The organism is Clostridium pabulibutyricum (genome assembly GCF_058242705.1).
Window position 1 is genome coordinate 115344 of record NZ_JBZAYZ010000005.1, and the last position, 44780, is coordinate 160123.

General features: G+C 31.6%; 40 protein-coding genes and 1 pseudogene (1 of these 41 only partly in view). 34 read left to right on the top strand and 7 right to left on the bottom strand.

The window, feature by feature from the left end; genetic code table 11:
- The 4 genes from ribD to ribH form a co-directional block, all read left to right on the top strand.
- Window positions 1-251: the end of a bifunctional diaminohydroxyphosphoribosylaminopyrimidine deaminase/5-amino-6-(5-phosphoribosylamino)uracil reductase RibD gene (ribD, locus tag AC4CVH_RS07870; protein ID WP_490787203.1), read on the top strand. 856 nt of this gene lie to the left of the window's left edge; 251 of the gene's 1107 nt are visible here — the last part of the coding sequence; its start codon lies beyond the left edge, outside the window; it ends in the stop codon at window positions 249-251.
- 12 nt (window positions 252-263) lie between these two features.
- Window positions 264-917 carry a riboflavin synthase gene (locus AC4CVH_RS07875; protein ID WP_490787204.1) on the top strand — a complete coding sequence of 218 codons (654 nt, stop codon included), beginning with the start codon at window positions 264-266 and terminating at the stop codon, window positions 915-917.
- Between the two features lie 65 nt (window positions 918-982).
- Window positions 983-2182, top strand: a complete 1200-nt coding sequence (locus tag AC4CVH_RS07880; protein WP_490787205.1) for a bifunctional 3,4-dihydroxy-2-butanone-4-phosphate synthase/GTP cyclohydrolase II — start codon at window positions 983-985, stop codon at window positions 2180-2182.
- A 72-nt stretch (window positions 2183-2254) separates the two neighbouring features.
- Entirely contained in the window at window positions 2255-2719 is a 465-nt protein-coding gene (gene ribH, locus AC4CVH_RS07885; RefSeq protein WP_490787206.1) for a 6,7-dimethyl-8-ribityllumazine synthase, read from the top strand.
- On the opposite strand, the gene AC4CVH_RS07890 is transcribed toward ribH, so the two are convergent.
- Together AC4CVH_RS07890 and AC4CVH_RS07895 are read right to left on the bottom strand one after the other, a co-directional pair.
- A complete protein-coding gene (locus AC4CVH_RS07890; RefSeq protein ID WP_490787207.1) occupies window positions 2716-3471 on the bottom strand; it encodes a TSUP family transporter in 756 nt (251 codons plus the stop codon). The genes ribH and AC4CVH_RS07890 overlap by 4 nt on opposite strands.
- A gap of 25 nt (window positions 3472-3496) precedes the next feature.
- Window positions 3497-5356, bottom strand: a complete 1860-nt coding sequence (locus AC4CVH_RS07895) for an LTA synthase family protein (protein WP_490787208.1) — start codon at window positions 5354-5356, stop codon at window positions 3497-3499.
- Between the two features lie 226 nt (window positions 5357-5582).
- Between AC4CVH_RS07895 and AC4CVH_RS07900 the strand changes: the two genes are divergently transcribed.
- The 21 genes from AC4CVH_RS07900 to AC4CVH_RS08000 all read left to right on the top strand — a co-directional run bounded on the left by AC4CVH_RS07900 (window position 5583) and on the right by AC4CVH_RS08000 (window position 29049).
- The gene (locus tag AC4CVH_RS07900) at window positions 5583-6161 is read left to right on the top strand and encodes a hypothetical protein (protein ID WP_490787209.1); all 579 of its coding nucleotides are present in this window, start codon (window positions 5583-5585) and stop codon (window positions 6159-6161) included.
- Window positions 6162-6201: 40 nt separating this feature from the next.
- Window positions 6202-7563, top strand: a complete 1362-nt coding sequence (gene rlmD / locus AC4CVH_RS07905; protein ID WP_490787210.1) for a 23S rRNA (uracil(1939)-C(5))-methyltransferase RlmD — start codon at window positions 6202-6204, stop codon at window positions 7561-7563.
- A gap of 513 nt (window positions 7564-8076) precedes the next feature.
- Window positions 8077-10512: a sacsin N-terminal ATP-binding-like domain-containing protein gene (locus tag AC4CVH_RS07910; protein ID WP_490787245.1), complete on the top strand. Its 2436-nt coding sequence runs from the start codon at window positions 8077-8079 to the stop codon at window positions 10510-10512.
- 24 nt (window positions 10513-10536) lie between these two features.
- Complete coding sequence (locus tag AC4CVH_RS07915; protein WP_490787211.1) at window positions 10537-11505, top strand: RNA-binding domain-containing protein; 969 nt, start codon at window positions 10537-10539, stop codon at window positions 11503-11505.
- 325 nt (window positions 11506-11830) lie between these two features.
- The gene (locus tag AC4CVH_RS07920) at window positions 11831-12679 is read left to right on the top strand and encodes a TIR domain-containing protein (protein WP_490787212.1); all 849 of its coding nucleotides are present in this window, start codon (window positions 11831-11833) and stop codon (window positions 12677-12679) included.
- Window positions 12672-13211 (top strand): hypothetical protein, encoded by a 540-nt coding sequence (locus AC4CVH_RS07925; protein WP_490787213.1) that lies wholly within the window; start codon window positions 12672-12674, stop codon window positions 13209-13211. Before AC4CVH_RS07920 ends, AC4CVH_RS07925 begins: the two co-directional genes overlap by 8 nt.
- Before the next feature lie 206 nt (window positions 13212-13417).
- Entirely contained in the window at window positions 13418-14332 is a 915-nt protein-coding gene (locus AC4CVH_RS07930) for a bacteriophage abortive infection AbiH family protein (RefSeq protein ID WP_490787214.1), read from the top strand.
- Window positions 14333-14528: 196 nt separating this feature from the next.
- On the top strand, window positions 14529-15275 hold the full coding sequence (locus AC4CVH_RS07935) for a hypothetical protein (protein ID WP_490787215.1): 747 nt from the start codon (window positions 14529-14531) through the stop codon (window positions 15273-15275).
- 194 nt (window positions 15276-15469) lie between these two features.
- Window positions 15470-16402 (top strand): hypothetical protein, encoded by a 933-nt coding sequence (locus tag AC4CVH_RS07940; RefSeq protein ID WP_490787216.1) that lies wholly within the window; start codon window positions 15470-15472, stop codon window positions 16400-16402.
- Window positions 16403-16804: 402 nt separating this feature from the next.
- A complete protein-coding gene (locus tag AC4CVH_RS07945) occupies window positions 16805-17119 on the top strand; it encodes a YdcP family protein (RefSeq protein WP_490787217.1) in 315 nt (104 codons plus the stop codon).
- Between the two features lie 20 nt (window positions 17120-17139).
- Window positions 17140-17517 carry a YdcP family protein gene (locus tag AC4CVH_RS07950; protein ID WP_490787218.1) on the top strand — a complete coding sequence of 126 codons (378 nt, stop codon included), beginning with the start codon at window positions 17140-17142 and terminating at the stop codon, window positions 17515-17517.
- 76 nt (window positions 17518-17593) lie between these two features.
- The gene (locus AC4CVH_RS07955) at window positions 17594-18226 is read left to right on the top strand and encodes a DUF6037 family protein (protein WP_490787219.1); all 633 of its coding nucleotides are present in this window, start codon (window positions 17594-17596) and stop codon (window positions 18224-18226) included.
- Between the two features lie 67 nt (window positions 18227-18293).
- Complete coding sequence (locus tag AC4CVH_RS07960) at window positions 18294-19664, top strand: FtsK/SpoIIIE domain-containing protein (protein WP_490787220.1); 1371 nt, start codon at window positions 18294-18296, stop codon at window positions 19662-19664.
- A 347-nt stretch (window positions 19665-20011) separates the two neighbouring features.
- Window positions 20012-21205: a MobT family relaxase gene (gene mobT / locus AC4CVH_RS07965; protein ID WP_490787221.1), complete on the top strand. Its 1194-nt coding sequence runs from the start codon at window positions 20012-20014 to the stop codon at window positions 21203-21205.
- Between the two features lie 55 nt (window positions 21206-21260).
- The gene (locus AC4CVH_RS07970) at window positions 21261-21482 is read left to right on the top strand and encodes a hypothetical protein (RefSeq protein WP_063600943.1); all 222 of its coding nucleotides are present in this window, start codon (window positions 21261-21263) and stop codon (window positions 21480-21482) included.
- 16 nt (window positions 21483-21498) lie between these two features.
- The gene (locus AC4CVH_RS07975) at window positions 21499-21999 is read left to right on the top strand and encodes an antirestriction protein ArdA (RefSeq protein WP_490787222.1); all 501 of its coding nucleotides are present in this window, start codon (window positions 21499-21501) and stop codon (window positions 21997-21999) included.
- A gap of 106 nt (window positions 22000-22105) precedes the next feature.
- Window positions 22106-22498: a conjugal transfer protein gene (locus tag AC4CVH_RS07980; protein WP_490787246.1), complete on the top strand. Its 393-nt coding sequence runs from the start codon at window positions 22106-22108 to the stop codon at window positions 22496-22498.
- A complete protein-coding gene (tcpF, locus tag AC4CVH_RS07985) occupies window positions 22482-24932 on the top strand; it encodes a conjugal transfer ATPase TcpF (RefSeq protein WP_490787223.1) in 2451 nt (816 codons plus the stop codon). Before AC4CVH_RS07980 ends, tcpF begins: the two co-directional genes overlap by 17 nt.
- Window positions 24933-27137 (top strand): CD3337/EF1877 family mobilome membrane protein, encoded by a 2205-nt coding sequence (locus tag AC4CVH_RS07990; protein ID WP_490787224.1) that lies wholly within the window; start codon window positions 24933-24935, stop codon window positions 27135-27137. It abuts the gene before it with no gap.
- Window positions 27134-28135: a bifunctional lytic transglycosylase/C40 family peptidase gene (locus tag AC4CVH_RS07995; RefSeq protein ID WP_490787225.1), complete on the top strand. Its 1002-nt coding sequence runs from the start codon at window positions 27134-27136 to the stop codon at window positions 28133-28135. Before AC4CVH_RS07990 ends, AC4CVH_RS07995 begins: the two co-directional genes overlap by 4 nt.
- A gap of 17 nt (window positions 28136-28152) precedes the next feature.
- The gene (locus AC4CVH_RS08000; protein WP_490787226.1) at window positions 28153-29049 is read left to right on the top strand and encodes a conjugal transfer protein; all 897 of its coding nucleotides are present in this window, start codon (window positions 28153-28155) and stop codon (window positions 29047-29049) included.
- Between the two features lie 302 nt (window positions 29050-29351).
- Here AC4CVH_RS08000 and AC4CVH_RS08005 read toward each other — a convergent pair whose 3' ends face one another.
- The 3 genes from AC4CVH_RS08005 to AC4CVH_RS08015 are packed head-to-tail and all read right to left on the bottom strand — an operon-like array spanning window position 29352 to window position 32249.
- On the bottom strand, window positions 29352-30536 hold the full coding sequence (locus tag AC4CVH_RS08005) for an ABC transporter permease (RefSeq protein WP_490787227.1): 1185 nt from the start codon (window positions 30534-30536) through the stop codon (window positions 29352-29354).
- Entirely contained in the window at window positions 30533-31222 is a 690-nt protein-coding gene (locus AC4CVH_RS08010; protein WP_490787228.1) for an ABC transporter ATP-binding protein, read from the bottom strand. Before AC4CVH_RS08010 ends, AC4CVH_RS08005 begins: the two co-directional genes overlap by 4 nt.
- Window positions 31197-32249 carry an efflux RND transporter periplasmic adaptor subunit gene (locus tag AC4CVH_RS08015; protein ID WP_490787229.1) on the bottom strand — a complete coding sequence of 351 codons (1053 nt, stop codon included), beginning with the start codon at window positions 32247-32249 and terminating at the stop codon, window positions 31197-31199. The genes AC4CVH_RS08010 and AC4CVH_RS08015 overlap by 26 nt, the downstream gene beginning before the upstream one ends.
- A gap of 400 nt (window positions 32250-32649) precedes the next feature.
- Between AC4CVH_RS08015 and AC4CVH_RS08020 the strand changes: the two genes are divergently transcribed.
- The 9 genes and pseudogenes from AC4CVH_RS08020 to AC4CVH_RS08060 all read left to right on the top strand — a co-directional run bounded on the left by AC4CVH_RS08020 (window position 32650) and on the right by AC4CVH_RS08060 (window position 42381).
- On the top strand, window positions 32650-32964 hold the full coding sequence (locus AC4CVH_RS08020) for a hypothetical protein (protein WP_490787230.1): 315 nt from the start codon (window positions 32650-32652) through the stop codon (window positions 32962-32964).
- Window positions 32965-33698: 734 nt separating this feature from the next.
- Entirely contained in the window at window positions 33699-35042 is a 1344-nt protein-coding gene (locus tag AC4CVH_RS08025) for a hypothetical protein (RefSeq protein ID WP_490787231.1), read from the top strand.
- An 8-nt stretch (window positions 35043-35050) separates the two neighbouring features.
- Window positions 35051-35533: a stage II sporulation protein M gene (locus tag AC4CVH_RS08030; protein WP_490787232.1), complete on the top strand. Its 483-nt coding sequence runs from the start codon at window positions 35051-35053 to the stop codon at window positions 35531-35533.
- A 31-nt stretch (window positions 35534-35564) separates the two neighbouring features.
- The gene (locus AC4CVH_RS08035) at window positions 35565-36221 is read left to right on the top strand and encodes an ATP-binding cassette domain-containing protein (RefSeq protein ID WP_490787233.1); all 657 of its coding nucleotides are present in this window, start codon (window positions 35565-35567) and stop codon (window positions 36219-36221) included.
- Between the two features lie 2235 nt (window positions 36222-38456).
- On the top strand, window positions 38457-38924 hold the full coding sequence (locus AC4CVH_RS08040; protein WP_490787234.1) for an RNA polymerase sigma factor: 468 nt from the start codon (window positions 38457-38459) through the stop codon (window positions 38922-38924).
- A complete protein-coding gene (locus AC4CVH_RS08045; protein ID WP_490787235.1) occupies window positions 38921-39148 on the top strand; it encodes a helix-turn-helix domain-containing protein in 228 nt (75 codons plus the stop codon). The genes AC4CVH_RS08040 and AC4CVH_RS08045 overlap by 4 nt, the downstream gene beginning before the upstream one ends.
- Before the next feature lie 433 nt (window positions 39149-39581).
- A complete protein-coding gene (locus AC4CVH_RS08050; RefSeq protein WP_490787236.1) occupies window positions 39582-39728 on the top strand; it encodes an SHOCT domain-containing protein in 147 nt (48 codons plus the stop codon).
- A 60-nt stretch (window positions 39729-39788) separates the two neighbouring features.
- Window positions 39789-41591, top strand: coding sequence for a recombinase family protein (locus AC4CVH_RS08055; RefSeq protein WP_490787237.1), 1803 nt, complete (start codon window positions 39789-39791; stop codon window positions 41589-41591).
- 257 nt (window positions 41592-41848) lie between these two features.
- Window positions 41849-42381: pseudogene (locus AC4CVH_RS08060) on the top strand (lactate utilization protein).
- Here the strand turns inward: AC4CVH_RS08060 and istB are convergent.
- Both istB and istA read right to left on the bottom strand, forming a co-directional pair.
- Window positions 42378-43136, bottom strand: coding sequence for an IS21-like element helper ATPase IstB (gene istB, locus AC4CVH_RS08065; protein WP_490787238.1), 759 nt, complete (start codon window positions 43134-43136; stop codon window positions 42378-42380). The pseudogene AC4CVH_RS08060 and the gene istB sit on opposite strands and share 4 nt — an antisense overlap.
- Before the next feature lie 8 nt (window positions 43137-43144).
- Window positions 43145-44377 carry an IS21 family transposase gene (gene istA / locus AC4CVH_RS08070; RefSeq protein WP_490787239.1) on the bottom strand — a complete coding sequence of 411 codons (1233 nt, stop codon included), beginning with the start codon at window positions 44375-44377 and terminating at the stop codon, window positions 43145-43147.
- Window positions 44378-44780 lie beyond the last annotated feature (403 nt).

Here is a 44780-nt window from a genome sequence, read left to right on the forward strand (position 1 = left end):
AGCTTGGCAAGGAAGGTATTGACAGCATACTTGTAGAGGGTGGCGGAAGGCTCAATTTCTCGGTGCTTGAATCTGGAATTGCAGACAAGGTTGTTTATTTTATAGCCCCTATGATATTTGGAGGAGATAATTCTAAAACTTCTGTGGAAGGAAAAGGTGTGGACAAAATATCTATGGCAGTAAAGTTTAAAGATATGTCATTTAAACGCATAGGTGAGGACTTAATGCTGGAAGCATATTGTGTAAAGTAGGGAGGTGATGGTTTGTTTACAGGTCTTGTAGAGGAAATAGGTGAAATAATTGATGTATCCAAAGGCAGTAATTCATCAAAACTTACAATAAGGGCAAAAAAGATAACAAAAGACATGCATATTGGAGACAGCATTGCTGTAAATGGTACATGCCTTACAGTTGTTAAATTTCAAAGTGATTTTTTCAGTGTTGATGTTATGGCGGAAACTATAAGGATGGGAAGTTTTAAAAATTTAAAATGCTCGAGTCTTGTGAATCTTGAGAGGGCTTTGAAAGTTGGAGACAGGATTGGCGGTCATATGGTAAGCGGGCATATAGATGGAACGGGAAGTATATGTGATATCCATAGAGAGGATATATCCACTTGGATTTGCATAGAGGCTCCCGGCAGTATTTTGAAGTATGTTGTACTAAAAGGATCTATATGCCTTGATGGTGTCAGCTTAACAGTTGCAAGGATTAACAAAAATTCCTTCAGTGTTTCAATCATACCTCATACAAAGCAGGAGACAATTCTAAGTTACAAACATCTTGGTGATTATGTAAATATAGAATGTGATATGATTGGAAAATATGTAGAACGGATGATTAGTCCAAAATTTGAAGATACGAATATGAAATCATGTGTAAATATGAGCATTCTAGAAAAATATGGGTTTACCTAAAATTAAGAATAAAACAAATAAACTAAATATTTTTAAAATATATTACTTGAAGGGAGATAATAATTATGAGCTATAAATTCAATACGATTGAAGAAGCATTAAAAGATCTGAAATCCGGCAAGATGGTTATAATTGTAGATGATGAAGGAAGAGAGAATGAAGGGGATCTTGTGATACCTGCAGAAAAGGCAACAGGTGAAAATATAAACTTTATGATAACTCATGCAAAAGGACTTCTATGTGCACCTGTCGAAAAGAAAATAGCAGAGAAGCTTGGATTTGATCCCATGGTTGCAAATAATACGGACAATCATGAGACTGCGTTTACCGTAACTGTTGATTTTAAAGATACTACAACTGGAATATCAGCTTTTGAAAGAGCTAATACAATAAATATGATTGCAAATTCAAATTCCAAGGATGATTTCCGAAGGCCGGGACATATATTCCCGCTTATTGCAAAAGAAAATGGGGTATTTGACAGAACTGGACATACCGAAGCTTCAGTGGATCTTTCAAAGCTTGCAGGTTTCAAAGGTGCGGCTGCAATATGTGAGATTATAAAAGATGACGGGACTATGGCACGACGAGAAGACTTAATGGAATTTTCGAAAAAGTATGACTTGAAAATAGTTACAATAGTTGATCTTATATCCTACAGAAAAAAGCATGAAAAACTTGTAAGAAAAATTGCATCGGCAAATTTACCTACAAAATTTGGTGAGTTTAAAATTACTGCATATGAAGATATATTAACTCATAAAACTCATGTTTCTCTTGTAAAGGGAAATAATTTCGAGGGAAAAAAGCCGCTTGTAAGAGTACATTCACAGTGTCTTACAGGAGATGTGTTTCATTCCTTGAGATGTGACTGCGGATCACAGCTTGAATCTTCACTGAGACAGATACAGGAAGAAGGCGAAGGAGTGCTTCTGTACCTAAGTCAGGAAGGTCGTGGAATAGGAATTGCAAATAAATTGAAAGCGTACAAGCTTCAGGAAGAAGGTATGGATACTGTAGAGGCAAATCTTGCACTTGGATTTCCGGCAGATATGAGAGATTATACTATAGGTGCTCAGATACTTGAAGATATAGGTATAAGAAAAATGAGAATTTTAACAAACAATCCTAAAAAGATAGATGGACTTTCAGATTATGGGCTTGAGATAGTTGAAAGAGTTCCTATACAGGTTGGAATATCAAAGCAAAGTGAGAAATACATGAAAACCAAAAAAGAGAAAATGGGGCATCTTCTCAAATTATAATTTTACAAATAATAATATTTTTGAAAGGGAGTGAATTTTAACAGGAGTTTTTAATCCCTGTTAATTGATAAAATGAGAATATATGAAGGAAATCTTATAGCAGAAAATTTAAAGTTTGGAATAGTAATTGCAAGATTTAATGAGTTTATAGGTAAAAAGCTTCTTGAAGGATGCATTGACGGACTCAAGAGACATGGTGCCAAAGATGAAGATATAGAAATAAGCTGGGTTCCGGGTGCCTTTGAGATACCGCTTGTTGCAAAAAAAATGACGGAATCAAAAAAATATGACGCAGTAATATGCCTTGGAGCAGTAATAAGAGGACAGACACCTCATTTTGACTATGTGTCAAACGAAGTGTCAAAGGGGATTGCAAATATATCTATTTCAAGCGGTATGCCTGTAATATTCAGTGTACTTACAACAGACAATATAGAGCAGGCAATAGAGAGAGCCGGAACAAAAGGTGGAAACAAAGGTTATGATGGAGCAGTGTCTGCAATAGAGATGGCAAACCTGATAAATCAGATAGGCTAGTGAATAACACTGTACAGCATTTTTGCTGCAAGGCATAATGAAATTGACACAAATATGGGCTTTATTATTTTACTACCGCGTAAAATTGCAATTTTTGTTCCAAACCTTGCTCCTACAACCATGGATAAAGCCACCGGTATCCCAAGCTTGTAGTCTATCTGACCGTTAAACACAAATATTACAAGTGAAGTTATATTACTTATGAAATTCAGGACCTTTGCGTTTCCAGCAGAGCGGAGGAAGTCAAATTTATATATGTATATTAATCCGAATATTAGGAAAGAGCCTGTCCCAGGGCCTATGAAGCCATCGTAGAAACCAAGTATTCCGGCAAAGCACATACCTAAAATTATTGACTTCCTTGTAAGTCCTGAAAAATTGTCTACATTTCCGATGTTTTTGGAAATGAGGCTGTATATTGATACAAAAACCAGCAGTACAAGAACTATTGAATTAAGATATGCAGAGTTTATTTTTAAAACTACGGAAGTACCAACTGCAGCTCCTATAAATGTAAATGGTGCAATAAATTTTAACAGCTTGAAATCTACGTTTCCAGACAGTGCAAATTTAAGAGAACTTGTAAAAGAAGCACAGGAAGATGAAAATTTATTTGTTCCAAGAGCAAGGTGTGGAGGCATTCCTGAGAGCATGAAAGCAGGAAGGCTTATAAGGCCGCCACCTCCAGCTATTGAATCTACAAAAGCAGCTATAAAACCTGCGGTACATAAAAAAATAAGATTTGTAATCATTTATAAACGTCATCCTTTTTGTATATTATTTTAGCCATTTTTTTAGAAGGTTGTGTTTTAACAGGTCATCTGAATACTTCAGCTGATTCAAATAGTTTACCTTCTCATTATTGAGCTTCTTGTCTTCAGATAATTTTTTACCGGAAGACAGATCATAGAAATTGTTGCTTTCTGACATGTAGTAGTAGTTTCCGTTTATGAAGGAACCATCTCTGTAAATAATATTTCCATTTTCTGTATTGAAAAGATCGTGTCCCATAGTATAATCTGAATTCAGACCAAAAAGATTGATTATAGTAGGATAAATATCCATTTCTCCAGAAACAGTGTGGTTTACACCCTTTAATTTTTCATCTGGAAAATGCATTATCAAAGGTACTTTTTGGAGTTTTATCCAGTCAACCTCGGAAAGTGACTTTTTATTATAGAATTTGAGAAACTGATCCTGTTTGTTTTTAGGGATTGCATAATGATCTCCATATATTACAATTACAGAATCTTTAAGGGCTCCATTTTTGTCAAGTTTGTCGAGAAACATCCCAAGCTGTTTGTCAGTATAGTGAATTGCTTTTATGTAGTTTCCAATCAGGCTTCCTTCCAAATTTCCAACATTAAAATTCCCGTAGTCTTTTACATCATCATAGGGAAAATGGCTGCTCAGGGTAATAAGAAAAGCATAATATGGATTTTTAAGCTTTTCAAGTTTGTCTGAGGACTGCTCTAAAAATGATCTGTCGCTTAATCCAAGACCTACAGTTTCATTATTTTTAAAGCTCTTTTCACTATAAAATTTATTGAATTTAAAATTACGGTACATTACGTTTCTATTCCAGAAGCTTTCTCTGAAACCATGGAACGCAGCGGTCTCATAATTGTTTTTATAAAATTGTTCAGGCATTGACTGAAATTTATTTCCCGAATATAGAAAATAAGCAGCTCCTGATTGAGCGGGATAGAGGGAATTGTTTGTCATGAATTCGGCATCGGAGGTACCACCGGCAGCTGTCTGATAATGAAAGTTATCAAAGTATTCCGATTTTGTTATGAATTTATTTAAATTTGGAGTTATTTCATGTCCGTCTATAGAACTTCCAATTACAAATCCCTGAAGAGCTTCAACTTGAATTACAATTAAATTTTTACCTTTATAGGCATTGTGAAAGTTTTTACCGGCAGACTTGTTGTCATGGAAAAAACTTTTCATTTCTGACTGTTCATTTTTTGAAACCGGACTCAAACGTGATATTTTATTGTATACAGTGTTGTAAATATCCGTGTAGTGATAATTTACAATACCGAGCTTTTTAGTTATATATATTTTATTGTACATGGTACTTAAAAGTCTTGGCTGCTCCTTCGAGAGATTGTAGAAATATTTGAAATCCACAAAAAGTCCAACTGTAAAAATACACAGGGACAAAATCAATTTATTTTTAAATCCTGGGTTGAAAGCAGACTCAAAATTTTCTTTCTTTATATATCTGTTTATGAGTGGCAGTATAAACAGATCGACTGCATATAGAATATCTGAAGGTTTCATGAGTGTTTTTACACTTGACTCAACAGCTCCGAGCTGAAGGCCGTTTATTATTACGGGTATTGATATTACGTCCTTGAAATATCTAAAGTAATTTAAGTCACTTATAATAAGGAAACTTATAACAAGGTCACATGCATACAGAAATCTGCTTCTTTTTTTTATTCCAAAAAGAATACTTATGGAGATTAGAAAAAGTATTGATGCAAATGACGGAATGAAGAGAGACAACTCAGAAAAATTATCAGTATTTATTTGTTTGCCATAGGAAATCATTTTATATGGAACTATAATTAAAAATAGTATTATGTCTATGAAGTTTATAAAAATAGATTTTAATACTTTCATGTGAGTTCCTCCTATAAAATCAGATTCAGGCAACAATAAAATTATAAATCTTATACTTAGAATTGTAAAATGAAATGTTAATAAAGTGAAAGTATTTATATATATATATTTACATAAGCAATTTAGTGTAGCATAATATATTTGGTATATAATTTTATAAATGAAATTTTCACTTGGCAGTTTTATATAAATACTTGTTTGTTATTAATAAAGGGAGGTATGATAAATGGATGACAATATTCAGAATGAAAATATTGTAAATAAAGAAGAAGCCAAAAAGCAGTTCTTTGAAGAATTGAAGAACAAGAACATTGAAGAAAAGAAGAAACTTGAGGAACTTGAGAAGAAAAAGAAAGAAGAAAAAATAAGAAAAGCTGAAGAGGAAAAAAAGAAAAAGGAAGAAGAGAATAAGAGGAGAGAAGAGGAGAAGCAAAAAAAGCTTCAGGAGCAAAAAGAATCCGAGAACAAACCAGTTAAAAAGGATGATTTTTCAGTAGATGTAAAGAAAAAGTCAGAAAAGATTCAAGAGAAAAAGACAGAAAAAAAACCTAAAATTGAAAAATTTGATACTGAAAAATTGAAGATTTCAATTATAGATACAGCTTTTACAGGGGTGCTTTCGATTATAGGAGTATATTTTGTAGATATAATCTTGAGGATATTTTCCGGATACTATGTTTCTGATAAAAAGGGAATGTTTATAATAATTTTCTTTATAATTCTTGTATTCTATTCATTTGTAATGAGCAGAACCAAGTTTAAAGTTACGTTTGGTGAAAAGTTTTCGGGGAATTTGAAGCAGTAGGATTATTTATACTCTATCAATAGGAAAGGAAATATAGAAATTGAAGATAGGAAATGTATATGAATTTTATATTGAGGAATCTTCTTTCCCATCCATAGGGATATCAAAGTTAGAAGAAAAGGAAGTGTTTATAAAAAATACTTTCCCGGGGCAGAAAGTTCTTGCCAGAGTAACAAAGAGAAAAAAGGATCATATGGAAGCAAAACTTGTGGAAATACTTGAAAACATCCCGGAGGCTATTGATCCGCCATGTCCTAAATTTAGTATGTGTGGAGGATGCAATTCACAGTTTATTCCAATAGACATGCAGATGAAATTTAAGGAGAAACAGGTTCGAGATTTATTTTCAAGGTCGGATATAGATTGTCCAAATTTCCTTGGAATAGATAAAAACCCTGAAGAATTCGAATATAGAAACAAAATGGAGTTTACGTTCGGGGATTCTGAAAAGGGCGGCCCCCTTAACCTTGGAATGCATATAAAAGGGAAAAATTTTGGTATATTGAATGTTGACAGCTGCATGATTGTAGATGAGGATTTTAGGATTATACTCAGAGCAGTGGTAGATTATCTGAGAGACAAAAATCTTGATTATTACAGAGTCAAAAGCAGAAGAGGATATCTTAGAAATTTTGTTGTAAGAAAAGGCAAAAATACAGGAGATATACTTTTAAACATAGTTACGACATCAAAGGTTGAGTTTGATTTTACCGAGATGGCAGATAAACTTTTAAACCTTGAACTTTCAGGTACTATAAAGGGAATACTTCACAGCACGAATGATGCCTTCTCGGATATAGTGAAAATAGAAAAATTGAATGTACTTTATGGAAATGATTACATAACGGAAGAGCTTTTGGGGCTCAAGTTTAAAATATTTCCCGGGGCATTTTTCCAAACCAGTTCCAAGGGTGCGGAGAAGCTTTACGGAATTGTACGTGATTTTTTAGGCGATGTGTCAAATAAAACTATTTTTGACCTTTACTGTGGAACAGGTACTATTGGGCAGATAGTTTCAAAGAATGCAAAACAGGTAATCGGAGTTGAGTTTGTAGAGGATGCAGTGAAGGCTGCAAATGAGAATGCCAGGGTTAATGGCATTTTGAACTGCAGGTTCATTGCAGGCGATGTGGCAAAGGTTGTCGGCGATATTCAAGAGAAGCCCGATGTGATTATAGTTGACCCTCCAAGACCTGGAATCCATCCAAAGGGGCTCAAGGATATTGTTGCTTTTGGAGCGGATACTATAATATATGTTTCCTGCAATCCAAAGACTCTTGTTCAAGACTTGAAAGGATTTATCTATCACGGCTATTGTGTGGAAAAGGTAAAACTTATGGATATGTTCCCGCAGACGGCGCATGTGGAGACGGTTGTGTTGCTACAAAGAAAAGTTATGTAGAAATCCTTAATTTTAGGCACTTCGTCAACTATTTTGTTTTTACAAGTGAAGGGGATAAAATCCGTAATAAACAGTTGAAAAAATATATTAATGTTTCTGTGGTTATTGATATGGAGTGTGGGAACACAAAATAATAGAATTAGAAAAAAGAGATATTGCAAAAAATATCACTGAAAATCACTTGCTTTTTTATAGTAGAAAGCAAGTGATTTTTTATGGATTTCATCATGTTTTAATAAGTCTTCTGTTTTAAAATAATATTAAACTAAAAGACTGAAATCTACAAACTAATTTAATTGTAAATTTTTTATTATTTAAAAAGTATGATGATTTAAAGGAAATTACTATAATTTGTAGAATAATGGTATTAAGAGGACGTAATGTATAATATAGTTATAATGTTATAATTATGAGTTCAAATACAGGCATGAGCATTATATGTAGAACTGAATGAAGTAATGCAATTATACTTAAGTAATAAATAATTTATGATGGGAGCTAATGCTTTTGAAAATGCAAGGTAATGATAATAATGAGATTATATTAGAAAAAGTTTTTGATGCTGGGGCTAATACAATATGGTCTGAAATGAAAAAACTTCGAGGGCAAGCACCGGAACAGAAAGATAGTATGAGAAGAAGATGGGTATGGGAATTAATACAAAATGCATCTGATTGCATTCCTAAGGGTGGTAATGTAAATATTAATATCTTGTATAAAGATGAAAAAATTATAGAATTTACTCATGATGGAATGCCATTCACTTATGAAAATCTAATAGATTTAATAACACAAATATCTTCAAAACAAAGTGATAGCGAAGAGAAGACAGGGAAGTTTGGGACTGGATTTATTTCGACACATCTGCTATCTGAAAAAGTTAAAGTTAATGGTGTATTTAAACAAAGTGAAAATATTTATAAAAATTTAAGCTTTATTATTGATAGAAGTGGAAAATCTTATCAAGAAATTAGAAATAAGATAAAAGAAGCACTTAAGTTTATTGAAAGTTTAAAGCAAAATGAAGCTGAAAACATTGAAAAGCCCGATGAAATTAGGACAACATTTTATTACGATTTATATAGATCACAAGAAACAAAAGAAGCTGCAAAAATTGGCTTAGAAGATTTAAAGAATACAGTGCCATTTGTACTTGCTTTGAACAAATCTATAGAATCAATTACATGCAATGGAGCAAAATATCAAGTAAATAATTGTAGTGAAGATATATTTGGCAGATATAAAATAATGGAAGTTAGTAACCCTAGTGGTGAACCGTTTAGTGTTTTAGTGAAAGAAGAAAATGGGGTAGCTATAGCTTTATTAGTTGAAAAAATTAATAATAAATATCGTGTACTACCATTTTTACATAATACTCCAAAGTTATTTTGTAAATTTCCTCTAGTAGGAACTGAAGAATTTAGCTTTCCAGTAATTATAAATTGTTCTAAATTTGATGTAGAAAAAGATAGAAATGCTATTCATGAAGGATGTGATGAAAATATTAATATCTTAAAAATAGCAATAAAGTTATATCAATCATTAATAAAATATGCAAGTCAAAATAAATGGGATGACATGTATAATTTATGCCTTATTGGTGGGGATAGTAATTCAGTTCTACAAAAAGAACTTTATGAGGGAATCAAAAAAATATATGAGCAATTACCAATTGTTGATGTTAATTTTAATGGAAAATACTGCAATAGAGTTGCTTTAAAAGTATTACAATGTGGTAAATTAGTAAATCAAATACATATTCCAATTTGTGAGAAAAAAGAGCTTAATGATGAATTATGGGATATAGTTAATTCATTTGCAAAATTTTATATACCGACAAAAGGATCATACTTACAATGGTATAAAATACTTAAAAGTAAGTTTGAAATATCTGATATAAATGATTTATATATGAAAGATAAAGATTTAGCTTACTTTAAAGAAAATTTTCATGGTGAATTTGTTGATATATATACATGGTTAAATGGATTTTATTGTTTTTGGATAAAAAGTAAAGGGCAAGATAGCTTTATACATGAAGCATATGTTTTGAATCAAAATTATAAATTTGTAAAAATATCTGAAGTTTCTATTGATGAGAATATTGACGATGATTTAAAAAAAATATTGTTTGATCTAGGCGATGATATTAAAGCTAATTTATTAGCTACAGAGATTAAATTGCCTGAAGGAGTCATTACAAAAAAGAAAGATAACCAATATGTTTCAAAACAAATTCAAGATAAAGTAAATCGTATTTTATCTGATGAAACAATTAATAATGCAAAAAGAAAACCAGAAGATCAAAGTGTTTTTAATAAATTAAGTGATTGGTTCCTTGAAAAACCCAAATTAAGTGAAGAACTATTTGAAACGTTGTATGGTAAACGGAGTTTGTTATCAACTCCAGAAGAAAGTATCAGGCGTTTTAAAATTGCAGAAAAAATTGAGAACAATAATATTAAATATGAACAATTGGATGACATTATTGATAATCATAATAAGATAGCTGAGTTAATTGAAAATTTAGGTATCTTATCTGATCAAGAGATAAAACAACAATTAAAGCATATTTCTGCACATTCAACATTTGCATTAGAGAAATTTAATTTGATGATGGAAAGATCAATAGAAAATATATATAATTATTTAAGTGATATACAAGATTATGAGATGCCATCCAATTTAGAGGAATGGAGAAGAAAAAAATATTCGGATACTGTTTTCCCAGCAATTAAAGATGGAAAAGATATCAACATAATTATCCGACCAAGTGATCAAAATAAAATAATTTTTTTCAATGATGAAGAATTAGAAGCTTTAGATGATACAGACTATGAATTATGGACAGATAATGGGAAAGGAAACACAAGAATAATTACATTAGGAGATATTATAAAAACTACAGGGATTAGTGTTATCCCTCTTAGAAATATTTATAATAAATAATGGTTTTTGAGTTTGGAGGTATATATGATAGATTTTATAATAAAAAAGATAGAGCAAGGAGATAGGACTAATGTAAAGTATATACATCCAATTAGATCCTATGAAACGATAGGAAAATATATATCTGCTTTTTCAAATTCTCAAGGAGGGCTAATAGTATTTGGAATTGCAGATGACAGCAAAAGTCTTACAATAAAAAATTTCCCTTTTAGTATTAGGGAGAATGATATTAGAAAGTTGCTTGATAGACATGTAAAATTTGAATATAAAAAATTTGAATATTTGCAACATCAGTTAGCATTTATTAATGTCGAGAAAAATGAATATATTGTAAAATGTAATGATATTGCATATATGTTTAATAATAAAATGGAGGTTGAAAAAATGGTTGCAAAGAAGGTATTTTTATCATATTGTCATAATGATAGTTGTATTGCTGATATAATTGAGGATAAAATAAATGAAAAAACTAAAAATGAAATCGAAATTTCAAGAGATACAGAAATATTAAAATATAAAGATAGCCTAAATGAATATATGCAAAGTATTAAAGAACATGATCTTGTAATATCAATTGTATCCGATAGATATTTAAAATCAATTCAATGTATGTATGAAGTCACAGAACTTATGAGAGACAGGAATTATTACGATAAATTGCTATTTGTCATAATATCAGAGCCGGATATCAAGTTCTATAAGAATAAAGATACCAAAATTAAAGATATTAAAGCAAATATTTATTCTTCTGATAGATTTAACTACATAAAATATTGGGAAGATAAGAAATCAGAAATAGATAAAAAAGTTGCAGAATTAAAAAATCCATCATTAATGCTAGAATTAACAGAAGAATCAAGGAAACTTGAAATAATATCAATTCATATAGGAGCATTTATTTCTAAGTTAAATGATGGACTTGGAGTAAGTTTTCAAAATATGATATCAACAGATTTTAGAGAGTTTATTTCTATTATCTTAAATAAAAAGTAGTAGCTTATATAAATTATGAGGATTTGCTGCTAAAAACACACTGGTTTCAATCAATATTTTTTTGTCAATAAGGCATGTGAAAACAGTAATTGTATTAAAATAAAGTTACAACTATTGAGAATTCTTATATAGAGAATAAATAGAATTCCTAATTATATATATCGAGACACTTTTATTTTATTCTGTCTATTACGGTATTGATATCTTGATTGATTCTGTAAATATGCTCATTATGATAATAATAGGTGGCTTGACAGAATAGAAAAATAATTGCTTTTTATTGTAAAAGAAATGCTAATAAGAAGATTACTATGGAGGAGTTTGTATGTTCAAAAGTAAAACAATAAGAAAAGTATATTTAAGTTATTCTTTTAAAGATAAACGAATAGCTGATAATATCACTTTTTATCTAATGAAAGAAAACATTATATGTAGTAATGATACATTTGAAGTTGATTCTGAAAATCAACTAAAAAAAAGTATTGAAAATGCTATATCAGCTTGTAGTTATCTTATTATTTTACTATCATCTAATTCTATTAAATCAATATGGGTTCAATATGAATTAAATTTTGCTTTAAAAGGAGATTTAAAAGCAAAAGATATTACTATTTTACCAGTATTAATAGAGGATTGTGATATACCAAATTTCTTAAAGGAATATCAAATTTTTGATTTAAGAAATCAAAATAATATTGATGGATTAATTGAACAAATTAAGTTAGTTCCTAAAATAAATTTTTCAAACTTATCGTATAAACAATTCGAAGATTTAGTAGAAGAAATACTCAATAAGCTAGAGTTTAGAAGTATTGAGAGGGAATGTGTATATAATGGTAATCAAATAGATATTAAAGCTAATTACTTGCGAAGTGATCCTTTTGGTGAAAGAATTGAAGAAACTTGGATAGTTGAAGTTAAATTTTATAATAATTCACGTGCTGATATTAAAACATTAAACCAATTAATTTCAATACTGAATAGTTTCGAAGAACCAGTAATGGGGTTGCTTGTTACAAATAGTCAATTAACATCTGCTGCACAAGAATGGATAAAATCTAAAAAGTTAAAAAATAGGATTAGGATTATTGATGGGCCGAAGTTAAAAAGATATTTATTAAAGAACAATGATATAGTAGAAAAGTATTTCAATGGGAGTGGGCAAAATGAGTAAAGTTAATGATTTAGTAACTCGTCTTTTCTCTTGCCCATGCGGGCGAAGTGGATGGAAAGAATTTGAAGAAGTATGTTTAGATATACTTTGCTATTTGTTTGTACCGCCGTTAGTGAAACCCAAAGTACAGCCGCGTACTTATTCAGGAATTGATAGACGTGATGCAGCTTTTCCAAACAGAAATTTCGACGGACAGAATACTTGGGGATATTTATTAAAAGAATTTAATGCAAGGTTAATTATTGTAGAATTTAAAAATTATAAAGATTGCGAAATAGGTAAAGAAGAAGTTGATCAATTGCGTAACTATATGACTGAGCCCATGGGTCGTCTTGCATTAATGATTTGTAGTAAGTTGCCAAATGAAGCAGCACATATACGACGTAATACTATATACAGTAAAGAGAAGAAAGTTATTTTATTTATTACTAAAGCTCAACTAAAGGAGATGCTATATATTAAAGAAAGAGGGGAAGATCCAGCTGATTTGATAATTGACTTGGTAGAATATTTTTATCTTCAATATGAATAAAAATGATATTTTAAAATAAAGAACTTTCAATTAAAAAGTATAATGCTATTAAAACTGACAATTATATATAATCGGATATGCCATTGCTATTCTTAATAGACGAATAATGTGAATTTAAGCATTTGTATAAATGGAAATTTGATGATTTAGTTAAGCTTATATTATAGAAATCGATAAGAAGATTAATATGCTTAAGGAGAAATGCTATGTATCTTTTTATAGTAGGAAATGGATTTGATAGAGGGCATGGTTTGCCGACATCATATTGGGATTTCAGAACATACTTAGAAAATATGTACCCTGAGTTTTTGTATTCATTTGAAGCCCATTATGATATTTACCCTAGGATGGACAAATATGCTATGCAGATAACGCTTTGGAATGAATTAGAAACAAATCTTGCAAACATTGATGAAGACGACATAATTGACCAAGCAGTTGGCATAGAAATGAATTTGGAAAGCGGTGATGTTGGAATTGAGGATACATTGTTTTATTATTTTACAGATGAATATAAGTATATAACTTTACTGGCTAAGTATCTCAAACAGTGGATAAGAACTATTCGAATTAGAGACGTGCAGCCCAAAACAACATTGATTAACAATAAAAATAATGGATTGTATATAACTTTCAACTATACTGCTGTGTTAGAAACGGTTTATAAAATAAATGAAGGAAAAGTTATACATATTCATGGTTCTTTACGTCAGCGAGATGGTGATCCTATATTAGGACACGGGAATAAAACAAGAATAGAAAATATCCAAAGGAAACGACATGAGGCTGAAAGTGCGTTTGATGAAAAAGAAACCAGTATATGCAGAGTCATAGAAGATTATTATAATAGAACGTATAAGAATATTAACAGATACATACCTAAACTATTTAGTTTAGCTGGAAAAGGGATTGATGAAATATCTGTTGTGGGACATTCTCTTGCAGGCGTGGATATACCATATTTCAAAAGTGTTGATGAATTTACAGAACGTGTAGCTAAATGGAAGGTTTATTATCACCGTGACAGTGAAAAGCAGCAAATGTTTGACAGTTTGATCGATTGTGGAATTAATATAGAACGCATTAAAATGTTAAATTCAAGTAGTTTTTATGATCTATAGAGTAGAGTGCAATATTACAAGTTGAAGATTAATATTAATCAAGCTACTTATTATATTTATAAAGAGGCTATAGCAAAGAAAATATTATAAGTGATATAAAAATTGATACTTAAAAATGAGATAGAAAACTGAAATTTAGGGGATAAACTTAGTAACAATATTAAATAACAACTGATAATATGGAGAAGGTGATTATATGATGGTAAATGAAAATGCTGATGCCTATAATAGGAAAACAGATAAATATATTGTTGCATATTTTGATCTTTTAGGAGTTACTTCAAGGATAAAATCAGATATGGAAAAACAAGAGTTATCTATGAATAAACTGCATAACTTATACACATTTTCAATGAATCTGACAAGAGAGATTCAAATAAAAGGGAATCAAGAAATACAATTTAAAATATTTTCAGATAATATTATTGTTGCAAAAAGGATATCAGAAGAAAAGAAAAAGAGATTAGAAGATATAAACTGTTTGTTATCATGTGCAGCACATTTTCAAGAACTTGCGGCAAGTGACAGTGTTGGATGGATGTTGCGTGGAGGGATTACAATTGGACAATTATTTATTGATGAAGTAATGGTATGGGGTGAAGCATTGGTGAAAGCATATTTTTTGGAAGATAAGGTGGCAATATACCCACGTGTTATACTTGATTCAAATGTTATAAATGAAATTAAAGACGATAGTGTATTAAATGGGTATATGCGTAAGGACTTTGATGACTTGACATTTCTTAATTATTTAAATAATTGCCATTTTTGTGGAGAGATGTTGATGAATGGCTTTGAACTAATGAAAGAAGAGGTTAGAGGTCGTTGGGATGAAAGGATGAGACAAAAGTTTAGTTGGCATATGAATTATATAAATTCTGAATTGGATAGGAAGAATGAGAAAAAAGATAAAAAATATCGGTTGACATTGAAAATATTATAGATGAAAACTAAAATTTTTGTAAGATGGTTGAGGGAGGTAATATAAAGGATATTTTTAATAGGTGCATATTCCTTTAAAATAGTTAATTTCTTTTGTAATAGGAATTTAACTTCCTATTATGTTTATAATACAAAATTATAATTTAAGATTGAGTAATACAAATAATAATTTGCGGTAAGGAGGATAGATTAATTATGGGCAATTTTAATAACAACGAATATCAGTGTTTAACTAACGATTTGATTGGAGATATATTTTATACAGATACTTCTTTTAGGGGGAAAATTTCTACCATCAGGCAGTATGCAGAGGTTATTACTCGAAAAATGTTAGATTTAAAACCAGATGAAAAGCTGACTTTAGGGCAGAGGAATATTCAAAATAGAATAAAGTCTTTACCTAATCATCAATTTATTGAATCAGCATTGGAAAACATTAGGGGAAGAGGAAATTTGTCTACACACACGCAATATTTAGATCGTTTAACTATAGAGGATTTTGAGAATATAGTGGACAGTTTATTCGATATGTTATCATTTCTGCTGATAAATTATTTTGAAAAATATGAGTTCGGTTCAAGAAATGATGTAATGTCTTCGTTTTCACTACTTCCTCCAATAATAAGATATAAGGTTTTAGATTTTTTACATAAAAAACACCCTAATAATATTTCGATTATAGACAAGTTGGTTTTGGCAATTATGAAGGCTTTTAATGTTGATGAAGCAACTAAATGGGTTGAAGAGGAGAAAAATGTATTAATCCAAATGAAGACAATGTCAGAAAAAGCATTTAATGAGATAGCCAAAAGAGAAGGTGTGGGGCTTGCTAGAATTTTACAAAGTACAGCACCATCTAATATGTATCTTCTATGTAAAATGAAGATTTCTCAGGTAGGAGCTGTTATTAATGATAACGGTACGTTATATTCAGATTTTGAAAGCGCTTTGCCATATTATAAAGAAAGAGGAATATTAACGGGAGATGATCTGGAAATAGAAGAATTTAATGATATTATGAATTTTTTGTATCTAGGAAGGAAAGAAAAGTTACAAGAATTATCTAATGAAAGTAATCCTTTTGTTATCTTAAATTTTATTTCTCAGAAGAAATTTGGTAGAAGTTAGCATTACAAATTCCAATTTGTAATTGTTGAGGGGATATGATCTTAGTATCAACTATTTCATATCTTTCTAATTATATGATAAAAGTAATTATTAATTAATCTTAATTTTTTAGTTTAGGCATTCAGAAATGAACGCCTATTTTTTTATGAAAAAAATTAGAAAGGATGTGATTCAGATACAAAGAAAAAATGAGGAACGTTCACCGCCATTAAAAATTAATAAAAGTTTTCTTATTCTGCCTAATTGATATTTACCTAAATGAATGGATTTTGTCAAGGGTGCGTAGCACAGAGCTTGCCCTTGATAAAATGCAGTTATTTAGGTATTTTTTATGTAGCAGAATAGAAAAAAGTTAGAAGTAAATTATTTATTTAAATATAAAAAGAAGTGAGGTAAAAGAATATGGAATTAAAATATGTAATCCCAAACATGGAAAAGACATTTGGAAACTTAGAATATGCTGGTGAAGGTAATATTGAACAAAGAAGGGTAAATGGGCATAATACAATTTTATCACGTAGCTACAATTTATATTCAGATATTCAAAGGGCAGATGATATTGTTGTTATTCTTCCAACTGAAGCAGGTGAAAAGCATTTTGATGTTGAAAAAAAAGTGAAGCTCGTTAATCCAAGAATTACCGCAGAGGGTTATAAAATTGGAACTCGTGGATTTACAAATTATATTCTTCATGCAGATGACATGGTAGAAGCATAAGGAAAGGAAGGTAAATTTATATGAGATTAGCAAATGGAATTGTTATTGATAAAGAAGCTACATTCGGGAATTTAAAATTTTCTGCTTTAAGACGTGAGGTATATATACAGAATGAAGATGGTACAGTATCGAGTGAAATCAAGGAGCGTACTTATGACTTAAAATCAAGAGGACAAGGAAGAATGATTCAAGTTAGTATTCCAGCAAATGTACCTTTAAAGGAGTTTGACTATAACGCAGAAGTTGAAATAATAAATCCTGTAGCAGATACGGTAGCTAATGCTACTTTTCAAGGTGCAGATGTAGACTGGTATATTAAGGCAGATGATATTGTTTTAAGAAATGTCAAGCAATCGTCAATATCTGGACATAATCAGCATACACAAGAAAAAAAATAATATATTATTGATTGAAATATAAGTATGAATTATAATTATACCAAAGAAGAAAGAATGGATTTGTGAGGCGATAACTATGGCAGAATTGTTGTTTAAAAATTTACCATCACTTTTAAATGATATGGAGCGAAAAGGGTGGATTATTGATTCGTTTCCATTTAGGTATAAAGAAGAAGGATATTTTGTGATATTAACACTTTATAGGGAAGATCAGAAAAAACCAAGTGAATATGCTAAGGCAAAAGTGGAATTTATAAAAAGAAAAAATATAAATGATTCAATTAATGGATATATTGATTTTTATGATGTTCACTTCCATAGTGCAGAAGAATTTTGTAATTTTTTTGGTGTTGAAAAAGGAAATGCAAATAGAGATTTATTTAAAGATTTTTCTAAAATTTTTGCTGATTTTATTCCTAAAGAGAAAAAACTTAATAAAAGTGATATTGAAAAAAGGCTAATAGGAAGTCGCGCCGAGGGAAATAATCCTAAGGCGATATATTGTTATGATGTACACCGCAATGGGAAAAAAAAGAAAGATGGTTCATTAAATCAACGTAGTATTGAAAACAGTAATAAGGCACAATCATTACGACCAGAGTTATATGAACATTATTGTAGTGATATGAATTTAAGCTTTTTCTTTTCAGATAATTTGGAAGATGAAAAAAGCGATGAAGAAATTATGGCTATATTTGCCAATCGATAATTTAAAAATTAAATCAGTAAACAGTTAATTTAAAAAATTAACTGTTTTGTGTTATATAGGAGGATTAATGCAATTAAGTGAACATAAAGGAAGAAGGATTAGAGCCAGCGATAAATCGCTGGTTTTTAATTTTACCACTGTTTCATTAATAGCAATTTTTAGTATGATGTTTTTATTACTTAATGTAAAACAAATATTGCGTATAAATTTGGAAAAGGTAAGTATTCTAAAAAATGGTACTTTACAGCTTCATATCACTTCTTATTTTGTGTTTAGTGTGATTTTTGCAGCGGCAATAAGTTTAATTTCAGCATGGTTATATTATCGTTTCCAATATGATAGAATCAAGCAACTTATGCACCGACAAAAATTAGCAAGAATGATATTAGAAAATAAATGGTATGAAGCAGAACAAGTACAATCAAATAGTTTTTTTAAAGACATACCTTCAGAAAAGACAAAGGAAAGAATAACTCATTTTCCAAAGATGTACTACAGGCTTAAAAATGGCTTGATTCATATTCAAGTAGAAATTATATTAGGTAAATATCAAGACCAGCTATTGCATCTTGAAAAGAAGCTTGAAAGTGGTTTATATTGTGAGCTTACAGATAAGGAATTGAAGGATTCTTATGTTGAATATACGCTACTATATGATACTATAGCAAACCGTATTTCTATTGAAGATGTGCAGGCTGAACATGGAAAGTTAAGGCTAATGAAAAATATCTGGTGGGAATATGATAAACTGCCTCATATGCTTATTGCAGGTGGTACAGGCGGAGGAAAAAGTTATTTTATCTTGACATTGATTGAAGCTCTGCTGCGTACTAATTCTACACTTTATGTTCTTGATCCTAAAAATGCAGATCTTGCAGACTTGGAAGCTGTTATGCCAAATGTTTATTATAAAAAGGATGACATGATTGCTTGCATTAATAACTTTTATGATGGGATGATGAAGCGTAATGAAGATATGAAACAAATGGAAGGATATAAAACAGGTGAAAATTATGCTTATTTAGGATTGCCTGCTAACTTCCTCATTTTTGATGAATATGTTGCTTTCATGGAAATGCTGGGGAGCAAGGAAAGTACCGCAGTTCTTAATAAGTTAAAACAGCTTGTTATGCTTGGAAGACAGTCAGGGTATTTTTTGATTCTTGCATGTCAAAGACCAGATGCGAAATATCTTGGGGATGGGATTCGCGACCAGTTTAATTTTCGTGTAGCTTTAGGTCGTATGTCAGAAATGGGTTATGGAATGATGTTTGGTGAAACTGATAAAGATTTCTTCCTAAAGCAAATTAAAGGAAGGGGGTATGTAGATACAGGTACAAGTGTTATATCTGAATTTTATACTCCTCTTGTACCTAAAGAGCATGATTTTTTAAATGAAATAGGCAAATTGGTTGTAAAAGCAGAGAAAACAGATTAACATTCGGAGAGTATGAGTTTTATGCAAGAAGTGTATTCTATTGAAAATGTTGAGAAAATTATAGGATATTCATGGCTTTAATTAAGCAAGTTAAAATGATAAAAAGCAGGCAGAACGGCTATGCGGCATGCGAAGCGAAAGCCGCAGGGACGGACTGACCTGCTTTTGGTGTGGCGATAGCCACGCCATATAATTAGCCCCCCGTATCTAACAGGGGGGCACAAATACAATAAAAAACAGTTCTAAAATTCTGCAGATACCTTATTATATAAAGGTTTTCTGGATTTTTTAAGGATGTCAACTACAACCCTTTCAGTTGACATCCTTTTTTGATTGGAGGGATGTAGTTGAGTGAAAACAGTTTATGGTTGCAGGAACTAAAGGAAAAGAGAACTTATTATGGCATCTCACAAAACCGTCTGGCAGTTGCAGCTGGAATCACAAGACAGTATCTAAGTGACATTGAAAACGGCAGAGCTTCACCGTCGGAAGACATTAAAGAGACAATCCTAAAATCACTGGAACGCTTCAATCCAGACTCACCCCTTGAAATGCTGTTTGACTATGTTAGGATACGATTTCCTACTGTAAATGTAAAGCATGTTATTGAAGATATACTGCTTCTTAAAATGAAATACATGCTTCATGAGGACTATGGTTTCTATTCCTATGCAGAGCATTATGCTTTGGGAGATATTTTTGTAATGGTATCTCCTGATGAAAGGAAAGGTGTGCTTTTGGAGCTTAAAGGACGAGGCTGTAGGCAGTTTGAAGGATTTCTTCTGGCACAGCACAGAAGTTGGTATGATTTTTTCATGTGTGCGATAAGTGAAGGTGGTGTATTCAAGAGGCTTGACCTAGCCATAAATGACAAGGCAGGTATACTTGATATCCCCAAGCTTACTGAAAAATGTCGAAATGAAGAATGCATTTCAGTGTTTCGCAGTTTTAAAAGTTACCGAAGTGGTGAGCTTATACACCGTGAGGAAAAGGAAGCTATGGGAAATACACTTTATATCGGTTCTTTAAAGAGTGAAATTTACTTTTGCGTATATGAAAAGGACTATGAACAGTACGTGAAAAACGGTGTTCCCATAGAGGAATCAGAAGTCAAAAACCGTTTTGAAATTAGGCTAAAAAATGATAGAGCCTATCATGCAATTATTGACCTTTTGTCATATAAGGACGCCGAGCGTACAGTTTTTTCCATAATAAATCGTTACCTGCGTTTTGTTGACAAAATAGAAAACAAAAGGCGCAGTGAATGGAAAATAAATGAAAACTGGGCATGGTTTATAGGCAAGGATCGTGAAAAACTCAAGCTCACTACCAAACCGGAGCCCTATTCCTTTGCACGTACTTTAAACTGGTTAGGCCGTCAGGTCGCCCCGACATTAAAGGTGGCACTTTTAATTGACCAGATACGTAACACAAACATCATCTATGATATTATACAAAATGCCAGGCTCACAAAAAGACATGAGAAAATACTACAGCAGCAGGTAGATAATGCAGAACAGATGGTAACTAACTGCAGGTGATAAATAGAATTTTATTTGATTATGTAATAAAGGATTATGGAAGGAGAAATGTGTAATGAATTTCGGACAAAATTTGTACAACTGGTTTTTAAGCAATGCCCAGTCTCTTGTACTCATGGCAATTGTAGTAATCGGGCTTTACCTTGGTTTCAAGAGAGAGTTTTCCAAGCTCATAGGTTTTCTTATAATTGCACTTATTGCCGTAGGACTTGTGTTCAATGCTTCTGGTGTCAAGGATGTACTTTTGAACCTGTTTAATAGAGTTGTTGGTGCATAAGGAGGTGAAGGAAGATATGGAAATGCAAGTCTATATCGCTAATATTGGTAAATACAACGAGGGCGAATCAGTGGGTGCGTGGTTCACTCCACCTATAGATATGGAAGATGTCAAGGAACGCATCGGATTAAATGGTGAGTATGAAGAATATGCCATTCATGATTATGAGCTGCCCTTTGATATTGACGAGTACACATCCATTGATGAAATCAACCGTCTGTGCTCTATGGCAGAAGAATTGGAGGGAACTCCCCTTGAGGATGAAATGAGAGAAATTCAGAGAACCTTCTTTGGCAGTTTTGAAGAAATGGTGGAACATAAGGATGATATCATCTATTATCCAGACTGTGATGACATGGAGGATGTCGCCTACTATCTACTTGAGGAATCCGGGAGGCTTGGTGAGATCCCCTCCGATTTACAAAACTATATTGACTATAAAGCCTACGGGCGAGATCTTGAGATTGAAGGAAATTTCCTTGTCACTCCCCATGGGGTTTTTGAATATGCAGGTTAGTTAAAAAGTTTCCAGAAAAGGTGCCAGTACTCTAATTGTCCCCTGTTAATTTATGTACTGGTCCCCTTTCCTATTTGAAAATTAAAAAGAGAAAGGATTGTTACAGGTGAAAAAAATTAAAAGTTATACAAGCATTTGGAATGTGGAGAAGGTCATATATGCCATCAATGATTTTCAGCTGCCTTTTCCAGTTACATTCACACAGATGGCATGGCTTGTCTGCTCCCTACTTCTGGTAGTTATGTTTGCCAATGTTCCGCCTCTTTCGATGATTCACGGTGCACTGCTTAAATATATGGGAATCCCTGCTGCATTTACATGGTTCATGTCACAAAAGACTTTTGACGGTAAAAAGCCTTTTGGATTTTTAAAATCCGTGTTTTCATACATCATCCGTCCGAAGGTCACTTATGCAGGGAAACCAGTAAGACTTAAAAAAGAAATCGCAGACGAAGCCATTACCGCAGTTGGGAGTGAAATTTATGACGTATCCCATTAAATATATTGAAAACAATCTTGTGTTTAATCATGATGGAGAATGTTTTGCTTATTATGAGATGATACCCTACAATTACTCATTTCTCAGCCCTGAAGAAAAATACCAGGTCCATGATAGTTTCCGTCAGCTTATAGCCCAGAGCCGTGATGGAAAAATACATGCCTTACAGATTGCAACAGAATCAAGTATAAGAGTAACACAGGAAAACAGCAAGAGAGAAGTTACGGGAAAATTAAAGGAAGTTGCCTATAAAAAAATAGACCAGCAGACAGAAGCTTTAGTCAGTATGATTGGTGAAAACCAGATTGACTATCGCTTTTTTATTGGCTTCAAGCTCATTTTAAACGAGCAGGAAGTGAGCATTAAAACTATAAGTGAGTCCATAGCTATGACCTTTTCTGATTTTCTACATGAGGTCAATCACAAACTCATGGATGATTTTGTTAGTATGAGCAATAAAGAAATTGACAGATTTATGAAGATGGAAAGATTGCTTAAAAGCAAGATTTCCCGCAGATTCAAATTTAGAAGGTTAAATAAGAATGATTTTGGCTACCTCATTGAACATCTCTATGGAAAGTCAGGTACGCCATATGAGGAATATGAATACCATTTACCTATAAAAAAACTAAAACAGGAAACTCTGGTGAAAAGATATGACATTATAAAACCCACTCGCTGCCTTGTAGAGGAAAAGCAGAGATACTTGAGAATTGAACATGAAGACCAGACTACCTATGTTTCCTATTTCACGATAAATTCCATTGTAAGAGAGCTTGACTTTCCATCTTCGGAAATTTTCTACTATCAGCAGCAGCAATTCACCTTTCCCATAGACACATCCATGAATGTGGAAATTGTCACCAACAAGAAAGCCTTGACTACTGTTAGGAACAAGAAAAAAGAGCTAAAAGATTTGGACAATCATGCCTGGGAGTCCAACAATGATACAGGCAATGATGTTTTAGAAGCCCTTGACAATGTAAATGAGCTGGAAACCAATCTGGATAAAACAAAGGAAGCCATGTACAAGCTTAGCTATGTTATAAGGGTATCAGCTTCAAGTCTTGATGAACTGAAACGCCGTTGTAATGAAGTCATGGACTTCTATGACGATTTAAGCATTAAGCTGGTGCGACCCTTTGGAGATATGCTGGGACTGCATGGTGAATTTCTACCTGCCAGCAAGCGCTACATGAATGATTATATACAGTATGTTACCAGTGATTTTCTGGCCGGTTTGGGCTTTGGTGCCACACAGATGCTTGGAGAAAAAGAAGGAATATACATTGGATATAACCTGGATACAGGACGAAACATGTACTTGAAGCCCAGCCTTGCAGCACAGGGCGTAAAAGGTTCCGTCACCAATGCTCTTGCGGCAGCTTTTCTTGGCTCCCTTGGTGGTGGCAAATCATTTTCTAATAATCTGCTGGTCTATTATGCTGTCCTCTATGGTGGGCAGGCAGTAATAGTTGATCCAAAGTCAGAGCGTGGCAAGTGGAAGGAAACACTGCCGGAAATTGCCCATGAAATCAATATTATTAATCTTACGAGAGAGGAAAGTGACAAGGGACTGCTTGACCCCTATGTGATTATGAAGAAGACAAAGGATGCAGAAAGTTTAGCAATTGACATCCTTACTTTTCTGACCGGAATTTCAAGTCGTGATGGAGAGAAATTCCCAGTTCTTCGTAAAGCTATTCGCAGAGTAACACAAAGTGAAAGTAAAGGACTTTTGTGTGTCATTGACGAGCTGCATAAAGAAAATACAATTGTTGCCAACAGTATCGCCGATCATATAGACAGCATTAAGGACAGTAATCTTGGACAACTGCTATTTTCAGACGGTACTACTATTCAATCCATCAGCCTTGACAAACAGCTTAACATCATACAAGTTGCAGACTTGGTATTACCGGATGCAGAGACAAATTTTAAGGAATATACCACTGTAGAACTTTTGAGTGTAGCTATTCTAATTGTCATAAGCACCTTTGCCCTTGATTTTATTCACTCGGACCGTAGTGTATTTAAAATTGTAGACTTGGACGAAGCATGGAGTTTTCTGCAGGTATCACAGGGTAAAACACTTTCCAACAAGCTTGTAAGGGCTGGCCGTGCCATGAACGCCGGCGTTTATTTTGTAACGCAAAATGCAGATGACTTGCTTGATGAAAAGATGAAAAACAATATAGGACTTAAATTTGCATTTCGTTCCACGGATATCAACGAGATAAAGAAGACACTGGAATTCTTTGGAGTGGACAAGGAGGATGAAGATAACCAGAAAAGGTTGCGAGACCTTGAAAATGGTCAATGCCTAATTTCTGATCTTTATGGCCGTGTAGGTGTAATTCAGGTTCATCCGGTATTTGAAGAACTTCTCCATGCCTTTGACACCCGACCACCGGTTAAGAAAGAGGTGACCTAAATGTATTTTAAAAAGATACAGATAAAAAAGATATGGAAAATCTTCATGGCTATCTTGCTGGTCACTGTAATAGCCTTTCTTTTTTTTACCATTGTTGGAACTGTAGCACATGCGTCAGGTCTTGTAGATGATACAGTAAGTTCCAAAAATGCTTACTCTAAATATCCACTTGGCAATTATCAGCTTGATTTCTATGTGGATAATTCCTGGGACTGGCTGCCCTGGAATTGGACGGATGGAATAGGCAAACAGGTTATGTATGGACTATATGCCATCACCAATTTTATATGGACAATTTCACTTTACCTTTCCAATGCCACAGGATATCTGGTGCAGGAAGCCTACTCACTGGATTTCATTTCCAAGACTTCAGATGCCATTGGAAATAACATGCAGACTTTGGCAGGTATTTTACCAAGTGGCTTTCAAAGTTCCGGTTTTTATGTGGGATTTCTGCTGATTTTTATCCTGATAGTTGGTATATATGTTGCCTATACAGGTCTTATCAAGAAAGAAACTACTAAAGCTGTTCATGCAGTAATTAATTTAGTTGTAGTCTTTATTCTTTCTGCTTCATTTATCGCCTATGCTCCGGACTATATTGATAAAATCAATGATTTTTCATCTGATGTAAGCAACGCCAGCTTATCCATTGGGGGAAAAATTGTCATGCCGGACTCGGAAAGCAAAGGTAAAGATAGCGTAGACATGATAAGGGACAATTTGTTTTCCATACAGGTGCAGCAGCCCTGGCTTCTACTACAATATGACAATTCTGATATGGACAAAATCGGACAAAAGCGAGTTGAAAAGCTGCTTTCTGCTGATCCTGATAAGAATAATGGAAAAGATAGAGAGACAGTTGTAAAAGAAGAAATTGAGGACAAGAACAACATGAATCTTACTATAACAAAGACCATTACACGCCTTGGTATGGTGTTCTTCCTGTTTATCTTTAATATTGGCATTTCCACTTTTGTATTTTTGCTGACGGGTATCATGATATTTTCCCAGATACTTTTCATAATCTATGCCATGTTTTTGCCTATGAGTTTTCTACTGTCCATGATACCTGGTTTTGATAACATGGCAAAGCGTGCCATAATGAAGCTCTTTAATGTAATCATGACACGGGCAGGTATTACACTTATTGTAACTACTGCCTTTTCCATCTCCACAATGCTCTATACCCTATCGGAAGGATTTCCGTTTTTCCTGATTGCATTTTTGCAGATAGTCACATTTGCCGGCATTTATATGAAACTTGGAGATCTGATGGGTATGTTCAACTTGCAGGCAAATGATTCCAAGCAGATGGGACACAGAATATTAAAAAAACCTTATATGCTATTGAACCGAGGGACACGAAGACTAAAAAGGAAAATCGGCCGTATCCTTGTAGCCGGGACAACTGGCGCAGCAGCTGGAGCCATGGCAGGTACAGCAGCTTCCAAGAAATCTGGAAAATCCCGAAGAGCACAGCCTAGTCATAAACGTCCAGCCAGCAGTTCTGATGTATCATTCGAAAATAAACCAAGTTTTGGAGAGAGTGTCGGTGAGAAAATTGGGGCAGTTATGGATACTAAAGATCATATTGCAGATAAAGCAGGCCAAATAAAAGATAAGGCAAAGGATCTACCGTTCAATGCCCGTTATGCCTTATATCATGGAAAAAAGCAAGTATCAGACAAGGTAGTAAAAAATGTGGATGATTTCAAAAGTGGTATAGCAAGAACACTAGAGGATAAAAAGCAAGAACGATCAAAAAACAGAAATCTCCGCCGACAGACAATTGCTAAGCGCCGAATGGAGCTGGACAAAGCACGTCAGCAGAGAACAACAAAGCAGCCTGTAACAGATCAGCCAAATATACAGAGAACATCATCTCCTAGTCCAGTACGTATTAGGCCTGTAACATCCAGGGATATTCCCAAAACAAACAGGGCCAACATGAGTCAAACAAATTCATTTACTGATAGGATGACAACAAACAGTACTGAAGATCCTAACCATCCTTTAGCCAGTATACCAAAATTTACAGAAAATCGTGTTTCTAGTAAAGATTATTTCCATGAAAAAGAGAAAGAATCGGAGTCTGTTTCTCAAAAACCAATTGTAAAGCCTGCTACTTTAAAGCATACCACACAGCAACGTCCAAAAGTCAATGAGCAAGTAGACAGCAGGCAGAAAGGACGCAGAAAATGAAGCTTAAACATTTGATTGTTCTCGGCATGGTCTTTGCTGCCTTACTTTCTCTGCTTATTTTTGTTGCTGTCTTTATTTCAGATGAAGACAGTGGAAATGACAGTTATATTGATCTTGCAGGTTCCAATTTGTCACAGGAAGTGCTGGCGCACAAGTCTATGGTTGAGAAGTATGCCAGGGAATATGGAATTGAAGAATATGTAAGCTATCTGCTTGCCATCATGCAGGTAGAAAGTGGCGGACGAGGCACAGATGTAATGCAGTCAATCGAATCCACAGGAGTGTCACAGAATTCCTTTTCTGTAGAGGAATCCATAAAGCAAGGCTGCAAATATTTTGCAACCTTGCTTGAGTATTCCAAGAAAAAAGGCTGTGATATAAATACTGCTCTCCAATCCTACAACTATGGAGAAGGTTTTATAGAATATGTTGCCGGTTATGGCAAGAAATACACCTTTGAACTTGCAGAGAGCTTTGCAAGAGAAAAATCAGGTGGAAATAAAATAACTTATACAAATCCTGTTGCTGTAAAGAAAAACGGAGGTTGGATGTATGGCTATGGAAACATGTTTTATGTGCCGCTGGTATCACAATATCTTACTGTTACTCGTTTTGATAATGCCACAGTCCAGACAATTATGACAGAAGCCCTTAAATATCAAGGCTGGAAGTATACGTTTGGCGGCAGCAACCCAAACACTTCCTTTGATTGCAGTGGACTGACACAGTGGTGTTTTGGGAAAGCAGGAATTAGACTTCCAAGGACAGCTCAGGAACAGTATGACATGACGCAGCACATTTCTTTATCACAAGCAAAACCAGGTGATCTGGTGTTTTTTCATGGTACCTATAGCGCAGGTACTTACATTACACACGTTGGTATCTATGTTGGAAACAATCGTATGTACAATGCAGGAAATCCTATAGGATATGCCGACCTCACTACTTCATACTGGCGTGAGCATCTAGTAAGTGCAGGTAGAATCAAGAATAAATAGAAAGGAAAATTTAAGATATGAAAATAAGAAAAAAAGAAAAGCAATCTAAATCTAAGACGATACGTGTTATGAAAGTTGGTATCCACAGGAAATCCATCATTTTTCTGTGGGTGCTGCTTATTGGCAGTCTTATCTTTGGTATTTATAAGAACTTTACTGCTATAGATATAAAAACTGTTCATGAAACAAAGGTCATTGAAAAACAGGTAATGGATACCAATCAGATAGAAAACTTCGTAAAGAACTTTGCCAAAGTATATTATTCATGGGAAAATGATCAAAATTCTATAGATACGCGAACAGAAAATCTCAAAGGGTATCTGACTAAGGGATTGCAGGATTTAAATACTGATACCATTCGTAGGGATATACCAACATCTTCCACAGTTAATGATATTCAAATCTGGAAAGTAAAAAAGATAGATAATAATAAATATGAAGTCACTTTTTCTATTGACCAGTTAATAACAGAAGGCACTACGAAAAAGATTGTTGATTCCTCATACGCATTGGTAGTCTATGTGGATAAAGCCGGAAATATGGTAATCATAAAAAATCCAACTATTTGTGGGATTCCTGCAAAGTCAGGTTATGAACCAAAGATACCAGAAAGTGATGGAACGGTGGATGAAGCTACTACGGAGGAAATCAACGAATTCTTAAAGACATTCTTTAAACTCTATCCTACTGCAAGTAAGAAGGAACTATCCTACTATGTAAAAGATGATGTGCTAAAGCCAATTGGTAAGGACTATATATTTTCAGGGCTTATTAACCCGGTGTATCGAAAAGCTGCTGATAAAGTACAAGTATCAGTATCAGTTAAGTATCTGGATCAACAGACAAAAGCAGTACAGATCTCACAGTTTGATTTGACTTCGGATAAGGATAGAAATTGGATGATTGTTAAATAGAAAAATAGCAGCTACATTATTAACAACATAATTTTTATATTCTTATTACAGTAATTTATATCATATAATCGTTAAGTTAATAACATAAAAAGCAATTACCCAACGACTGTGCTTTGGAGCTTGAGAGGAATCTACTCAAACAAATATTAAAGAGTTTAAGTAGGTTCCTCTCCATTTGTGAAAAACATTCTAAATTTTGTTGGTTTGAACTGCAGCTTTTTATTTGATTAATTTGTTTTGAAATCTGTGTTTTTCTCATATTGAAGTGTCTTAATTTCGGCATCGTACCCTATCACTGTTAACTATCTATAAATAGCCTTAATAGGATCCAACTTTGCAGCTTTATATGCAGGAATTATTCCAAAAATTATTCCCACAGCAATAGAAGTACTGGATGCTCCTATCAATATTCCTATTGTTATGACCGGCTTAAAGGACAAAAAATTTCCTAAAATCAAAGATAAAAGATATCCCATGGCTATTCCCAAAATTCCGCCCATACCGGTAATAAATATTGATTCTATCAAAAACTGCCACAGGATTGAAGCAGGTTTTGCACCTATTGCCCTTCTAATGCCTATTTCACGCCGGCGTTCCATAACTGATACATACATTATATTCATTACTCCAATTCCACCCACAAATAAAGATATTCCTGAAACAACAGCTATAAAAGTAGTTATTCCGCTTATTATTTTCTCCAAAGCCTTAGAAACAGCTTTTGGATCCTCTTTTGTGTAACTTCCCTTTACGTCAGGATGGAGGATTTCCAGTTCTTTTTTTACTTTTTTAAATACGGAATCAAAATTAAATCCCTGTTTGATTTTAACGTCAATTGAAGAGATCTCTGTGTCATTTTCCAGAAGATCCTTTGCAAATTTAGGCACATAATCATATTGCATGGACAATAAACCCGAGCCTCCATTTCCAATGCCTATAACTTCAAAATACTCATCTTTTATCTTTATTCCCTTTCCGATTCCTTCGTTTACATCATTTCCAAATAATGCCCTGGCATGGTCTTTTGTAAGTATAACCACATAATGTTTAAAGTCATTGTCTTCCCGGGTTATGCCCCTGCCTGAAACAAGGCCTGGATTTTTGTCATAGTTGTTTACTATCAAAGAAGATTGTTTATTAAAGAAAGTTGCATTTTCAATAACTCCCGTCAAGCCTTCCAATCCATTGCTGCTCTTGCTGACTTGATCCACACCGTCAATACTTTTCAAATCCTGAAAATCTTTATAACTGAAAGCTGTAGCTACTGTTGTGGAATCTAAATCCGAAGGTTCAAAATTAACTGTAAAGGTGTTGACCCCTGTATCTTCAGTTGATTGATTTACCTGAGCCTTTAACCCTTCTCCAATAGAAAGAATGATAACTACAGAACTTATGCCAATAATTATTCCTATCATAGTTAAAAATACTCTAAGCTTATGTGTTCGTAAACTTAAAATTGCACTATATACAAACTCCCATAAATTCATAGGCCCTCCTCCTCAGTAAAAACACCATCTTTGAGAAAAACACAGTGAGTGGCATATTTTTTAAGATCACCATCATGAGTTACCATTATAATAGTCTTATTTTGTTTGTTGAGTTTAGCCAGTATGTCAACAATTTTAAGCCCGGTTCTCCAATCCAGTGCACCGGTGGGCTCATCTGCAAGAATAAGATTGGATTCATTAACAAGTGCCCTGGCAATTGAAATACGCTGCTGCTGCCCTCCGGATAATTCATTTGGATAACTGTTAAATTTGTCTTCCAGCTCCACATCTTGAAGGCTTTTTTTAACTCTGTCAATTCTCTGGCTGCTGGTATACCCTCCATGGTACAGCAGAGGAAGTTCAATATTCTGTGCTACCGTCAAGGATTCTATCAAATAGAACTGCTGAAATATAAAGCCAATATTGCTGTTCCTGAATAAACAGCGCTGATTTTCTCCCATTTTTGTAACATCCTGTCCATCAAAAACATAACTTCCCCTGTCAAAGTTGTCAAGAAGGCCCAGGATATTCAGCAAAGTTGTTTTCCCGCTACCTGATTTTCCCATTATAACCACAAATGAACCCGTGTCTATTTCAAAGTCAAGATCCTTTAAAACCTGCTGCCGGTTTTTATCCTGTCCGTACCATTTACTCAATCCCTTAACTTCCAGAAGATGCTGTGCCAATGCTGTCCCCTTCTTTCATTTCACTTGATGGACTTTTAATAATTTTATCACCAAAATCCAAACCGCTTTTTACCTTCACGTAGGTACTATTATAATTTTCAACTTCCACAGAAACTTTTTGCAGCTTTTTATTTCTTATAAGCCAGACAAATTTATCTTTATTATTGCTGAAAATTGAAGATGAAGGAATTTTAGGCAGTTCATTTTCATCGACAGTGCTTCCCTGTACATGAAAACCGGTGTAGATCTCTTTCTGATTACCTATGTCTATATAAACAGGATAATAGGATATATTGGAACCCGTGGATTGTACTAAATTTGACGAAGTACTGCTATTGCCCTGGTACAACTGCATTTGCGATGGCTCTGTGGAAATGGATCTTATTGTACCATTAAACTCTTTATTTGTACCATAGACATTAATCTTTACCTTTTGATTTACTTTGAGCTTTAACACGTCTTTTTCACTGACATTGGCTATCACCTGCATTTTAGGATCAATCAGCGTCAAAATGATTTTGCTGGTATTATCTCCGTTATTTTCGTCTATGGAAACAACTCCATCGAAGGGAGCTGAAATTGTGGCATAACGTTTATCTTTAATGTCATTCATCTGCTGCTGAAGGCTTGATTTTTGGCTGTTGATTTGAGTTGACTGAAGATTACTTTGACCAGTAGATTGGTTGTCCATGCCGTTAAGCTGCTGCTGGAGAGTCTCATATTGCTCAATCATCTGTTCATTCTTATAGTTAAACAAGGTTTGTCCTTTTTTTACCTGCTGCTTGTCTTTAACACTTATTTTGTCAAGAGTTCCTTTAGCTGCATCTTCAGTAAAGCTTACCTTTTTTAAATATTGAACTTCTCCATCTAAAAATATATTCTGCTGTGACGGAACAGTATATACATCATGTTTCACATTTTTCTTATTTATACTTTGTTTGTTATGATTCAAAAAAAATAGTAAAAATAATGTACTAAATACAAAAATAATAGAAATAGTAATTAATATTTTTTTTTTTTCTTCCATTAAGTTCATCTCCTTATGCTTTTAAATTATACATTCTACATTATGTTGTACAATTCCTTTCTTAATTTCATAATAATGTAATTATTTCATTTAAGTATACTGTTCTAATTTTATTTTTATGAGATTATTTGATTAGTTCTATTAGCATATATCTTATATTATCAGTTCAATTTTTTTAATCATGTAAAACATTTAATATATTTATATTATGTTAATATCATTCTTAAATTATGACATTATATAACATATATTTATATAATTTTCTTTTAAATGATTATATTTGAAGTAAATAATAATAAATACATAATATGATATTATTGACATAATAGTTTGTACAATTTATACTATAAATATAGTAAGAAGATACTTCATATCATGAGAAGGGAGATGAAATACAGTTATGGAAGTAACTATAGAAAAAAAGACAAATAAGTATTATAAAAATACAATAAAAACAGTATTATCATTAGCAATAATGTTTTTTGTATTTATTATAACAGGCTCTTCCTTAATAGCAGCTGTATTAGGGACTACAGTTCTCAAGGTAGGAGAAGTATTGAAAGTTATATATGATGCCTATAGAGCAGGTCGAAGCATTAGTGCAGCAGTTTCTGCAGTAATGGGACCAGGAGCCGCAGCTGGTTTTTTGATTAGTGTTCTTGTTGGCTATGGAATTAGCGTAGTAATGAATAGTCCGGGATTAAAATCATATTAAAATTAATATGATTTTACAAATGTTTGTTTTAGATTATTAAAGCATATATTATTTAACTAAAAATTTTAATTGATTCTTAAATTTTGTAAATAGAATTAAAGCACATAACAAAAGCTTTCAGCGTAAAATCTATAATTATATAATGCAAAATAAAAATAAATTAGCTGATTTTTTAAAGATATGAAAATCTTCTTGCTATAATATAAACTTATTGGAGATGTTTATGAAATTATTTAAAAAATTTATGGAAAGCAAGATTACGTCAAGTATATTAATTATTTGTCTAAGTTTTATTTCAATAATACAAACTATTAATACCTTAAACAAAAATACTTTAACATTATCAATGATATATTTTACTATTATATTTTCATCAGTATTAATTATAATTAATATATTTTTCACTTACTTTTTTAACTTATTTATATATAAATTTATAGTTGGGAAAAACTTCTCTAATAAAATAATATTTCTAAATATTATTTTATTTCAGCTATTTTTTAATACACTTTTTATTATATTTGTTAAGAATGTATTTCATATAGATACTTACTGGATTTTAGTATTTAATCCAATTTATTTATGTATCCAATATATATTATATTTATATTTAATTAAGTATGAATTTGCTTCTTCAAAAAGAGCATTAGTGTATATAGCAGTGAATTTAATATTCCCAATAGTGTTTCACTTTATTAAAATTCAATAAATAAGTTTAATTTAGGAGACTTTAAATGATAAAGGATTATTTAATTATACTAAAATTAAGAAATATGTTTCAATATAGAAAATTTTATAATAAATGGGGTAATGATCTACCGTTCGTAAATAAAACAATTTATTATATATATAAATTGTTTATTATAATACTTATATATATTCTTTCAATATCTACATTTTACATATTACAATATATACTTAAGTTAAATGCTATGAGTTATTTTTATTTAACATTCTTATTTATATTTTTGTTATATATTGCTTTTTATTATTCTAGAATAGAGTATAATGACAATCAATTTAAATTTATTTCATTTATAAAAAATAGAATGTTTTCAAAAGATGAAATTATTAGGAATACATATATGTTGATTAAATATGATTTAATTAACATAATAACTATATTAATATTTATATTTTTAAATTATTTTGTATTAAAATATAGAATAATTAAAAATATAAATTGTAAGGAAGTACTCGCATGTATTAATATTTTCTTAATTTTAGTTTATATATCGATTGAAAAAGTTACTAATTCCTATAAAAAATATATTATAGGTGAAATATCAAAAAATAGTTTTAAAAAATATATAGCGTATGTAGTTCTTTTAATAATATATGTATTTATAAGATTTTACAATTTAAGGCTAATATTTAATTACAATTTATTACACAATTTAAATAACATATATTTAGCAAGTATTAAATATTTAAATAGTATTAATACTTATTATTTAAATATAATAATTCTAATATTAAATTTATTTTATTTTATATTCTTTATAGTTTTGAGAAAAAACGATAATGATTTTGGCAAGAAAGAAATATATAACGAAAAAAATATATGGCTTCACAATATATTAAATAAAGAGCATTCTATAAAGAAGGATTTTTTCGAAAAGGAAGTAAAAAATAAGTTAATTTTAATGATAATAATAACAATAATAGTATTTATTGTACAGATATCTTTATTAAAAAAAACACTAATCATTTCTTTTTGCTTAAGCTTTTTATTTACTCAATATAATCAAAGGTATCTTTTATCAGATAAATTTTTAGATTATATGAAATTATTTAATGTAGATGATAAAATATTTTACTCTATAGATAAAGAACTTATAAAGATGCAATTATTAATTGCAATAATTTTTATTTTAAGCATACAAAATATTGCTTTTATATCATTTTTGTATATATTAATTGGTATTTGTTTTTTCTTAATAAATATTATAATTAATACTTTAATATATGATAATGGTCTAAATCTAAAATATTCTAATGTTGAAAAAATGAATTTAACAGAAAAATTTTCTGGAGTTTTTTATATAGTAGAGCTATCATTAATACTATTATTATAGGAGATATTATGATAATAAATAAAAAACAAATAAAAAAGATTCTTATTATTAACGTATCTTTTTGGATACTACCAGCAGTATTTATAATAATATCATTGTTTTCTAATTATGCTAATATTTTGTCTAAAGACTATATTAATTTTATGAAGATAAATATATACAAAATATTATTGTCAAATTTAGGATTTTATATATGCCTTATATTATTAGGTTTTATACATAAAAAACTTCCTTATGTATTATTTTATTACAATTCTATTATATTTACAGGAAGTTCTATAATTTATCTTGATACAAATAAGTTATCACTTTACTTAATTAAAATTATTCCACATGGTATATTAGAAATAATGGGATTATCTATTGCTACTTATATAGGCATTAATTTGAAAAATGAAGAATCTAAGAATAATTTTGTATTATTTATTATAGGTATATTTTTAATAATAATATCAGCAATAATTGAAGTTAAAATATCTTATAAAATATAAAAAAATATAAAAAGTGAAAGGAGGGGTTTTATTGAGATTAGTAAATTTAAGTAAAAAATACAAAGATACTGTGTTTGAAAACATAAATTATACTTTTAATCAAGGGAACATATACAGTATATTTGGTAAAAATGGAGTTGGAAAAACTACACTTTTAAATATAATATCAGCATTTATTAAATCTGATCAAGGATATATTGAATATAGCAAAGATGAAGAAAAAATTGTATTTATAGGCGAAAATCCCATTCCATTTGAACTACTTACAGGTGAAGAATTCATAAATGTTACTTTAAAATTTAAAAGAATTCATACTAATAAAGACACCATAAATAGGCTTTTTAAAGAATTTGAAATATATGATTTTAAAAATACTGTTATAGTTAATTATTCTAAAGGTATGAAATTTAAATTACTTATTATACTTATTATACTTATTAATCCTAAGGTTTTAATTTTAGATGAACCTTTTACTGATATTGATCTGATTACAATAGAAAAAGTAAAAAATATATTTTATAAAATTAAGTTAAATGGACTAATAATATTTTCAACTCATGTACCTAATATTGCATTTAAATTAAGTAATAAAATATTATATCTAACAGATAAAAAATTAATTGAAATAAACAACAATTTTAAAACAATCGAAGATATGAATAACTACATTCTACAATTAATGAAATGATATGTTAAATATGATAACTCTTAACTATAAATACTTAGGCAATTAACTAAATAAAAAAATTATGAAGTAAATACAATCATAATTGTCTTAAAAATTAGTAAAGTGACTATCAAATTTATAAAATAAATCGCTAAAGACAAGAAAATTTCCCTATACTCAAATTGATAAACACATATAAATTAGATATAATAACTATATACAAGAGATAAGAAATATTAGGTAATGTCAATAATTATAATGAAGAATTCAAAGCAGATGCAATAAGACTTATATCAGAAGGAAGAAGAGTAATCTTAAGTGTATTAAAAGATTTAGAAATGAACATCAAATTTTAAAAAACTGGATAAAATGGAAAAATGATCTTTGCAGAAAACAATAGAAGAATTTTAGAAACTAGCTAATATACTAAAAAATAATATACTTTTTGCTCAAAATACTCAGAGTAATTTTTAAGTTTATAAAAATTAATGTAATATATACTAGTTACAAAGATGTACAAACTATTTATTGCGTCGTATAGTAAGATATTATTCGTAAAGTCATTCCATAGAAGGCAAAAATAATTAGATACATAAAGATAACTACTTTAATGATGAATATATAGAAATATTTTTCAGTACTATAAAGTATTGGTATGTTTTACACTAAAAGAAGCGTAAAATAAAGGAAAACGCAGAACGTGATATATTCTGATATGTAGAAATGTATAGCAATAAACATAGTTAATTTTACGAAAAATAATATATAATAGTGATTATGTAATAGTAAAAAATTTATAATTCTTAAGTGTCTACTTTTTCAAGAAATTCTTTTAAATTATATAAAAGAAAACATAATTTAAACATATTAGGAGGTGAACTATAGTGAGAACTTAATTATTTTTCTCACTAATATATTTATGAAAGATGAAGCTTTAAATATAATAGCCGTTATTTTGATATGCGTGGTAAATGTTTTAATTCAAAAAACTACTGATATTAGGTTTGTTATTGCTATAATAATATCGCTTGCAGTAGGTATTGTGTTTAGATTTGGCATTGGCTTTATTATAAATAAAAAAAATTAGTTCTACTTAGATATATATTTTTTGAATGCTTCCCTTTGTAAAACAAATTTTTAGTGGATTTATAGTTAACCTACTGATTAAAGATTATGTTAAGAATCTACTATAATAGATGCTGTGTCGGAATTCTTGATACCAATCTTTGTCGCAGGTATAATCTTTTGAGAAAAGTAAATAAATTGATTACCCATTTTTAAGAAAACGCTATAATCTTCCAATAAAAATATTATTGTAGAAACATTCCCACTAGTTGTATAATATCTTAATGTAATAAATGATGTTAGTATAAAAGTTTATTAACTATTAGAAATAATTAAATCCACAAGTAAACTTTTTGTAATATATGCTTCTGCTTATGGCTAGAATTCTTAGAATACTTAATGAATCATATTCATTATAGTATTCAGGTTATGGATATAATAATAGGATAAAAAATTTGATATGACATCGATAAAATAATAGCTTCTTTAAGAAGAATATTCTGATTGTAATTATATTTTATGTTCTCTAAAAAACTAATTGAAGAAATAACCACGGACTCCAGTCTTTGCAAATAACTTATGAGAAATATGATTTTTTTGAATAGATTTAGTATTATTTAGATTCCCTGTGTTTATATTTTTATGCTTTCCACATTATGTGTATCAATAAAAAAACTATTGAAGAATTCATTTAATTGCACATACCATAAAGGATCTATTAGTGGCAATAGGTGTTAAACATGTGGTAAATCTAAATTAATTTGTCTGTAGTGTTTTTTTCATTCGCTAAAGCTTAGGCTATTTTGTTATAGATAAGCACATCTTTACGATATTAAACAATATTTAACTATCAGACATCAACAAAATAAGGAGGAGGTTATCGAATAGAATTAAAATACAAACCCCATCATTGTAAATAGAGTGGTTTTCTAAAAAAGTTCATTTTCATTTTGGGATAGTTATGGTCTATCTCATGTACAATTATATCATATAAAGAAAAAAATGTCATATTAAAAGCTCGTTTGGATAACAATATCCATCCGAGCTTTTTTCAATTCTTAAAAAATTTTTCTGAGCTAGAAAACATTTTCTGCAACAAATATTACCTCCCTGGTGAGAGTCAGTGTGAAAGAGGAAAAGAGAAACAAAATTTTCTCCTTTCTCACTGGCTAAGAAAGGAGGTGATATTCTATGAAGCCATCTTTTTTCAGCAAAGTATCATTCGAAAAACTCAACTATCAGATCCATGAAGATTTTCAGACAACTATTCAATTCCAATTTGACTGTATGGCAAGAAAAGTAATGATACGTACTAAAAGTAATTGCTGCCGATCTATTGGTAGACGCAGTAAACATGAATATTTATTTTCAGAAATATCGGAATTGGAATTGAACAAGCTGCAAACCTCTGATTCATATCATTTAGATAGTCAGATTTATGAGATTTTATCACTTAATGTGGAAGTAGCTGACTGTCAGATTGCAGAGGCTCTAGATACTTTGCCAAAACGCAAACGTGATATCATTCTGATGTCTTACTATCTAGAGATGTCAGATGCAGAAATTGCAGATGAATTGGGTGTAAACCGTAGTACAGTATACCGTAACCGTACTAATGCATTAAAAATTATAAAAACACTATTGGAGGAGGAGTTATGAAGAAAACAAAGGAGTTGATTCCCTTTCCTATAATAAAAGCAGCAAGTGAGAGTGATGCTGTGGCAATTGAATATATATTGAAGCACTACCAAGGATATATTGCAAAACTTTCCACAAAGATGCTTACTGATGAATACGGTAATGGATATTATTTTGTGGACAAGTACATTCAAGAACAGATTACCACTGCCCTACTGAAAATGATTTTAAGTTTTAAAATCTAAACATATAAGGGCGTATGGATCACCAATACGCCCTAACTTTGAAATTGTCACTCTGTAAAAGCATATTGTCTATTTAAGTATGCTTTTACGGGTTGATAAAACCTATTTGTTCTTTGACAAAGAAAATGCCATCTGTAGCATAGCATAAAATAATCGGATACATTCAATATGTAGAGAGCCGGCGAACTGGAACGCCATGACCACTAAAGGGGGAAATAAAAAGTGAGCGATTATTCCAGTGATTCGCAAGTGACCTGTGGCAAGGTTGCTGTCATGACCTGCATATTGAGATAATGATACTCCCGCCTTGAACGTCTGCACGGCATTGGGCGGTATACCCATAAGCATGGGATAAGGTGAAAGTCCTGTGGAGCTTTGCCGAAGCCGTCCGATTTGTTGATTTTTTATATATTCAAAAGCAAGGAGGTTTTTAATGGATAAAAAATTAATTCGATACAGTATGCAAATTGCTATGCTAAAACAATTACTTTCCTGTAAGCTAATTTCAAAGAAGGAATATAATCTAGTTAAGAGCCGACTTATGAAAGACTATAAAATATTTTCTAATATAACAGCTTGAAAATGTATTATCTTATGTAGTATAATAATACTATAGAGTAGATACAAAGGAGAATGTTATATGCAGGAAGTTGAAGTTATAAAAGCAAGAAATGCATTGACAAAACGAATACGTGGGAAAACGATAGAACGTCTACGAGTTGCTGCTTACTGCCGTGTCAGCACAGATAGCGAAGATCAATTGAATAGTTATAAATCACAAGTCAGTTATTATACTGATTTGATTAATAAGAATAAAGAGTGGATTTTGGTAGATATCTATGCAGATGAAGCAATTACAGGTACACAAGTTGCAAAACGTGAAGATTTCCAGCGTATGATTAACGATTGTATGAATGGCAATATTGATATGATTATTACAAAATCCATTTCAAGGTTTGCCAGAAATACCTTGGATACACTAAAATATGTCCGTATGCTAAAAGAAAAAGATATCTCCATCTATTTTGAAGATGAAAAAATAAACACCCTTACGATGGATGGAGAATTGCTGCTTGTTGTACTTAGTTCTGTAGCTCAACAGGAAGTTGAAAACATTTCTTCAAATGTCAAAAAGGGATTAAAAATGAAAATGAAACGTGGAGAATTGGTAGGATTTCAAGGCTGTCTTGGATATGACTATCATCCAGAAGACAAGACTATTACTATAAATAAAGAAGAGGCGGAGATTGTCAAGTACATTTTCAAGCGTTATATTGATGGTGCTGGTGCTTCTGTGATAGGACATGAGCTAGAGAATCTTGGGTGCAAGACAAAATATGGGAGCTCAACATGGGCACCATCTACCGTTATTGGAATTATTAAAAATGAGAAATACAAAGGTGATTTGTTACTGGGTAAAACTTTTACTGTTGACCCTATTTCAAAAAGACGACTTGAAAATATGGGAGAAGAAGATAAGTTTTATATACGTAATCACCATGAACCAATTGTAAGTGAAGAAATCTTTGAAAAAGCACATGAAATCCTCAATAGAAGAAGTAAAAACAGAACAACAGTAGGTGTTGGAAAGAGAGAAAAGTACAGCAGAAAATATGCTTTTAGCTGTATGCTGAAATGCGGATTTTGTGGCAGCAATTTGTCAAGGCGTGTTTGGCATAGCAGTTCCAAGTACAGCAAGATTATATGGCAGTGCGTAACATCTACCAAAAAGGGCAAAAAGTTTTGTCCGGATAGCAAAGGTATATCAGAAAAGGCAATTGAGGATGCTTTTGTTGAAAGTTATCGTCTGCTATGTAGCGATAACAAAGATGTATTAAATGAATTCCTTCAAAGGATGGATGATACATTAAGCAGTAGTACTGTAAATAAGAAGCTTGCTAAGGTAGAAAAAGAGATAGGTACGATAGAAAACAAGAAGAATAAACTGGTGGATATGCTTCTGGAAGAAGTTATAGATAAGGATATGTATGAAACAAAATACTCTGTATTGATGGAAAAACAGGAACAGCTTTTAAACGAGCGTCAGAAGTTACAGGAAACGGCAGGTGATGAGAAGAACATTAAACGTCGTTTGAAAGAATTTAAGAAGACATTAGAAAAAAATGAAGCCCTAAATAAATTTGACCGATATGTTTTTGAAAGCGTTGTAGAAAAAGTGATAGTTGGCGGATATGATGAAGATGGCAATAAAGATCCAGCACAACTTACATTTGTATATAAAACAGGTATGAAAAATAATATGAACGGAAATAAATTCAAACCAAAGAGAAGAAATATTAAGGATGAAAATAAGACTGACAAATTGTGCTCCCATGATAATAACGAGGTAAATAAATTGTCTTCTCATAATAGCGTTGACACATGTGGAGACGGTAGTATTGATGTCAAGGGTAGAAAATTGAATGTACGGAAAACACAGTAATACTGGTGCTTCCGGGGTTTGTGGGCAAAATTCCGGTGCGCCGAAAACGGCGGAATATTGCTTTGAGGGAACAAGTCCAAAGGATTGATTTCGGTCGTGAGTGAACGATATTGATGTCAGTGCTCGGCGAGAGAACAGGATAGATGTTTCGGTGCTTTTGGGGCTGGTGTGTGAACAGAATTGATGTTTGTGAGTTTTGGCGTGTGCGTGGGAACAGGTCGTATATTAGTGTGTCGATAAGCGCTTGGGAGAGAAATATGCAGGGTACCATCAAAGAGACAATAGACAATTTAGGCAAAAATCACATGGCCGGATACTATGTGGAATCCATCTTTCAATTGCATAAGCTGATTCGGAATTTGATGCCCGAAGGGCAGAGCGGTGTGTATGAATATGTCAGGAATAATCATTACAATTTTTGGGATAAGCATCGGGAAAGCTTGAGTCACGAGGAAAAACGGGAAATTTACCTCCGAAACTTCCGTACGGACACGTTTTTAACGGGAATCAATACGGCAAACTATTTAATATTGATGGAAACGGCAGTCGTGTTGCGCCGATTATTTATGGACCAAAACAGGTGATTGCTGTTGTAGGAACGAATAAGATTGTAAAATCTGTAGATCACGCTATTTTGCGTACTCGCCAGATTGCCGCACCACTGGATGCAAAACGACTTCGAAAAGAAACTCCATGTACAACATTGGGCCGGTGTGTAAATGTCAAGTTCAAAATGTTGAAAAGTTCCAACATGAAAATGCATAAATATTCTATAGTAAATTTTAATTAATCATGGGTTCTTTCTTGCTGAATTAATTCATAAACATCTTTTGTCCTATACGAAGGTCCAATAATTTTTACAATATTTGAATGATGCAATAACCTATCTAATATTGCATTAGCTAAAGTTACATCTGAAAAAACATCTCCCCATTTACTGAATGGCTGATTTGTTGTTATTATAGTAGAATTATGTTCGTACCTCTTTGTTATAAGTTGAAAAAACAGATTAGCACCCAAATGGTCGATTGGAAGATATCCAATTTCATCAATAATCAATAATCTATACTTATTATAATGTTTCAATCTTGTCTCTAAACGATTTTCATCATATGCTTTTCTTAAATTTTGTATTAAATCGTGACAGGTAATAAAATATGTAAGGCATCTTTTACTTGCTGCTTCGACGCCTATAGCAGTAGCTAGGTGAGTTTTTCCAACACCAGGAATTCCATAAAATAATATATTTTCTCTATTTTCAATGAATCTTAATGAACATAGATCTTTAATTTGAATCTTACTAACAGAGGGTTGAAAGTCATAATCGTATTCATCAGCTTTTTTTATAAAAGGAAAACCAGCTACAGTGATTTGTATCTTCGAAGCCATTTCATTTTTATATTCTATTTCTTTATCAGTTAGATGCACAAGGGCATCTAACACTGAAGTTCCTTCCTTTACAACGGTATCTAAATAGTTCGGAACATACGAATACATTTTTTCTAATTTTAGTTTTTCTAGATTATTCAATAATTTTCCATACATTTAAATTTTCACTCTCCTAATAATATATCCATCATAGACATATTTTCTTTTATAAATTCATCTATTTTGGCATCGGTAAGATGCTTACAGGCATCAGATTTGAGTATTTCATGCATATGTGCTGTTTTATAATTATATTTATTTTCACTTAATGAGTGACATACAATAAAATCTTTATTATAATAAATACTGATATTAGCATCACATGTTTCGGTAATGTTAACTCTTGAACCAATATAGTTAGTAGGAACTGAGTATTTTTTGCTTTTGTAATTAACCATGGATTCCTTTGACACTTTATAGTCTTTTTTGCGGGAGACATATGATAACAAAGAATCTAATGGTGTCAATGGATTAAGATACTCTAGTTCTCTATTTAAGCGATTTAAAGGAGATTCATTTATTGCTTGGGATAATTTATTATTTACTTCCTGCATAAAGCTCTGTACTATCTCACTTAATTCATCATAATTCTCAAATTCACCATTATAAACAGTTAACCTGTTAGTAAGACGTGCTAGAGACTCTACTTTTCCTTTTGTTTGAGGCCTATACGGCTGGCAGGCTATGGGTTTAAAACCAGCATCATCAGCAAAATACCTGAATGTTTTATTAAATTCGATATTAGAGAACGTTGATTTAGTTCTATCTACTACTGTTTTCATATTATCAAACAATATTTCTTGAGGTATTCCTCCAAAATATCTAAATGCAGAAATCATACATTTAAATAGTGTTTTTTGTTCTCTATCTGTAGTTAACTCTAGATATTTTATTCTCGAATATCCAAGTACCATTAGGAAAATATTCACTTTAAATACTTCACCCTGTTTGCTTATCATACTTAAGTTTTCCTTCCAATCAACTTGAGCTTGCAATCCTGGGGTTGTTTCAAATCTAATAGTTGCCTTTTTAATTTCAAAACATTTATGTTTGTTTATAAATCCAGCTACTGTACTATATTTTCCTTTATATCCTTTCTTCTCAATAAATTTGTATATTGCCATAGCAGTTGCACCGTAATTATCTACTTTTTCAATAATAATAGATTTATAGTCATCTATAAGTGATCTATATACCCTTGATGATTTCTTAGGTTCAAGTTCGCCAGAACTGATTTTTAAATATCTATCTATTGTTCTTGAATCACAATTAAATCTTCGTGCTAATTCACTCTTATTCAATAAAAATTTCTCCTCTCTTGTGTATTTTTTTAGTTTATTATGTACATCTTTTCTCATTATAATTGCACCTACTTTATTAGAAATTCTACACAATTATACCTTGAAAAAGCTGCACATAAAAAGTGCATAAGTTCCTACATTTCCATGTTGGAACTTTTATGCACTTTCATATTAACATTTACAGAGGGGAATCGTTATGGAAAAAATAAATCAGCAAAGTAGTTGATTCAAGCTTTTGTGTCAAGCATTTTTGAAAATGTCCCAAAAAGTTTTAATTATTAGCACCAGTTTTTTGCTGGTGCTTTATTGTTTTGATGCTATTAATTTAAGGTATGGCAAACAAACCTTAGAAACAATTAATTTTTAAAAAATAATTTCGTAAGTTTTTTATGCTATTTTTTCTTTTTGTCTATGAACTTGCTTATTACAGTAACGTTCAAATGAAGCCTGTTTCCATGGA

Excerpts from the sequence above, each read along its gene's own strand:
- AC4CVH_RS07880 (WP_490787205.1), top strand. The coding sequence starts at position 983 with ATGAGCTATAAATTCAATACGATTGAAGAAGCATTAAAAGATCTGAAA.
- AC4CVH_RS07960 (WP_490787220.1), top strand. The coding sequence starts at position 18,294 with ATGCAATTAAGTGAACATAAAGGAAGAAGGATTAGAGCCAGCGATAAA.
- AC4CVH_RS07995 (WP_490787225.1), top strand. The coding sequence starts at position 27,134 with ATGAAGCTTAAACATTTGATTGTTCTCGGCATGGTCTTTGCTGCCTTA.
- AC4CVH_RS07935 (WP_490787215.1), top strand. The coding sequence starts at position 14,529 with ATGATGGTAAATGAAAATGCTGATGCCTATAATAGGAAAACAGATAAA.
- AC4CVH_RS07920 (WP_490787212.1), top strand. The coding sequence starts at position 11,831 with ATGTTCAAAAGTAAAACAATAAGAAAAGTATATTTAAGTTATTCTTTT.
- AC4CVH_RS07945 (WP_490787217.1), top strand. The coding sequence starts at position 16,805 with ATGGAATTAAAATATGTAATCCCAAACATGGAAAAGACATTTGGAAAC.
- AC4CVH_RS07915 (WP_490787211.1), top strand. The coding sequence starts at position 10,537 with ATGATAGATTTTATAATAAAAAAGATAGAGCAAGGAGATAGGACTAAT.
- AC4CVH_RS07900 (WP_490787209.1), top strand. The coding sequence starts at position 5,583 with ATGGATGACAATATTCAGAATGAAAATATTGTAAATAAAGAAGAAGCC.
- AC4CVH_RS08025 (WP_490787231.1), top strand. The coding sequence starts at position 33,699 with ATGATAAAGGATTATTTAATTATACTAAAATTAAGAAATATGTTTCAA.
- AC4CVH_RS07895 (WP_490787208.1), bottom strand. The coding sequence starts at position 5,356 with ATGAAAGTATTAAAATCTATTTTTATAAACTTCATAGACATAATACTA.
- AC4CVH_RS08040 (WP_490787234.1), top strand. The coding sequence starts at position 38,457 with ATGAAGCCATCTTTTTTCAGCAAAGTATCATTCGAAAAACTCAACTAT.
- tcpF (WP_490787223.1), top strand. The coding sequence starts at position 22,482 with ATGACGTATCCCATTAAATATATTGAAAACAATCTTGTGTTTAATCAT.
- AC4CVH_RS08000 (WP_490787226.1), top strand. The coding sequence starts at position 28,153 with ATGAAAATAAGAAAAAAAGAAAAGCAATCTAAATCTAAGACGATACGT.
- AC4CVH_RS07970 (WP_063600943.1), top strand. The coding sequence starts at position 21,261 with ATGAATTTCGGACAAAATTTGTACAACTGGTTTTTAAGCAATGCCCAG.
- AC4CVH_RS08050 (WP_490787236.1), top strand. The coding sequence starts at position 39,582 with ATGGATAAAAAATTAATTCGATACAGTATGCAAATTGCTATGCTAAAA.
- AC4CVH_RS08020 (WP_490787230.1), top strand. The coding sequence starts at position 32,650 with ATGGAAGTAACTATAGAAAAAAAGACAAATAAGTATTATAAAAATACA.
- AC4CVH_RS08030 (WP_490787232.1), top strand. The coding sequence starts at position 35,051 with ATGATAATAAATAAAAAACAAATAAAAAAGATTCTTATTATTAACGTA.
- AC4CVH_RS07925 (WP_490787213.1), top strand. The coding sequence starts at position 12,672 with ATGAGTAAAGTTAATGATTTAGTAACTCGTCTTTTCTCTTGCCCATGC.
- AC4CVH_RS08005 (WP_490787227.1), bottom strand. The coding sequence starts at position 30,536 with ATGAATTTATGGGAGTTTGTATATAGTGCAATTTTAAGTTTACGAACA.
- istA (WP_490787239.1), bottom strand. The coding sequence starts at position 44,377 with ATGAGAAAAGATGTACATAATAAACTAAAAAAATACACAAGAGAGGAG.
- AC4CVH_RS07950 (WP_490787218.1), top strand. The coding sequence starts at position 17,140 with ATGAGATTAGCAAATGGAATTGTTATTGATAAAGAAGCTACATTCGGG.
- AC4CVH_RS07890 (WP_490787207.1), bottom strand. The coding sequence starts at position 3,471 with ATGATTACAAATCTTATTTTTTTATGTACCGCAGGTTTTATAGCTGCT.
- AC4CVH_RS07955 (WP_490787219.1), top strand. The coding sequence starts at position 17,594 with ATGGCAGAATTGTTGTTTAAAAATTTACCATCACTTTTAAATGATATG.
- AC4CVH_RS08045 (WP_490787235.1), top strand. The coding sequence starts at position 38,921 with ATGAAGAAAACAAAGGAGTTGATTCCCTTTCCTATAATAAAAGCAGCA.
- istB (WP_490787238.1), bottom strand. The coding sequence starts at position 43,136 with ATGTATGGAAAATTATTGAATAATCTAGAAAAACTAAAATTAGAAAAA.
- AC4CVH_RS07975 (WP_490787222.1), top strand. The coding sequence starts at position 21,499 with ATGGAAATGCAAGTCTATATCGCTAATATTGGTAAATACAACGAGGGC.
- AC4CVH_RS07940 (WP_490787216.1), top strand. The coding sequence starts at position 15,470 with ATGGGCAATTTTAATAACAACGAATATCAGTGTTTAACTAACGATTTG.
- ribH (WP_490787206.1), top strand. The coding sequence starts at position 2,255 with ATGAGAATATATGAAGGAAATCTTATAGCAGAAAATTTAAAGTTTGGA.
- AC4CVH_RS08015 (WP_490787229.1), bottom strand. The coding sequence starts at position 32,249 with ATGGAAGAAAAAAAAAAAATATTAATTACTATTTCTATTATTTTTGTA.
- AC4CVH_RS07990 (WP_490787224.1), top strand. The coding sequence starts at position 24,933 with ATGTATTTTAAAAAGATACAGATAAAAAAGATATGGAAAATCTTCATG.
- AC4CVH_RS07930 (WP_490787214.1), top strand. The coding sequence starts at position 13,418 with ATGTATCTTTTTATAGTAGGAAATGGATTTGATAGAGGGCATGGTTTG.
- AC4CVH_RS08055 (WP_490787237.1), top strand. The coding sequence starts at position 39,789 with ATGCAGGAAGTTGAAGTTATAAAAGCAAGAAATGCATTGACAAAACGA.
- AC4CVH_RS07910 (WP_490787245.1), top strand. The coding sequence starts at position 8,077 with ATGCAAGGTAATGATAATAATGAGATTATATTAGAAAAAGTTTTTGAT.